Origin of the sequence: Enterobacter cloacae complex sp. IR5412 (assembly GCF_049237385.1) — a bacterium.
Taxonomy (GTDB): domain Bacteria; phylum Pseudomonadota; class Gammaproteobacteria; order Enterobacterales; family Enterobacteriaceae; genus Enterobacter; species Enterobacter intestinihominis.
The window spans coordinates 56329-113999 of record NZ_JBMKHQ010000014.1 but is presented as its reverse complement, the minus strand read 5'-3'; the positions used below and the strand labels follow the sequence as shown (position 1 = coordinate 113999).

45 protein-coding genes (2 of these 45 only partly in view) are annotated in these 57671 nt (G+C 56.3%); 18 read left to right on the top strand and 27 right to left on the bottom strand.

The features are described 5' to 3' along the window. The 4 genes from ACOTX2_RS20480 to ACOTX2_RS20465 form a co-directional block, all read right to left on the bottom strand. A protein-coding gene (locus ACOTX2_RS20480; protein WP_211482948.1) for a DnaA inactivator Hda crosses the window boundary here: on the bottom strand, positions 1 to 536 show its 5' portion. The gene continues 166 nt to the left of window position 1, outside the view; the window shows 536 of its 702 coding nt (coding positions 1-536); it begins with the start codon at positions 534 to 536; its stop codon lies beyond the left edge, outside the window. Positions 537 to 633: 97 nt separating this feature from the next. Continuing rightward, positions 634 to 1923 (bottom strand): uracil permease, encoded by a 1290-nt coding sequence (uraA, locus tag ACOTX2_RS20475; RefSeq protein ID WP_063148299.1) that lies wholly within the window; start codon positions 1921 to 1923, stop codon positions 634 to 636. Between the two features lie 82 nt (positions 1924 to 2005). Then, positions 2006 to 2632, bottom strand: coding sequence for a uracil phosphoribosyltransferase (gene upp / locus ACOTX2_RS20470; RefSeq protein WP_022648979.1), 627 nt, complete (start codon positions 2630 to 2632; stop codon positions 2006 to 2008). 217 nt (positions 2633 to 2849) lie between these two features. Then, positions 2850 to 4280, bottom strand: coding sequence for a 6-phospho-beta-glucosidase (locus ACOTX2_RS20465; protein ID WP_058676995.1), 1431 nt, complete (start codon positions 4278 to 4280; stop codon positions 2850 to 2852). A gap of 266 nt (positions 4281 to 4546) precedes the next feature. Here ACOTX2_RS20465 and purM point away from each other — a divergent pair, with 266 nt between their 5' ends. The 4 genes from purM to ppx all read left to right on the top strand — a co-directional run bounded on the left by purM (position 4547) and on the right by ppx (position 10029). Next, the gene (purM, locus tag ACOTX2_RS20460) at positions 4547 to 5584 is read left to right on the top strand and encodes a phosphoribosylformylglycinamidine cyclo-ligase (protein WP_063148298.1); all 1038 of its coding nucleotides are present in this window, start codon (positions 4547 to 4549) and stop codon (positions 5582 to 5584) included. After that, positions 5581 to 6222: a phosphoribosylglycinamide formyltransferase gene (gene purN / locus ACOTX2_RS20455; RefSeq protein ID WP_023300681.1), complete on the top strand. Its 642-nt coding sequence runs from the start codon at positions 5581 to 5583 to the stop codon at positions 6220 to 6222. The genes purM and purN overlap by 4 nt, the downstream gene beginning before the upstream one ends. A 204-nt stretch (positions 6223 to 6426) precedes the next feature. Then, positions 6427 to 8487: a polyphosphate kinase 1 gene (gene ppk1, locus ACOTX2_RS20450; RefSeq protein WP_006811494.1), complete on the top strand. Its 2061-nt coding sequence runs from the start codon at positions 6427 to 6429 to the stop codon at positions 8485 to 8487. A gap of 3 nt (positions 8488 to 8490) precedes the next feature. Beyond that, entirely contained in the window at positions 8491 to 10029 is a 1539-nt protein-coding gene (gene ppx / locus ACOTX2_RS20445; protein ID WP_003860570.1) for an exopolyphosphatase, read from the top strand. Here ppx and ACOTX2_RS20440 read toward each other — a convergent pair. Next, positions 9977 to 12274, bottom strand: coding sequence for an EAL domain-containing protein (locus ACOTX2_RS20440; protein ID WP_051979833.1), 2298 nt, complete (start codon positions 12272 to 12274; stop codon positions 9977 to 9979). The two genes, ppx and ACOTX2_RS20440, sit on opposite strands and share 53 nt — an antisense overlap. A gap of 368 nt (positions 12275 to 12642) precedes the next feature. On the opposite strand from ACOTX2_RS20440, the gene ACOTX2_RS20435 reads away from it, so the two are divergent. The 3 genes from ACOTX2_RS20435 to ACOTX2_RS20425 all read left to right on the top strand — a co-directional run bounded on the left by ACOTX2_RS20435 (position 12643) and on the right by ACOTX2_RS20425 (position 14194). After that, positions 12643 to 12813 (top strand): YfgG family protein, encoded by a 171-nt coding sequence (locus ACOTX2_RS20435; protein ID WP_017383512.1) that lies wholly within the window; start codon positions 12643 to 12645, stop codon positions 12811 to 12813. 156 nt (positions 12814 to 12969) lie between these two features. Continuing rightward, positions 12970 to 13437: a DUF6130 family protein gene (locus ACOTX2_RS20430; protein ID WP_003860582.1), complete on the top strand. Its 468-nt coding sequence runs from the start codon at positions 12970 to 12972 to the stop codon at positions 13435 to 13437. Between the two features lie 10 nt (positions 13438 to 13447). After that, positions 13448 to 14194 carry an alpha/beta fold hydrolase gene (locus tag ACOTX2_RS20425; protein WP_063148297.1) on the top strand — a complete coding sequence of 249 codons (747 nt, stop codon included), beginning with the start codon at positions 13448 to 13450 and terminating at the stop codon, positions 14192 to 14194. A gap of 130 nt (positions 14195 to 14324) precedes the next feature. Here ACOTX2_RS20425 and ACOTX2_RS20420 read toward each other — a convergent pair whose 3' ends face one another. Continuing rightward, on the bottom strand, positions 14325 to 15161 hold the full coding sequence (locus tag ACOTX2_RS20420) for a MipA/OmpV family protein (protein WP_063148296.1): 837 nt from the start codon (positions 15159 to 15161) through the stop codon (positions 14325 to 14327). Positions 15162 to 15366: 205 nt separating this feature from the next. Here ACOTX2_RS20420 and ACOTX2_RS20415 point away from each other — a divergent pair, with 205 nt between their 5' ends. From ACOTX2_RS20415 to ACOTX2_RS20405, 3 genes are all read left to right on the top strand, one after another. Further along, on the top strand, positions 15367 to 16044 hold the full coding sequence (locus ACOTX2_RS20415) for a response regulator (RefSeq protein ID WP_032623790.1): 678 nt from the start codon (positions 15367 to 15369) through the stop codon (positions 16042 to 16044). Next, entirely contained in the window at positions 16044 to 17432 is a 1389-nt protein-coding gene (locus ACOTX2_RS20410; protein WP_063148295.1) for a sensor histidine kinase, read from the top strand. The genes ACOTX2_RS20415 and ACOTX2_RS20410 overlap by 1 nt, the downstream gene beginning before the upstream one ends. A 167-nt stretch (positions 17433 to 17599) precedes the next feature. After that, positions 17600 to 18079: an RrF2 family transcriptional regulator gene (locus ACOTX2_RS20405; protein WP_003860591.1), complete on the top strand. Its 480-nt coding sequence runs from the start codon at positions 17600 to 17602 to the stop codon at positions 18077 to 18079. Positions 18080 to 18145: 66 nt separating this feature from the next. Here ACOTX2_RS20405 and oqxB read toward each other — a convergent pair whose 3' ends face one another. Both oqxB and ACOTX2_RS20395 read right to left on the bottom strand, forming a co-directional pair. Next, a complete protein-coding gene (gene oqxB, locus ACOTX2_RS20400) occupies positions 18146 to 21298 on the bottom strand; it encodes a multidrug efflux RND transporter permease subunit OqxB (RefSeq protein WP_023300700.1) in 3153 nt (1050 codons plus the stop codon). A 23-nt stretch (positions 21299 to 21321) separates the two neighbouring features. Continuing rightward, positions 21322 to 22497 carry an efflux RND transporter periplasmic adaptor subunit gene (locus ACOTX2_RS20395; protein WP_045308556.1) on the bottom strand — a complete coding sequence of 392 codons (1176 nt, stop codon included), beginning with the start codon at positions 22495 to 22497 and terminating at the stop codon, positions 21322 to 21324. A gap of 334 nt (positions 22498 to 22831) precedes the next feature. Here ACOTX2_RS20395 and ACOTX2_RS20390 point away from each other — a divergent pair, with 334 nt between their 5' ends. After that, on the top strand, positions 22832 to 23185 hold the full coding sequence (locus tag ACOTX2_RS20390; RefSeq protein WP_006811509.1) for a helix-turn-helix domain-containing protein: 354 nt from the start codon (positions 22832 to 22834) through the stop codon (positions 23183 to 23185). A 102-nt stretch (positions 23186 to 23287) separates the two neighbouring features. On the opposite strand, the gene guaA is transcribed toward ACOTX2_RS20390, so the two are convergent. Both guaA and guaB read right to left on the bottom strand, forming a co-directional pair. Next, on the bottom strand, positions 23288 to 24865 hold the full coding sequence (guaA, locus tag ACOTX2_RS20385) for a glutamine-hydrolyzing GMP synthase (RefSeq protein WP_006811514.1): 1578 nt from the start codon (positions 24863 to 24865) through the stop codon (positions 23288 to 23290). 68 nt (positions 24866 to 24933) lie between these two features. Further along, positions 24934 to 26400 (bottom strand): IMP dehydrogenase, encoded by a 1467-nt coding sequence (guaB, locus tag ACOTX2_RS20380; RefSeq protein ID WP_003860601.1) that lies wholly within the window; start codon positions 26398 to 26400, stop codon positions 24934 to 24936. Between the two features lie 159 nt (positions 26401 to 26559). Here guaB and xseA point away from each other — a divergent pair, with 159 nt between their 5' ends. The 3 genes from xseA to ACOTX2_RS20365 are packed head-to-tail and all read left to right on the top strand — an operon-like array spanning position 26560 to position 29361. After that, positions 26560 to 27933 carry an exodeoxyribonuclease VII large subunit gene (xseA, locus tag ACOTX2_RS20375; protein WP_063148294.1) on the top strand — a complete coding sequence of 458 codons (1374 nt, stop codon included), beginning with the start codon at positions 26560 to 26562 and terminating at the stop codon, positions 27931 to 27933. Positions 27934 to 27991: 58 nt separating this feature from the next. Further along, a complete protein-coding gene (locus ACOTX2_RS20370) occupies positions 27992 to 29011 on the top strand; it encodes a M4 family metallopeptidase (protein WP_023306696.1) in 1020 nt (339 codons plus the stop codon). Further along, a complete protein-coding gene (locus ACOTX2_RS20365) occupies positions 29011 to 29361 on the top strand; it encodes a protealysin inhibitor emfourin (RefSeq protein ID WP_063148293.1) in 351 nt (116 codons plus the stop codon). The genes ACOTX2_RS20370 and ACOTX2_RS20365 overlap by 1 nt, the downstream gene beginning before the upstream one ends. Here the strand turns inward: ACOTX2_RS20365 and ACOTX2_RS20360 are convergent. The 16 genes from ACOTX2_RS20360 to ACOTX2_RS20285 form a co-directional block, all read right to left on the bottom strand. Then, on the bottom strand, positions 29358 to 29579 hold the full coding sequence (locus tag ACOTX2_RS20360) for a zinc ribbon domain-containing protein (RefSeq protein WP_023300707.1): 222 nt from the start codon (positions 29577 to 29579) through the stop codon (positions 29358 to 29360). The two genes, ACOTX2_RS20365 and ACOTX2_RS20360, sit on opposite strands and share 4 nt — an antisense overlap. Before the next feature lie 58 nt (positions 29580 to 29637). Beyond that, positions 29638 to 31179 carry a peptide MFS transporter gene (locus tag ACOTX2_RS20355; protein WP_023306697.1) on the bottom strand — a complete coding sequence of 514 codons (1542 nt, stop codon included), beginning with the start codon at positions 31177 to 31179 and terminating at the stop codon, positions 29638 to 29640. 299 nt (positions 31180 to 31478) lie between these two features. Next, on the bottom strand, positions 31479 to 32951 hold the full coding sequence (gene der, locus ACOTX2_RS20350; RefSeq protein WP_022648998.1) for a ribosome biogenesis GTPase Der: 1473 nt from the start codon (positions 32949 to 32951) through the stop codon (positions 31479 to 31481). A 112-nt stretch (positions 32952 to 33063) separates the two neighbouring features. After that, positions 33064 to 34242, bottom strand: coding sequence for an outer membrane protein assembly factor BamB (gene bamB, locus ACOTX2_RS20345; protein ID WP_022648999.1), 1179 nt, complete (start codon positions 34240 to 34242; stop codon positions 33064 to 33066). A 10-nt stretch (positions 34243 to 34252) separates the two neighbouring features. Beyond that, complete coding sequence (locus ACOTX2_RS20340) at positions 34253 to 34873, bottom strand: YfgM family protein (RefSeq protein ID WP_032622338.1); 621 nt, start codon at positions 34871 to 34873, stop codon at positions 34253 to 34255. A gap of 13 nt (positions 34874 to 34886) precedes the next feature. Continuing rightward, positions 34887 to 36161 (bottom strand): histidine--tRNA ligase, encoded by a 1275-nt coding sequence (gene hisS, locus ACOTX2_RS20335; RefSeq protein WP_022649001.1) that lies wholly within the window; start codon positions 36159 to 36161, stop codon positions 34887 to 34889. 81 nt (positions 36162 to 36242) lie between these two features. After that, complete coding sequence (gene ispG, locus ACOTX2_RS20330) at positions 36243 to 37361, bottom strand: flavodoxin-dependent (E)-4-hydroxy-3-methylbut-2-enyl-diphosphate synthase (protein WP_003860619.1); 1119 nt, start codon at positions 37359 to 37361, stop codon at positions 36243 to 36245. A 26-nt stretch (positions 37362 to 37387) separates the two neighbouring features. Further along, positions 37388 to 38398: a cytoskeleton protein RodZ gene (gene rodZ / locus ACOTX2_RS20325; protein WP_063148292.1), complete on the bottom strand. Its 1011-nt coding sequence runs from the start codon at positions 38396 to 38398 to the stop codon at positions 37388 to 37390. Between the two features lie 291 nt (positions 38399 to 38689). Continuing rightward, positions 38690 to 39856, bottom strand: a complete 1167-nt coding sequence (locus ACOTX2_RS20320) for a bifunctional tRNA (adenosine(37)-C2)-methyltransferase TrmG/ribosomal RNA large subunit methyltransferase RlmN (RefSeq protein WP_003860623.1) — start codon at positions 39854 to 39856, stop codon at positions 38690 to 38692. Between the two features lie 147 nt (positions 39857 to 40003). Continuing rightward, entirely contained in the window at positions 40004 to 40435 is a 432-nt protein-coding gene (ndk, locus tag ACOTX2_RS20315) for a nucleoside-diphosphate kinase (RefSeq protein WP_003860625.1), read from the bottom strand. Positions 40436 to 40559: 124 nt separating this feature from the next. Then, positions 40560 to 41435, bottom strand: coding sequence for a 4Fe-4S binding protein (locus tag ACOTX2_RS20310; RefSeq protein WP_063148291.1), 876 nt, complete (start codon positions 41433 to 41435; stop codon positions 40560 to 40562). Beyond that, positions 41435 to 42214 (bottom strand): dimethyl sulfoxide reductase anchor subunit family protein, encoded by a 780-nt coding sequence (locus ACOTX2_RS20305; protein WP_032623777.1) that lies wholly within the window; start codon positions 42212 to 42214, stop codon positions 41435 to 41437. Before ACOTX2_RS20305 ends, ACOTX2_RS20310 begins: the two co-directional genes overlap by 1 nt. Continuing rightward, positions 42207 to 42836, bottom strand: coding sequence for a DMSO/selenate family reductase complex B subunit (locus ACOTX2_RS20300; protein ID WP_022649006.1), 630 nt, complete (start codon positions 42834 to 42836; stop codon positions 42207 to 42209). The genes ACOTX2_RS20305 and ACOTX2_RS20300 overlap by 8 nt, the downstream gene beginning before the upstream one ends. Then, entirely contained in the window at positions 42833 to 45169 is a 2337-nt protein-coding gene (locus tag ACOTX2_RS20295) for a DMSO/selenate family reductase complex A subunit (RefSeq protein ID WP_063148290.1), read from the bottom strand. Before ACOTX2_RS20295 ends, ACOTX2_RS20300 begins: the two co-directional genes overlap by 4 nt. An 88-nt stretch (positions 45170 to 45257) precedes the next feature. Beyond that, positions 45258 to 47585: a peptidoglycan glycosyltransferase PbpC gene (gene pbpC, locus ACOTX2_RS20290; RefSeq protein WP_063148289.1), complete on the bottom strand. Its 2328-nt coding sequence runs from the start codon at positions 47583 to 47585 to the stop codon at positions 45258 to 45260. A 1-nt stretch (position 47586) separates the two neighbouring features. Continuing rightward, positions 47587 to 52539, bottom strand: a complete 4953-nt coding sequence (locus ACOTX2_RS20285; protein WP_063148288.1) for an alpha-2-macroglobulin family protein — start codon at positions 52537 to 52539, stop codon at positions 47587 to 47589. A gap of 286 nt (positions 52540 to 52825) precedes the next feature. On the opposite strand from ACOTX2_RS20285, the gene ACOTX2_RS20280 reads away from it, so the two are divergent. The 4 genes from ACOTX2_RS20280 (at position 52826) to ACOTX2_RS20265 (ending at position 57455) form a co-directional block, all read left to right on the top strand. Beyond that, positions 52826 to 54370, top strand: a complete 1545-nt coding sequence (locus ACOTX2_RS20280) for a PTS transporter subunit EIIC (RefSeq protein ID WP_048966859.1) — start codon at positions 52826 to 52828, stop codon at positions 54368 to 54370. Between the two features lie 12 nt (positions 54371 to 54382). Next, positions 54383 to 55750: a 6-phospho-alpha-glucosidase gene (locus tag ACOTX2_RS20275; protein ID WP_063148287.1), complete on the top strand. Its 1368-nt coding sequence runs from the start codon at positions 54383 to 54385 to the stop codon at positions 55748 to 55750. 89 nt (positions 55751 to 55839) lie between these two features. Next, entirely contained in the window at positions 55840 to 56685 is an 846-nt protein-coding gene (sseA, locus tag ACOTX2_RS20270; protein ID WP_063148286.1) for a 3-mercaptopyruvate sulfurtransferase, read from the top strand. Beyond that, positions 56685 to 57455 carry a MurR/RpiR family transcriptional regulator gene (locus ACOTX2_RS20265; RefSeq protein ID WP_023300717.1) on the top strand — a complete coding sequence of 257 codons (771 nt, stop codon included), beginning with the start codon at positions 56685 to 56687 and terminating at the stop codon, positions 57453 to 57455. The genes sseA and ACOTX2_RS20265 overlap by 1 nt, the downstream gene beginning before the upstream one ends. A gap of 17 nt (positions 57456 to 57472) precedes the next feature. Here ACOTX2_RS20265 and sseB read toward each other — a convergent pair whose 3' ends face one another. Beyond that, positions 57473 to 57671 carry the end of an enhanced serine sensitivity protein SseB gene (gene sseB, locus ACOTX2_RS20260; protein ID WP_063148285.1) on the bottom strand. The gene runs 578 nt beyond the window's last position, so 199 of the gene's 777 nt are visible here — the last part of the coding sequence; its start codon lies off the right edge, out of view — the gene reads right to left on this strand; its stop codon occupies positions 57473 to 57475.

The window sequence follows — 57671 nt, the reverse complement described above, 5'->3', positions numbered from 1 at the left end:
CTGGCGCGCAACTGAAGTGCCTGGAGTTTGTCTTCATCCGACAGCGGTTGCAGCTTGTAGATTTGCCCCCAGTCCAGACGAGACGCCAGATCCGGCAACCCCAGATTGAGCTGACGCGGCGGACGATCGCCGGTGATCAGCAGCCGGGTTTTGCCCGACTCCAGAATGCGGTTGTAGAGGTTAAAGATCGCCATTTCCCACGGCTCGTCTCCCGCCACGCATTCAATATTATCGATGCAGACCAGGGAGAGATGTTCCATGCCCTCCAGCACTTCAGGCACAAACCAGGTGCGTTTATCCAGCGGCACATAGCCTACCGCGTCACCGCGCGCCGAAAGTTCCGCACAGGCGGCATGCAGCAGGTGGCTGCGTCCCGCGCCTTCGCGTGACCAGATATAGATGTATCCGCTGTGTTCCTGGCGCAGCACGTTTTGCAGTGCAGCCAGTAAAGAGGGGTTATCACCCGGCCAGAAACTCGCGAAAGTTTCGTCGTCAGGGAGATAAAGTGGCAGAGAGAGCTGTGCCGGTCCGTTCAGAAATACCTCAACCAGAGATCTTACATAAAATCGGAATGGAGTTTAACACGGAACCAGCAAGGAGAGAACCGGGCGGATCGTCCGCCCGGTTAAAGGATCAATGTGGTGCTTTTTCGCTATCGTCAGTGTCCAGGATTTCTTCTTCCGGACGAATGACCGAGATCAGCTTGAAAATCAGGCTCAGGCCCACGCCGACGATGGTCGCCAGCGCCATCCCCTTCAGCTCTGCCGCGCCGATGTGCACCTTCGCGCCGCTCACGCCGATGATCAGGATAACGGAGGTCAGGATCAGGTTCTGCGCCTTGCTGTAATCCACTTTGGATTCAATCAGCACGCGAATACCGGACGCACCGATCACCCCGTAAAGCAGCAGGGAAACGCCGCCCATCACCGGAACCGGGATAATCTGGATCGCCGCCGCCAGTTTGCCGACGCAGGAGAGCAGAATAGCGATGATCGCCGCGCCGCCGATAACCCAGGTGCTGTAGACGCGGGTGATCGCCATTACGCCGATGTTCTCCCCGTAAGTGGTGTTTGGCGTGGAGCCGAAGAAACCGGAGATGATGGTGGAGAAACCGTTGGCAAACATGGAGCGATGCAGGCCCGGGTCGCGGATCAGGTCACGCTTCACGATGTTCGCCGTCACCACCAGGTGGCCAACGTGCTCAGCAATCACCACCAGTGCAGCAGGCAGAATGGTGAAGATAGCAAACCATTCGAAGCGTGGGGTGTAGAAGGTCGGCAGCGCGAACCAGTGTGCCTCGGCAATCGGTGTGGTATCCACAACGCCCATCACGAAGGAGAGCGCGTAACCCGCCAGCACGCCGATCAGGATCGGGATAATCGCCATAAAGCCGCGGAACAGGACGGAACCGAAAACCGTCACGCCCAGCGTCACCAGCGAAATAATAATGGTTTTAGAATCCGGTGACTGACCGTCCGCAGGCAGCAGCCCAGCCATGTTCGCCGCGACACCCGCCAGTTCCAGGCCGATGACGGCAACGATTGCCCCCATTGCCGCAGGCGGGAACATCACGTCCAGCCAGCCGGTACCCGCTTTCTTCACGATGAAGGAGACCAGGCAGAACAGCACGCCGCACATGATAAAGCCGCCCAGCGCGACCTCGTAACCCAGCGGCAGCAACAGCAGTACCGGGGAGATAAACGCGAAGCTCGACCCGAGATAGGCCGGGATTTTGCCTTTACAGATGAAGAGGTAAAGCAGCGTACCGATGCCGTTAAACAGCAGCACGGTAGCCGGGTTAATGTGAAACAGGATTGGCACCAGCACGGTTGCGCCAAACATGGCGAACAGGTGCTGCAAACTAAGCGGGATTGTCTGTAAAAGCGGCGGTCTTTCACTCACCCCGATAGCACGGCGCGTCATAGTGTTTTCCTCTGAGTGTCATTGTTGGTTTTTATTCAAAAAAAAGCCGACTATCAAAGTCGGCTTCTTTATCGTTATTCGATTATTTAGTCCCAAAAATCTTATCGCCGGCATCGCCGAGCCCCGGGATGATGTACCCGTGCTCGTTCAGTCCCTGGTCGACAGACGCGGTATAGAGTTCAACGTCCGGGTGCGCTTTTTCCAGCGCCGCGATACCTTCCGGCGCCGCGACCAGCACCAGCACTTTGATGCTGCTGCAGCCTGCTTGTTTCAGCAGGTCAATGGTGGCGATCATCGAACCACCGGTCGCCAGCATCGGGTCAACTACCAGCGCCATACGCTCATCAATGTTAGAGACCAGCTTCTGGAAGTATGGGACCGGCTCAAGCGTCTCTTCGTTACGGTAGATACCTACCACGCTGATACGCGCGCTTGGGACGTGCTCCAGCACGCCTTCCATCATGCCCAGACCCGCACGCAGGATTGGCACAACGGTAATTTTTTTACCTTTGATCTGTTCAACCTGCACCGGGCCGTTCCAGCCTTCGATGGTCACTTTTTCCGTTTCCAGATCAGAGGTCGCTTCGTAGGTCAGCAGGCTACCCACTTCAGAAGCCAGTTCGCGAAAACGCTTCGTGCTGATGTCATGCTCACGCATCAGGCCCAACTTGTGTTTAACGAGTGGGTGTTTCACTTCCACAATCTTCATTCTCTTTCTCCTCTGAGGTGGCATCCGCAAAAAAATCGCGGGATTATACCGCTTTTTTCGGATTGCGCCATACCCATGTTGCTTGATGTACATCAATCAAAAACAAAAAAGCCGGAGGCTGGGCTCCGGTTTGGGTGCGGGGTCTTGCCCGGTGGCGCTGCGCTTACGCGGGCCTACGTGTAGTGTAGGTCGGGTAAGCGTTAGCGCCACCCGACAATTACAGGTTATCGCCGTTGCTCGCAATCACCTGCTTATACCAGTCGAAAGATTTCTTCTTGCTGCGGTTCAGCGTGCCGTTACCTTCGTTATCTTTATCGACAAAGATAAAGCCGTAGCGTTTCTTCATCTCGCCAGTGCCGGCAGAGACCAGGTCGATACAGCCCCACGGGGTATAGCCCATCAGATCCACGCCGTCTTCCACCACCGCTTTTTTCATCTCGCGGATGTGGGCGGAAAGGTAGTCGATGCGGTACTGGTCGTTCACCGTGCCGTCGCTCTCCAGCACGTCGATCGCGCCAAAGCCGTTTTCCACAATAAACAGCGGCAGCTGATAGTGATCCCAGAACCAGTTCAGAGAGTAGCGCAGCCCGACAGGATCGATCTGCCAGCCCCAGTCCGATTTCTGCACGTACGGGTTAGAAACCAGGCTCTTGCTCTCGTCATAATCCAGCGTCGGATTATCCGCCGTCGCTTTGGTGGCGAACGACATGTAGTAGCTGAACCCGATGTAATCCACGCAGCCTTGCGTCAGCGCCACTTTATCTTCTTCGGTGATATCCAGCGCGAAGCCGCGACGTTCAAAGTAGTTGAGCAGATGCTGCGGATACTTGCCGCGCACGTGAACGTCGGTGAACCAGTAGCGGCGATGCATGGCGTTCATCGCCATCATCATGTCGTCCGGGGCACAGGTCAGCGGATAGATGGGGCACATGGCAATCATGCAGCCGATATGCAGTGACGGGTTGATCTCACGCCCCGCTTTCACCGCCAGGGCGCTGGCCACCAGCTCATAGTGCGCCGCCTGGAACATCACCGGCTCGCGATCTTCTCCCGGGGCATATTTCAGCCCGGAGTTGGTAAACGGCGCAAAGTCTTCATGAAAGTTGGCCTGGTTATTAATCTCGTTAAAGGTCATCCAGTACTTCACTTTATGCTGATAGCGCTCAAAAACGACCTTCGCGAAGCGGACAAAGAAGTCGATCAGCTTACGGTTACGCCAGCCGCCGTATTCCGTTACCAGGTGGAAAGGCATCTCGAAGTGGGAAAGCGTGATCACCGGCTCGATGCCGTGCTTCAGGCACTCGTCGAAAAGATCGTCATAGAATTTGAGTCCCGCTTCGTTCGGCTCCAGCTCGTCGCCTTTCGGGAAGATACGCGTCCAGGCAATGGAGGTGCGGAAGCATTTGAACCCCATCTCGGCAAAGAGTTTGATGTCTTCTTTATAGCGGTGGTAAAAGTCGATGGCTTCGTGGTTTGGGTAATTTTTCCCCTCCAGCACGCCGTTGGTGATTTCACGCGGTACCCCGTGGGCGCCTGCCGTCATGACATCGGCAACGCTCACGCCCTTGCCGCCCTCTTTCCAGCCGCCTTCAAGCTGGTGCGCCGCAACGGCCCCACCCCACAGAAAACCTGCTTTAAATCCTGACATTCGCTTTCCCTCATTCTGCGTTATTTTCTGCAAAAACAGTTACAGAAACCGGTTTCATTTTGATGATGTGCAAAGGGGATAGCCGTTGCAAGCAGATCGCCGAAACCGGTTTCATTTTCGTGAACGGAGTCAAGTTTGTTGCCCTGGACAGTCCGCACAGAAAAAAAGATCCCCGCGCCGAGAATAGGCTCGCAAACGTTTGCCTGGACTGTTAGAATTGCGCCGATTTTTCTTACTAGCTATGCAATCGCGTGGGGATTTAAGCCGTGACCAACAAAACTTCTCTCAGCTACAAAGATGCCGGTGTTGATATTGACGCAGGTAATGCGCTGGTTGACCGAATCAAAGGTGTGGTGAAAAAAACCCGCCGCCCGGAAGTGATGGGTGGCCTGGGTGGATTCGGCGCACTGTGCGCGCTGCCGCAAAAATATCGTGAACCTGTGCTGGTCTCGGGTACGGATGGTGTCGGTACAAAACTGCGCCTGGCGATGGATCTTAAGCGTCACGATACGATTGGTATTGATCTGGTGGCGATGTGCGTCAACGACCTGGTGGTACAGGGCGCTGAGCCGCTGTTCTTCCTGGATTACTACGCGACCGGCAAGCTGGATGTGGATACCGCAGCCAGCGTCATTAACGGTATCGCCGAAGGCTGTCTGCAATCCGGCTGTGCGCTGGTCGGCGGTGAAACCGCTGAAATGCCAGGCATGTATCACGGTGAAGATTATGACGTCGCAGGCTTCTGCGTCGGCGTGGTAGAAAAATCAGAAATTATCGACGGTAGCAAAGTGGCTGACGGCGATGTGCTGGTTGCGCTGGCCTCCAGCGGTCCGCACTCCAACGGCTACTCTCTGGTGCGTAAGATCCTCGAAGTGAGCGGTTGCGACCCGCTGACCACCGAGCTGGACGGCAAACCGCTGGCCGATCACCTGCTGGCCCCGACCCGTATCTACGTCAAAAACGTGCTGGAGCTGATTGAGAACGTTGAGGTGCACGCCATCGCTCACCTTACCGGCGGCGGCTTCTGGGAAAACATTCCGCGCGTGCTGCCGGACAATACCCAGGCGGTGATCGACGCCTCCTCATGGCAGTGGCCGCCCGTCTTCAACTGGCTGCAATCCGCAGGCAACGTGAGCGAGCATGAAATGTATCGCACCTTTAACTGCGGCGTGGGCATGGTTATCGCCCTGCCAGCCAGCGAAGCGGATAAAGCGGTTAAACTGCTGACAGAAAAAGGTGAAAACGCGTGGAAAATCGGTACGATTAAAGCTTCCGATGCCGAACAGCGTGTGGTCATTGAATGAAAAACATCGTGGTGCTCATTTCCGGCAACGGAAGCAATTTGCAGGCAATCATAGACGCCTGCAAACAGAAGAAAATCAATGGCACCATTCGGGCAGTATTCAGCAACAAGGCCGATGCGTTCGGCCTTGAGCGCGCGCGGGAAGCGAACATTCCTGCGCACGCGCTGGAAGCCAGCCAGTTCGCCGGGCGTGAAGCCTTTGACCGTGAGCTGGTGCAGGAGATTGACGCCTACGCGCCTGACGTGGTGGTGCTGGCGGGCTACATGCGTATCCTGAGCCCGGCCTTCGTCGCGCATTACAACGGACGTTTGCTGAATATTCACCCTTCTCTTCTGCCGAAATATCCTGGCCTGCATACCCATCGTCAGGTGCTGGAGAACGGCGATGAGGAGCATGGGACCTCCGTGCATTTCGTTACCGACGAGCTGGACGGCGGTCCGGTCATTTTGCAGGCAAAAGTACCGGTCTTTGACGGTGACAACGAAGACGACGTGACGGAACGTGTACAGGCTCAGGAACACGCCATTTATCCGCTGGTGGTAAGCTGGTTTGTTGACGGCCGTCTTGAGATGCGCGACGGTGCCGCCTGGCTGGACGGCGTGAAGTTGCCCCCGCAGGGTCATGCGGCTGAAGAGTAGTTTGTTCTGTCGGGTGGCGCTGCGCTTACCCGACCTACATATTGCATTACCCGATATTCCCTTCTCCAACCCCCTAAAATCCCCAACAAAAAAAATAACTGTCATACTTTTCTGGCACTGTTGGACATATCGTGGAAATGCTCGCCATAATAAGGACGAGACGGATTTACCACGTCCTGTGATTGAACTGGAGTGTGAGCTGTAATGGGTCAGGAAAAGTTATATATCGAGAAAGAGCTAAGCTGGTTAGCATTCAACGAACGTGTACTTCAGGAAGCGGCCGATAAAAGTAACCCGCTGATTGAGCGTATGCGTTTTTTAGGCATCTATTCCAACAATCTGGATGAGTTCTACAAGGTTCGCTTCGCCGAACTAAAACGCCGAATCATCATCAGCGAAGAACAGGGCTTAAACTCCCACTCGCGGCATCTGCTTGGAAAAATCCAGTCTCGCGTCATGAAAGCCGATCAGGAATTTGATGGCCTCTATAACGAGCTGCTGCTGGAAATGGCACGCAACCAAATCTTCCTGATCAACGAACGCCAGCTCTCCGCGAATCAGCAAAACTGGCTGCGCCACTATTTCAAACACTATCTGCGCCAGCATATCACCCCGATTCTGATCAACCGTGAAACCGATCTGGTGCAGTTCCTGAAAGATGATTACACCTATCTGGCGGTAGAAATCATTCGTGGTGAGACCATTAACTACGCGCTGCTGGAAATACCGTCTGATAAAGTCCCGCGCTTTGTAAATCTGCCGCCGGAAACCCCGCGCCGACGTAAGCCGATGATCCTGCTGGATAACATTCTGCGCTACTGTCTGGACGATATCTTCAAAGGTTTCTTCGATTACGACGCGCTCAACGCCTACTCGATGAAGATGACCCGTGACGCCGAGTACGATCTGGTGCATGAGATGGAGGCCAGCCTGATGGAGCTGATGTCTTCCAGCCTCAAGCAGCGCCTGACGGCAGAGCCGGTGCGTTTTGTCTATCAGCGCGATATGCCGGACGCGATGGTGGAGATGCTGCGCGATAAGCTGACCATCTCCCGCTACGACTCCATAATCCCCGGTGGGCGTTACCACAACTTTAAAGATTTCATTGGCTTCCCGAACGTCGGTAAAGCCAATCTGGTAAACAAACCGCTGCCGCGCCTGCGCCATATCTGGTTCGATAAATTCCGCAACGGGTTCGATGCCATCCGCGAGCGGGATGTGCTGCTCTACTATCCGTATCACACCTTTGAACACGTGCTGGAATTGCTGCGTCAGGCCTCGTTCGATCCGAACGTGCTGGCGATTAAAATCAACATTTATCGCGTGGCGAAAGATTCCCGCATCATCGATGCGATGATCCACGCAGCGCACAACGGCAAGAAAGTGACCGTGGTGGTTGAGCTCCAGGCTCGCTTCGACGAAGAGGCCAACATCCACTGGGCGCGCCGACTGACGGAAGCGGGCGTGCACGTCATCTTCTCCGCGCCGGGGCTGAAAATTCACGCCAAGTTGTTCCTGATCTCCCGTAAAGAGGGCGACGACGTGGTGCGCTACGCCCATATCGGTACCGGGAACTTTAACGAGAAAACCGCGCGTATTTACACCGACTATTCGCTGCTGACTGCCGATGCCCGCATCACCAACGAAGTGCGTCGGGTGTTCAACTTCATTGAGAACCCGTACCGCCCGGTGAGCTTCGATTATCTGCTGGTGTCACCGCAGAACTCACGGCGCCTGCTGTACGATATGATCGACAAAGAGATTGCCAATGCGCAGAACGGGTTGTCGTCCGGCATCACGCTGAAGCTCAACAATCTGGTGGACAAAGGCCTGGTGGATCGCCTGTATGCGGCCTCCAGCTCCGGCGTTCCGGTAAATCTGCTCATTCGCGGCATGTGCTCGCTCATTCCGGAACTGGAAGGCATCAGCGACAACATCCGCGTGATCAGCATTGTGGATCGCTATCTTGAACACGATCGCGTCTATATTTTCGATAACGCCGGTGATAAGCGCGTATACCTCTCGTCCGCCGACTGGATGACGCGTAATATTGATTACCGTATTGAAGTGGCGGCACCGCTGCTGGATCCTCGCCTGAAGCAGCGTATCCTGGACATTATCGAGATCCTGTTCAGCGATACGGTGAAAGCACGTTATATCGACAAAGAACTCAGTAATCGCTATGTACCGCGCGGCAATCGCCGTAAAGTGCGGTCGCAGCTGGCGATTTACGATTACATCAAATCACTTGAGCAACCCGATTAACCTATGCCAATAAACGATAATACCCCACGCCCGCAGGAGTTCGCTGCGGTCGATCTTGGCTCAAACAGTTTCCATATGGTCATCGCCCGCGAGGTGGATGGCGCGATGCAGATCATCGGTCGTCTGAAGCAGCGCGTGCATCTGGCCGATGGGCTCGACGCGCGTAACATGCTGAGCGAAGAGGCAATGGAGCGCGGGCTTAACTGCCTGTCGCTGTTCGCAGAACGTCTGCAAGGCTTTTCGCCGTCCAGCGTCTGCATCGTCGGGACGCATACGCTACGCCAGGCGCTGAACGCGCCGGAATTTCTTAAGCGCGCGGAAAAGGTTATCCCCTACCCGATTGAGATCATCTCTGGTAACGAAGAAGCGCGCCTGATTTTTATGGGCGTGGAGCATACGCAGCCGGAAAAAGGCCGCAAGCTGGTGATTGATATCGGCGGAGGCTCAACCGAACTGGTGATTGGCGAAGATTTCGAGCCGCGTCTGGTTGAAAGCCGCCGTATGGGCTGCGTCAGCTTCGCGCAAATGTATTTTCCGGGCGGCGTCATCACCCGCGAAAACTTCCAGCGCGCGCGCATGGCCGCCGTGCAAAAACTGGAAAATCTGGCCTGGCAGTATCGTATTCAGGGCTGGAACGTGGCGCTGGGCGCATCGGGGTCGATTAAAGCGGCCCATGAAGTGCTGCTGGCGATGGGTGAAAAGGACGGGTTTATTACGCCTGAGCGCCTGGTGAAACTCACCGAAGAGGTGCTTAAGCACAAGAGCTTCGACGCCCTGAGTCTGCCGGGCTTGTCCGACGAGCGTAAAGCGGTGTTCGTACCGGGGCTGGCGATCCTCTGCGGCGTGTTTGACGCGCTGGCGATCAAAGAGCTGCGCCTCTCTGACGGCGCCCTGCGCGAAGGTGTGCTGTATGAGATGGAAGGCCGTTTCCGTCATCAGGATATTCGCAGCCGCACCGCGCAGAGCCTTGCCAACCAGTACAATATCGACCGCGAACAGGCGAAACGGGTGCTGGAAACCACGGTTCAGATGTACGAGCAGTGGGAGGAGCAGAATCCAAAGCTGGCGCATCCGCAGCTGGCCGCGCTGTTAAAATGGGCCGCGATGCTGCATGAGGTGGGGCTGAACATTAACCACAGCGGAATGCATCGCCATTCAGCCTATATTCTGCAAAATAGCGATCTGCCTGGCTTCAACCAGGAGCAGCAAACCATGATGGCGACGCTGGTGCGCTATCACCGCAAAGCCATCAAGCTCGACGATCTGCCGCGCTTTACGCTATTTAAGAAAAAGCAGTTCCTGCCACTCATTCAGCTTCTGCGCCTGGGCGTGCTGCTCAATAATCAGCGACAGGCGACCACCACGCCGCCGACACTGAAGCTTAAAACGGATGACTATCACTGGACGCTGAGCTTCCCGCACGACTGGTTTAGCCAGAACGCGCTGGTGCTGCTGGATCTGGAAAAAGAGCAGCAGTACTGGGAAGCGGTCACCGGCTGGCTGTTGAAGATTGAAGAAGAGAGTTCTGAGGCGGCAGCGTAACGGCTAAGGCGCTCTCCTGAGAAGGCTGTGTTTCGAGCAACGTATCAAGCTCAACTGGCAACCCAATTAAGTAGCCCTGCACATAATCGATACCTAGCGCGTGCACCGCGCTACGTATCTCTTCTGTTTCCACACATTCCGCCACCACCAGCATTTTCTTCATCCGGGCCAGATGGCAAATGGATGCCACGATCTGGTAATCCAGGCTGTTGCTGACAATATTGCGAATAAAGCCGCCGTCGATTTTGAGAATGTCGGCGTCCACGCTTTTTAACCGCGCATAGCTGGCGTAGCCGGTGCCAAAATCATCAATGGCGATCCGTATTCCCATTTTTTGCAATTGCCTGAGGGTGGATGCCGCCAGATCCGCATGACCAAAGGCGCTACTTTCGGTCACTTCAAAGATCAGCTGCCATGCTTCAACGGCATATCTGGCTAACAGGCGGCTCACTTCAAGCGGGAACTGCGCCCGGTAGACGGTAGAAGGTGCGAGGTTGATGGCAAAGCGCTGGCCCGGCAAACGCTGGCGGTGCTGTGCCAGGAAACTCAACGTACGCTCCAGTACCCATAAATCGACACGCGACGATAAACCAAACTCCTGTGCTATGGGCAGGAACTGCTCGGGAAAGATCAGCGCCCCGTTATCATCACGCATTCGCAGCAGCACTTCGTGGTAATGATCGCCGCGCAGGCCGCGAACGGGCTGAACTAACAGGCTAAAAGCGTTCTGCTCCAGCGCTGTCTGCAAACGGCTCATCATCGCCACCTTATCTTTCAGGCTACGCTGCAAGTGAACAGCCCCGCGCTGCTGAAGGTTTTCCGGGTGATTCGTTGAGAGGGAGAGGTCAGCCACGATGCCCAGTTCCCCCAGCACCAGATAGAGGTGATTGACGGGTGAGCGTACATAGCAGTAGCTCACGCCAACCTGAGGCTGCACCGGCATACCATCCCAGATAAAAACAAATTGCTTAATATGCTCGTCCAGCGTCTCAATGCGCTGTTGATGCGACTCCGCCTCCAGACGCACCGCCATGTCATATCCGGTGAGGTGATAGACTTGCTCTTTTGGCTGAAGGGTGCCATTTATCCATTGCGCCAGCTGCTGTTTATACTGGATCCGTAGCAGTACGCCGTAATTGCGTCCCAGTACTTCCAGCTCGGGCACGCGCAGTAAACAGAGCGCTGACCACGGATGACTGGCCAGCTCGCGCGACAGCGCCCGCAGGTTGGGCATATGCACCACCGGATCGAGAAAAGCCTGACTGCGGGAGCGAATATTGATGGTCCGCTGGCGTGTCGCCAGCATCGACATGTACGTCACAACGAAGGAAAAGACCAGATAGCTGGATGAGGTGATCGCCAGCTGAATGCCATAACCCCCCTGCACCGGAATGTAGTGATAAAAAAAGTGAATCGACACCAGCAGGACCGGCGTCCAGATGATTGACATCAGCTTGTAGCCAAAGCGCATCGCCCCCCAGAGCATCACGGGCATCAGCAGTGACAAAGTGTAGTTGGTGCTGAAAATGGAACTGTTTTCATTCATGGGCAGCAGCAGCATAGCCAGCAACCCTCCCAGAGCTAAAAACCACACCACAAACTCAACGGCCGTCACCTTTTTGTCTATTTGCGTGCGGAGCTGGGACATCAGTCCCTTGAAATAGCGCGGATGACGTATCAGGCGGATCAGCAGGTAGCTTAGCGGCACACCCGTCAGCCCGCTCACCAGCAGCCCCTGATAGTTAATAAGAGTCCGAATATTGAGGGGATTCAATCCTGCAAGGCTCTGGCGGCTCTCATAGACCCCGAGATAAACCGCAAACTGAAATAGCACCAGAAAAAGCGTTGCCGGGCAAAACACCTGCCAGAAGATACGTTGCCCCATCAGGCGTATGTCACCGTAAGCGGTCATATTGCGTCGGGGCGCAAACACGCGGTAACCGCCCCAGCTGAGCACCAGGGGGACGATAAAATGCAAAATGCCGGTCACGGTTTCAAACAACCCAACGGACGGGTAATAACGTAAAAACAGCGACACCACCACTCCGGGAAGGGCTTCCAGGCCAAAGAACAACATCAGCGTCAGCAGAAAGGAGAGCGGGAGATAATAGAGCGCAACGATACCGTCGCCCAGCTGCGTTAAGGTATTAGCCACACTAAGCACCGGGAGTAACACGACGGGTAATATAAGAGGAAGTGCCCACCAGCGGTCTTTATTTTGCTTCAGGATGTGGTGAATATTCATAGATGCTCGTTTACAACCCTTGCGCTCCAGAGGGTAAATGAAGACAGGCATCCAACCTGACGTACACGATGCCCGGAAAATTCCTGGCAAGCACAGTGGAGGTGGGATTTTAAATATCAACGACGAGATGCCGTTGACCTAAATCAAATTAATTTATCTGAATAAACATTTCTTACGTTTTATTTGAATATTTTTCCTGTAATTATCAATGCGATAAATAAAAGCGTTGTTTTTAATAACATAAATTAATGTAAGCATTGACGGTATTTTACATTTCGCCGAATTGACCCTGACTTGCGGCTGTGCCTTAATAGCCGTATCGCCCAAAAGGGTATACTCAGGAAAAGAAAGTGAGTCAGGCTACGCGTATGCGAAAACGACATCGATTTAACACCCGGATGACCCGCATCATACTGCTCATCAGTTTCCTGTTTTTCTTTGGCCGCTTTGTTTATTCCTCCATTGGCGCCTGGTATCACCATCAGGACAAAATTCAGTCGCAGCAATCAGGTCTTGTAGTGGATTCGCCCGAGCGCTAAAGCGTGTTCGCTCCAGGCAGACAAACTGTATCGCACTGTATCCCGAGCGCTACGCTGACAAACCGGTACAAAACGCCCGCAAAAGCAAACATCCCCGATACATAAAAATGGTCTTCTGTGTCCCTCGCCATAATAAACTGATGAGGAGAGACACCGATGATTCGTCGATATTTCCTGCTTCCTGTATTTGCGCTGACGTCCTTTGCTGGCGCACTGGCCGCACCGTTGGATGGCCTGAGCGCCGCTGATGTTAATGGCCCGGCCGCCGTAGCGCCGCAGGAAAAACCCCAGCCGCCAGCAAAACTGATCGTCGACCCACCGCTGGCGGGACCGCTGAGTAAAGGTGCGGTCTTTATTCAGTACCGCGTCGAAAACCTGCGCATTGAACCTGTATTTGGACCCGACGCGCTGAAAGTCACTCCGCGTATCGGCCATATTCACGTAGTGGTGGATGACGCGCCCTGGCACTGGGCTGATACCAGCGGCGAGCCGGTGATCCTGGTCGGGCTGCCCGCCGGGAAACACAAGGTAACCATCATCGTTGCCGACCCGACGCATAAGCCCATCGACCATAAAACCGTTGAGTTCACCGTACCGCCCCACGCGGCGGTTCATCACTTTTAAGGAGCCTGTTATGAAAGCATTGTCTGTATTAACAGCGGCGCTGCTGGCGGTTTCCACCAGCGCGCTGGCAGAGACGAAAGCCAGCGTGGTGCTGGTGCACGGGGCGTTTGCCGACGGCAGCAGTTGGAATAAGGTGATTACCCGGCTGCAAAAACACCATACCGAGGTCATTGCGGTACAACTTCCGCTCACGTCTCTGAAAGATGATGTCGCCGCCACGCAGCGTGCTATCGCCCGGGCTCATGGCGACGTTGTGCTGGTTGGGCACTCCTGGGGCGGGTCGGTAATCAGCGAAGCGGGCAATAATGCGCGGGTGAAGTCTCTGGTTTACGTTGCCGCTTTTGCGCCGGATTCCGGCCAGTCGACGGCAGAACTGGCAAATAGCTTCCCTGCTCCGCCAGGGAGCGCCAGCCTCGCTAAAACGGCAGAGGGGTATTTATATCTGCCGACAAAAGCGGTCAGCGAGAATTTTGCCCCTGACGTGAAGGACGTTGAGCGCAGCGTGATTGCCGCGACGCAGAGCCCCATTAAGGCCAATGCGTTTGGGGAGAAAGTCGCGCATGCCGCCTGGCATGACAAACCGAGCTGGTATGTGGTCAGCAAAAATGACCGGATGATCAATCCTGAGCTTGAGCGCGCAATGGCGAAGAAAATCAACGCCAACACCACGGAGGTTGCGGCAAGCCATGTATCGATGGTCAGCCAGCCGGACGTTGTTACCCGTACGATTGAACAGGCGTTATCGGGTCAACAGTGATAAAAAAAGCCCGCATGATGAACGGTCCGACTTCGGGCCACGCCATCCTACGGGCTTTATGTACTTCCGGCTCCTGTAACGGGGTTATGTGCGGTTTTGTCACAAACGCGCCTTCGCCCTCACTGAACCATCAGAAGCTATACGTCACCTTCAAACTTCCCACAGGAGACGTTTTTCGCTGAACAATGGGGCTATCGCCCGCCTCTCCCGTCAGCTGCGTAACGCCAGCTGCGGCAAGCAGGCTCCAGCGGGAGGTGAGCTTATGGGTCCAGTCCAGGTTCAGCGAATAGGCGTATATGCCCGATCCGGCATCATGTCGGGCAAAACCCGATGCGGCCGACTGGGCGGCGCTGACCCCGTAGTACGTTTGCATGTACTTGCTGGATCCCCAGCTGCCGGTCAGCGCCAGCGTCACCGAGTTTTCAGGAGAGGTGTAGAGCGGGCTGGCAATGCCGAAGTGCACAGCCTCACCGTTGTCTCTTTCCGAAACCGGGACCTCAGCCTGCAGCTGCACGTTAAGCCAGTCAGTTACCCTGTACCCCAGCCCCGGCACAACGACGGCTGAGCCTTTGATGTCACCCATCCCCCGCAGGTAGTCGCTGCCGGAGGCGATTGAATCGCTGCTTACGTCGCGATCCTTACGTCCTGCGCGATAGCTCAGCGCAGCGCTGTAATCCAGGTTGCCAACGCGGTTGCCGTAGCCGAGCCCGCGGGTGGTACTGATAAAGAACCCATTTGCCATCGCGTAATCAACCACCTGAGCCGCAGTAACGCGGCTCTTATCCGAACCGGAATAGCGTGGCGCAACATCCACGCCGCCCCCCAGGGTTAACACGTTGCCCTGGCGCTGCCCGGCCGCCAGCGCCGGGGTAGCCAGTAACGCCAGGACGGCCCCCGACAGGATGCTTTTCACGCTGCGACCGATGAGTGAACGGGGGAACCTGTGACGCAGTTTGCAGTTTCTCATTAAAGAAGCCCTTTTGGATTCAGATGGTTACGATTCAGGCGGTGTTAAACGCCAGCGCGCTCATTCTGAATACCCTCCCTAAGGTTCTTATGAGCCGAAAATGAAGAAACGCTGAAGCACGTGCTGGTTCTGTAAAGCTGAATGATTTCCTGATACCGTTTTTTTCTTAAGCTGTTCTTCATCCACTGCTGATACCGTTACCTTTGTGAAAATTCTACTAATTGAAGACGACCTGGATCTCGGCAACGGCGTACGTTTCGCCCTTGCAGATCAAGGATTTGATGTCATATGGGTACGCCGGAAAGAGGATGCGCTGCATCAGCTTGAGCTCTGCGTGCCGGAGCTTATCCTGCTCGACCTGGGGCTGCCCGATGGCGATGGCATGAGCCTGATGACGCGTCTGCGTCAGCAGCTCCGGGGGATCCCCGTCATTATCCTGACGGCGCGAGGCACGCTGCAGGACCGCCTGTGCGGGCTGGACGCGGGCGCGGACGACTATCTGGTCAAACCTTTTGTTCTCGCCGAGCTGCTGGCACGCGTGAGAGCCCTTGCGCGACGCAGTTACGGTTTTGAAAATGAGGCAATAGAAATTCGCGGTTTGTCGCTTCATATTCCGACGCGTCGCGTAATGGTGAGCGCACGCCACGTTGAGCTGACGGCAAGCGAATATGCGCTGCTTGAAACGTTAATGCTGCGCGCCGATCGCGTGCTTACGCGGCGGTATCTGGAAGAGAGGATATTCGGCACGAAAGAAAATCTCAGCAACGCGCTCGACGTGCATATGGGTAACCTGCGGCGAAAAATTGGCGATGGCTTTGTGCGAACGGTGCGGGGCGTAGGGTACGTCATTGATACCGTACCGGTTCAGAAGGCGGCAGGCTGATGCGTAATTTTTGGTACCGCCTCAGGCTCCCTACGCTGGTCAGGCGAATGCTGGTCGCCCAGATGCTGCTGCTTACGTTACTGTGGTGTCTTTTTTTAACCTTCATTTTGCTGGAGGACCTGCGCAGCCCTCCAATACTCACGGGCAGTGAGACTTACGAAACCCTCTTTTCCCTGGTTGAGAGCATGGAGGATAGGCCGCAGGCGCGTAATGAGGTGCTGGCCGCGTTCAGCAAGGCGCTGCGGGAGGGTTATGGCGGCGGTGAAGATCCGGAGCTCGCTATCAACCTGATCGTTCGCAAGCATAATGAGATTATTTTTTCTTCGCGTGGCGCGCCAACGGAGGTGAAAAATAGCCGCCTGGGGGAAATGCAGCGCGTCCGGACTGGAGACCACACCTGGACGAGCCGCACGCTCAAATCTGCGCGCTCCGACGTGGAGGTCACCCTTTTCACCCCGGCCGGCAGCTGGAATTTCTTTATCTACCTGAACTCGCGCGGCTATTACGTCATGCCGCTGCTGGTATGCATCCCTTTTCTTCTGTTTCCCGCGTGGCTGTCAATCCGCATCGCGATGCGCCCCTGGAACAGGGTAGTGAATGAAATTTCATTGCGCACGCCAGACGCTCTCTCTCCCTTAAAAGCCGTTCCCAGGCACAGGGAGCTGCGCCAGACGGTGGACGCGATTAATGACTTTCTCGCCAGGGTGCGGGAAAGCGCCGAAAGGGAAAGGGTGTTTATTGCCGATGCCGCGCACGAGCTGCGTACGCCGCTGGCCGCGATGCGAATCAACGTCGAGGCGCTTCAGTCCTCGGTCATCAGCGAAAGCCAGCAGGAGCTGCTTGCAGGCATTGTTCGCAGCAATAGCCGTGCTGCTCGTCTCGTCAATCAGCTTCTGCTGATGAAGCACAGCGAAGCGCACATCGACACGGTAATGGAGCCTGTGCCGCTGACAACGCTTATTCAGGAGCGAATGGCCGCACTGGAGCCGCTGGCATCGGCACGCGGGATTGAGTTTGAATTCTTCGCCGACGATGAAATCCATGTCGCAGGCATTCGGGAACGTCTGGTGTCGCTGATCGACAATTTAATTGAGAATGCCGTGAAGTACAGCCCTGAGGGTGGACGCATTGAGGTACAACTGCAATCGCGTGATACGTCCGCTCAGCTGCGCGTCTCAGACGCGGGCCCCGGTATCCCGGTTGAACTGCGGGAGCGCGTGTTCGACAGATTTTTCCGCGATCCTAATCAGACCCAAAGCGGGAGTGGACTGGGGCTTGCCATCGTCAAAGCCGTTACGCAGCAACACAACGGCAGGGTCAATCTGAGTACGTCAGCCGAAGGTGGTCTTATGGTGACCGTTGATTTCCCGAATCCGTCGTTCGCATGAACGTAAACCCGGCGCTACACGTCCTGACATGTGTCAGCGCAGCGTTACTTCACGTATGCCGCAGATTGCTTCAATAAAATTACCGTATTTGTTATATTGTTACTTACTAATTATTCACCTCTGCGGTGCCAAAAAGAACAAGATTCACCGCAACCCAGGACAGAAAAATGTTAGATTACCGCTTCCCGACAGCTTTGCAGATGGTTCTCAGCGTAGCGATGGCGGAGCAATCGGGTGAACGTTCGACGAGTGCAATCCTGGCTTACGGCCTGGAAGCGAATCCGAGCTTTATCCGCAAATTAATGGTTCCTCTCGCCCGCGACGGCATTATCGTCTCCACGCTTGGCCGCAACGGCTCTATTCACCTTGGCCGCCCGGCTGAAGAGATCACCCTGCGTGATATCTACCTTTCCGTCACTGAAGATAAAAAGCTGTGGGCGTCCCGTCCTGACGTCCCGGCCCGCTGTGTGGTCAGCGCCAACGCCTGCTGGTACTTCAAATCAATCGCTGATGAAGCGGAGCAGGCTTCGTTAGCGGTTTTAGCGCGCCATACCGTCGCCAGCGCGCTGGAAGAGGTGAAAAAAGCCGATACCAGCGGGTGCGATCCGGTGCCGGAACTGTGTACGCAGCATAAAAAAGCGCCTTAATCCTGACGGATTGCGAAAAAAAAGCCGCCTTCACAATGAAGGCGGCTTTTTGTTATCTGCTACGTCCTACGCAGGCAACACCTCTCTTTCCGCTTTGCCGCGCGTCACGAATTTACGCAGCGTCACGTAAAAGACCGGCGTCAGGAACAGACCAAACAGCGTCACGCCCAGCATCCCGGAGAAGACGGTGATCCCGGTGACGCCGCGGACTTCTGCCCCTGCCCCGTGACCAAGGATCAGTGGAATGGTCCCGGCAATAAAGGCGATAGAGGTCATTACAATCGGGCGTAAACGCAGGCGGCACGCCTCCAGTGCAGCCTCCATGATGCCTTTGCCCTGAATTTCCAGCTCGCGGGCAAACTCCACGATAAGTATCGCGTTTTTACAGGCCAGCCCCATCAGCACGACCAGCCCCACCTGCACGAAGACGTTGTTATCGCCCCCGGTCAGCCAGACGCCGAACAGCGCGGAGAGCATCGTCATCGGCACGATAAGGATCACCGCCAGCGGCAGCGTCCAGCTTTCATACAGCGCCGCCAGCACCAGGAACGCCAGCAGCACCGCGACCGGGAAGACGATCAGCGCCGTATTGCCCTGGGTGGCCTGCTGGAAACTCAGGTCCGTCCATTCAATATTCATCCCGTTCGGCAGGATCTGCTTAGACATGGCGTCCAGCTGCGTCATCGCCTGCGCGGAAGAGAGCACGCGCGGGTCAGCATCACCAATAAGATCCGCCGCCGGGTAACCATTGTAGCGGATCACCGGGTCCGGCCCGTAGGTGGTCGTGATTTTCACCATACTGCCAATCGGCACCATTTCGCCCTGGTCATTGCGTGTGCGTAAATTCGCGATATCTTCCACGCTGTCGCGGAACTGCCCGTCGGCCTGTGCCATTACGCGCCAGGTCCGTCCAAACTGGTTAAAGTCGTTTACATATGACGAGCCCAGATAGGTTTGCAGCGTGCCGAAAAGATCGGTAAGTGATACGCCCTGCGCTTTCGCTTTATCACGGTCAACCTGCACATCCAGCTGCGGAACGTTAGCCTGGTAGGTTGAGATGGGGAAATGCATCCCCGGCGTCTGCATAATCGCCCCGGACATGGTGTTCACCGCGTTTTGCAGCGCGCCATAGCCCAGACCAGCACGGTCCTGAATGTACAGCGAATAACCGGACCCTTGACCCAGCCCTAAAATCGGCGGCGGCAGAATCGAGAAGCCAAAGCCCTGCTGGATTTGCGCGATTTTCGCATTGATCTCCGCGTTAATTTCCGCCGCAGTATGTTTACGCTGGTCGAACGGCTTCAGGCCAAAGAAGACCGTCCCGGTGTTCGGCGTATTGGTGAACTGGAGCGCGTTCAGGCCAGGAAACGCGACCGCATAATCCACACCTTCGGTATTCATCCCGATTTCGCTCATTTTGCGGATCACCGCATCGGTACGCGCCAGCGACGAGCCTTCCGGCATTTTCACGCCGCCGATCAGGTACAGCTTATCCTGCGTCGGAATAAACCCGCCGGGTACGACTTTAAACATCACACCCGCGGCACAAAGCAGCAGCAAATAAACCGCAAACACTGCACCGCGTCGGCCAAGCGTTTTCCCTACCAGTCCCTGATAGCCGGTCGAGCTGCGATGGAAAAAGCGGTTAAACGGACGGAAAATCCAGCCGAACAGACGATCGATAAGCCGGGTCGGGAAATCTTTCGGGGCACCATGCGGCTTCAACAGCAGCGCGGCCAGCGCCGGAGAAAGCGTCAGCGAGTTGATCGCGGAGATCACCGTGGAAATGGCTATCGTTACCGCAAACTGTTTGTAGAACTGGCCGGTCACGCCAGAGAGGAACGCCATCGGCACAAACACTGCACACAGCACCAGCGCAATGGCGATAATCGGCCCGGACACTTCACGCATCGCCTGATGCGCCGCCGCAAGCGGGGCGAGCCCCTCTTCGATATTTCGCTCAACGTTCTCCACCACCACGATGGCATCATCCACCACGATACCGATGGCCAGCACCAGCCCGAACAGGCTCAGTGTATTCAGCGAGAAGCCCAGCAGGTAAAGAATGCTGAAGGTACCCACCACCGATACCGGCACCGCGATCAGCGGGATGATCGACGCGCGCCAGGTTTGCAGGAACAGGATCACCACCAGCACGACCAGCACCACCGCTTCCAGCAGCGTTTGTACAACCGCACGGATCGAGTCGCGCACAAATACCGTTGGGTCGTAAGGTGCCGCCCACTTCATATCGTCCGGGAAACGGGTGGACAGTTCGTCCATTTTGGCGCGCACCGCGTTAGACAGATCGATGGCGTTTGCCCCCGGTGACTGGAAGATACCAATCCCGACCGCGTCTTTATTGTTCAGCTGGGAGCGCAGCGCATAGCTGCCGGAACCCATCTCGATACGCGCCACGTCGCGCAGGCGGACGACCGTACCGTCCTGCGTTGTTTTCAGGACAATATTGCCAAACTCTTCTTCGGTATGCAGACGGCCCTGGGCGTTAATGGAGATCAGGAAATCGCTCTCTTTCGGCAGCGGCTCGGCGCCAAGCTGCCCGGCGGAGACCTGTACGTTTTGCTCCTGCATCGCCGTCACCACGTCCGAGGCCGTCAGTCCGCGCGCGGCCACTTTATTTGGGTCCAGCCAGACGCGCATCGCGTATTCACCCGAGCCGAAAATCTGGATCTGACCCACGCCGGGCAGACGCGCCAGCTCGTCCTTCACCTTCAGCGTGGCGTAGTTACGCATATACAGTGAATCGTACTTACCGCCAGGCGAAAAGAGATGCACCACCAGCGTCAGCGTTGGCGACTGTTTCTGAGTCGTGATGCCCAGACGCCGAACGTCTTCCGGCAGACGCGCCTCGGCCTGTGCAACGCGGTTTTGCACCTGTACCTGCGCCTGATCCGGGTCGGTACCCGGACGGAAGGTGACGGTAGTCACCAGCACGCCGTCGGAGCCCGCGACGGATTTCATGTACATCATGTTTTCAACGCCGTTGATCGCCTCTTCCAGCGGCGTCGCCACGGTTTCGGCAATCACTTTCGGGTTGGCGCCCGGGTACTCGGCGCGCACCTGCACGCTTGGCGGCACGACATCAGGATATTCGCTCACCGGCAGCAGCGGGATGGCGATTAATCCTGTGATAAAAATCAGAATCGACAGTACGGCGGCAAAAATCGGCCTATCGATGAAAAAACGGGAAAAGTCCATGGATTGGATTCTCAGGTAAGGGATCAGTTGAGGGCGGCGCTGGCGGTCATGGCAACGGTTTTCGCGTTAACCGGCATACCCGGCATAAACACTTTTTGTAAACCATCGACGATGACTTTATCCCCGGGTTTCAGCCCCTGCTGTACGATACGTAAACCGTCGGCCAGACGCCCCGGCGTAATATCGCGGCGCTGCGCTTTCCCGTCTTTATCAACGACATAAACATACTTACGATCCTGATCGGTCAGCACCGCCTTATCGTCAACAAGCGTGGCTTTAAATTCCGCACTGCCCGGCAGGCGCACGCGTGCGAAGAGTCCCGGCGTGAACTGACGCTGTGAGTTATCCAGCAGCGCGCGCATGCGGATTGTACCGGTACTCGGCGTGAGCTGGTTATCCAGGAAATCCACTTTGCCCTGATGGGGATAGCCCTCCTCACCCGTCAGACCAATCTCCACCGGCAGCGCCGTGTGGTGACTGGACGCCCCCTGCCCGCTGCGGGCCAGGTTCTGATAGTGAAGATAGGTGGACTCGTCCACGTCGAAGTAGACGTAAACCGTCTTCTGTGAGACCAGGGTGGTGAGCACGCTGGCGCTGTCACCCGCAGTCACCAGGTTACCGCTGGTGATCAGCGCCCGGCTGGCGCGACCGTCGATAGGCGCGGTCACTTTGGTGAAGTCGAGGTTGAGCTGCGCGGCATCAACCGCCGCCTGCGCCGCGCGAATATCGGCCTGCGCCTGGGTAGCGGCGGAACGGCGCTGCTCCCACTCTTCACGGGATACCACGTTGGTATTGACTAATTTATCGGTACGGTTAGCCTCGCTTCGCGCCAGGCTGGCCTGCGTTTTGGCTCTCGCCAGGTTCGCCTGCGCCTGTTCCAGCGCCGCGCGATAGGTTCGGTCATCAATCGTGAACAGCACCTCGCCCTTTTTCACCTCCTGGCCGTCGGTGTAATTCACTTTATCAATGTAGCCGGAGACGCGTGGGCGCAGCTGAACGCTTTCCACCGCTTCAATGCGACCGTTAAAGCTGTCCCACTGGCTAATGGATTTCACCACCACGTCAGCTGCGCTGACGACGGGCGCTTGCGGTGCAGCATTTTGCGCGACACTGTCATCGCACCCGACGAGAAGCGCGGAGAGTAAAACCACCCCCGTCGCGCTCAGATGAAAGTAACCCCAGGTTTTTTGCAGGCTCATTATTTTTATTCCGGTTATTGTAGCCGCCGGGCAAGACGCAGCGGGAGGCGCCGCGCCACTTCCTTTGTCCGGTCTGGCTTAAGGCCATTTGTGTCGTTCATCGCCACAAAACTGTAACAGTTGCGAATACACTATCGCGGCGATTGTAGGAAGGCGCTTAATTAAGTGCAAGAATAATTGTTGCACTTTATGTGCTATTTGCCGCGAAGGTAAATCACGGGTTTTGAGAAGGGATTTAAATGTAACAATAAAACTTGCAATTAATATCAAAACGGGCCACCTTTAAGTGCAACAAACAAAGATGCTTTTAATGCGTGGCGTAGGGGGAAGCAAGATGAACACGGGTGCATTCATTCACGATTTGCTCGACTGGATCGACAACAACCTTGATAGCCGCCTGGACATTGAAACCGTCTCCAGGCGAGCCGGCTATTCGAAATGGCATCTCCAGCGGATCTTCAAAGAACATACCGGCTCCCCTCTCGCTGAATATATTCGCGCGCAAAAGCTGCAAAAATCAGTTGAGCGCTTAGCCCAAAGCGATGAACCGATTCTGAACGTGGCGATCGCGCTGGGCTTTGATTCTCAGCAGTCCTTCAACCGCAGCTTTAAGCGTCAGTATGGTCAGGCGCCAGGGGCATGGCGACGCAGTATCGGCTGCCGTGGATCCCGACAGATGAGCCAATAATTCACGTCCCGTTCGGATATCAGTTACAAAAGAAAAACCCTCTGTAAACAGAGGGTTTTATCAGTCTTACCTGCTTATAACTTCGCAGGAAAGGTTATGGGCTTACTCCCACTCGATCGTCGCCGGTGGCTTGCCGCTGATGTCATACACCACGCGGGAAATGCCGTTCACTTCGTTGATGATGCGGTTAGACACGCGGCCTAAGAAGTCATACGGCAGGTGCGCCCAGTGCGCGGTCATGAAGTCGATGGTTTCCACAGCACGCAGGGAGACAACCCAGTCGTACTTGCGGCCATCGCCCATCACGCCGACGGAGCGAACCGGCAGGAACACGGTGAACGCCTGGCTAACCTTGTTGTATAGGTCAGCCTTGTGCAGCTCTTCAATGAAGATCGCGTCCGCGCGACGCAGCAGGTCGCAGTACTCTTTCTTCACTTCGCCCAGCACGCGTACGCCGAGGCCCGGGCCCGGGAATGGGTGACGGTAGAGCATGTCGTACGGCAGCCCCAGCTCCAGACCGATCTTACGCACTTCGTCTTTGAATAGCTCACGCAGTGGTTCAACCAGGCCCATCTTCATCTCTTTCGGCAGGCCGCCCACGTTGTGGTGAGATTTGATAACGTGCGCTTTACCGGTCGCGGAGGCCGCAGACTCGATCACGTCAGGGTAGATAGTGCCCTGCGCCAGCCATTTCACGTCTTCCAGCTTCAGCGCTTCTTCGTCGAACACTTCCACGAATACGCGGCCGATGATTTTACGTTTCGCTTCCGGATCGTTCTCGCCTTTCAGCGCGTCCAGGAAGCGCTGTTCGCCTTCCACGTGAACGATGTTCAGACCGAAGTGGTCGCCGAACATGTCCATGACCTGCTGGGCTTCGTTCAGACGCAGCAGGCCGTTGTCCACGAAGACGCAGGTCAGGTTTTTGCCGATGGCGCGGTGCAGCAGCATCGCGGTCACGGAGGAATCCACGCCGCCGGAGAGGCCGAGGATCACTTTGTCATCACCAACCTGCTGGCGGATACGCTCCACGGCGTCGTCGATGATTTTTGCCGGGGTCCACAGGGCTTCACACTGGCAGATATCACGCACGAAGCGCTCCAGCATGCGCATACCCTGACGGGTGTGAGTCACTTCCGGGTGGAACTGCACGCCGTAGAAGCGTTTTTCTTCGTTCGCCATAATCGCGAACGGGCAGCTTTCGGTGCTGGCTACGGTCACGAAGTCCGACGGGATAGCGGTGACTTTGTCGCCGTGGCTCATCCATACGTCCAGCAGCGGTTTGCCGTCTGCGGTCAGGGAGTCTTCGATACCGCGCACCAGCGCGCTGTCGGTGACGACTTCTACCTGCGCGTAGCCGAACTCACGCTCGTTAGAGCCTTCTACGTGGCCGCCCAGCTGCATCGCCATAGTCTGCATGCCGTAGCACACGCCGAACACCGGTACGCCCGCTTCGAATACGTACTGTGGCGCGCGCGGGCTGTTCTCTTCGGTGGTGCTCTCCGGGCCGCCGGACAGGATGATGCCGCTTGGATTGAACTCGCGAATCTGTGCTTCCGTGACATCCCACGCCCACAGCTCACAGTAAACGCCCAGCTCACGCACGCGACGCGCCACCAGTTGAGTGTACTGAGAACCAAAATCGAGGATGAGGATGCGATGTTTATGAATGTTTTCCGTCATTGACGCTAATTCCGAGGCAAGTGAAACAGATTAAATAAATCGCCCGACACGAGGTCGGGCGAAGAAAATCATGATCCCAGACGGTAGTTCGGGGACTCTTTGGTGATCGTCACGTCGTGCACGTGGCTCTCCTGGATACCCGCACCGCTGATGCGTACGAATTCCGCTTTGGTACGCAGCAGGTCAATGGTACCACAGCCGGTCAGCCCCATACAGGAACGCAGGCCGCCCATCTGCTGGTGGATGATCTCTTTCAGACGGCCTTTATAGGCCACGCGGCCTTCGATGCCTTCCGGTACCAGTTTGTCAGCGGCGTTATCGGTCTGGAAGTAACGGTCGGAGGAACCTTTGGACATCGCGCCCAGGGAGCCCATACCGCGGTAGGATTTGTAAGAGCGGCCCTGGTAGAGTTCGATTTCGCCCGGGGATTCTTCGGTACCGGCCAGCATGGAGCCCACCATCACGGCTGCGGCACCTGCGGCGATCGCTTTGGCGATGTCGCCAGAGAAGCGGATACCGCCGTCCGCGATAACCGGAATACCGGTGCCTTCCAGCGCTTCAACCGCGTCAGACACCGCGGTGATCTGCGGAACGCCCACGCCGGTGACGATACGGGTAGTACAGATAGAGCCAGGGCCGATACCCACTTTCACCGCGCTGCAACCGGCTTCCGCCAGCGCGCGAGCACCTGCGCCCGTAGCCACGTTACCGCCGATGATCTGGAGATCCGGGTATTTAGCACGGGTTTCACGAATACGTTGCAGAACGCCTTCGGAGTGGCCATGTGAGGAGTCAATCAGCAGCACGTCAACGCCCGCGGCAACCAGCGCGTCAACGCGCTCTTCGTTACCTGCGCCCGCGCCAACCGCAGCGCCGACGCGCAGACGGCCATGCTCGTCTTTACAAGCGTTCGGTTTACGTTCTGCTTTCTGGAAATCTTTAACGGTGATCATGCCACGCAGGTGGAAGTTCGCATCCACAACCAGCGCTTTCTCAACGCGTTTTTCGTGCATTTTCGCCAGCACCACGTCGCGGGTTTCGCCTTCGCGAACGGTCACCAGGCGCTCTTTTGGTGTCATATAGACGCTGACAGGCTGGTTCAGGTCAGTCACGAAACGCACATCACGACCGGTGATGATGCCCACCAGCTCGTTGTCTTCGGTCACAACCGGGTAACCTGCAAAGCCGTTACGCTCGGTTAGCGCTTTCACTTCGTGCAGGGTGGTGGTTGGCAGAACGGTCTGAGGATCGGACACGATACCGGATTCATGTTTCTTCACGCGGCGAACTTCTTCCGCCTGACGCTCGATAGACATGTTTTTGTGGATAAAGCCAATGCCGCCTTCCTGTGCCAAAGCGATAGCCAGACGCGCTTCAGTCACGGTGTCCATTGCTGCGGAGAGCATAGGAATGTTCAGACGAATGGTTTTCGTCAACTGCGTGCTGAGGTCGGCAGTATTCGGTAGAACGGTGGAATGAGCGGGAACGAGGAGGACGTCGTCAAACGTCAGTGCTTCTTTAGCGATACGTAGCATGGGCAATATCTCTGACCTGGGTGGTTAAATATTGCCGTGGCATTATACAGAGCGTAACCGATTGCATCTACACTTTTTTGAAAAAAATGCTTGCGATCGCCTCTCAGCAGGTTACTATCGACTGAATAACTTGCTGATTTAGAATTTGATCCCGCTCACATGTTATCCTCTCAATCCCCCTCAATTTATACTGTCAGCCGCCTTAATCAGACGGTGCGTTTGATGCTTGAGCAGGAAATGGGACAGGTCTGGATCAGCGGTGAAATCTCTAACTTCACGCAGCCTGCTTCCGGTCACTGGTACTTTACGCTAAAAGACGACACCGCTCAGGTGCGCTGCGCGATGTTCCGCAACAGCAATCGTCGCGTGACGTTCCGCCCTCAGCATGGCCAGCAGGTTCTGGTTCGCGCCAACATTACCCTGTATGAGCCGCGCGGCGATTATCAGATTATCGTCGAGAGCATGCAGCCCGCCGGTGAAGGCTTGTTGCAGCAGAAGTACGAGCAGTTAAAAGCCATGCTTTCGGCTGAGGGATTGTTTGACCAGCAGTTTAAAAAGCCCCTGCCCTCACCTGCCCACTGTGTTGGAGTTATCACCTCGAAAACCGGCGCGGCGCTGCACGATATTTTGCACGTCCTGAAGCGCCGTGACCCTTCCCTGCCCGTCATTATCTACCCAACTGCCGTTCAGGGTGACGATGCGCCGGGGCAGATCGTGCGCGCGATTGAGCTGGCGAATGCGCGTCAGGAGTGCGATGTCCTGATCGTCGGGCGCGGCGGCGGCTCGCTGGAAGACCTGTGGAGCTTTAACGACGAGCGCGTGGCGCGGGCAATCTTTGCCAGCCTTATCCCTGTGGTGAGCGCCGTCGGCCATGAAACGGATGTGACGATAGCCGATTTTGTCGCGGATTTACGCGCGCCCACGCCGTCCGCGGCGGCAGAGGTGGTCAGCCGTAATCAGCAGGAGCTGCTGCGCCAGATCCAGAACGGGCAGCAGCGCCTGGAGATGGCGATGGACTACTTCCTCGCCAACCGTACCCGCCGCTTTACCCAGCTTCATCATCGTCTGCAACAGCAGCATCCGCAATTGCGTCTGGCGCGTCAGCAAACCGTACTGGAGCGTCTGCGTCAGCGGATGAACTTCGCGCTGGATAACCAGCTTAAGAAAGCGATATCGCGCCAGCAGCGCACGACTCAGCGTCTGAACCAGCAGAATCCGCAGCCGAAGATTTATCGCGCACAAACGCGTATCCAGCAGCTTGAGTTCCGCCTCGCGGAAAATATCCGCTCACGCATGAGCGCCACCCGCGAGCGTTTTGGCAATGCGGTCACCCATCTGGAAGCCGTCAGCCCACTCTCCACGTTGGCCCGCGGCTATAGCGTGACCACCGCGACGGACGGCAAAGTGCTGAAGCAGACGAAGCAGGTTAAAGCAGGGGATGTGCTCACCACCCGGCTTTCTGACGGCTGGGTCGAGAGTGAAGTGAAAGAGATCAAACCGGTGAAAAAAACGCGTCAGCGTAAAAGCGGATAAATCTTCGCCGGTTACAAACTATACTGCTGCTATTGCCTTTTTTAATAAGGAGAGCAGCATGCCCCATCTACATAGCGTCATCCCTCCGTATATTCTTCGCCGTATTATCGAAAGCGGTTCTGAGCCGCAGCAGCGCTGCGCCCGTCAGACCTTAACCCACGTCCAGACGCTGATGGCCCATATGCCGGGCAAACCCGCCGCGCCGCATGTGAATAAAGCCGGTCAGCTTGAGCGTGACATCTACGATGCGAAACAGACCCAGGAGCTGCCGGGTACCCAGGTACGCTATGAAGGCCAGCCCTCCAACGGAGATGTGGCGGTGGATGAAGCGTACGATTATCTGGGTATTACCCATGATTTCTTCTGGAAGGAATATCAGCGCGATTCGCTCGATAACAAAGGGCTGATCCTCACCGGCACCGTGCACTATGGCCGTGAGTATCAAAACGCCTTCTGGAACGGCCAGCAGATGGTCTTTGGCGATGGCGACGGGGAAATCTTCAACCGCTTTACCATTGCCATCGACGTGGTAGCGCATGAGCTTAGCCACGGCGTGACGGAGACCGAAGCCGGACTCATCTACTTTGAACAATCGGGCGCGCTGAACGAGTCGTTATCCGACGTGTTCGGTTCGCTGGTGAAGCAATACCATCTTAAGCAAACCGCCGATAAAGCAGACTGGCTGATTGGTGAAGGGCTGCTGGCGGAGGGCATCAACGGGAAAGGGCTTCGCTCCATGTCTGAACCCGGCACGGCCTATAACGATCCGCTGCTCGGTAAAGATCCGCAGCCCGGGCATATGAAAGATTTCATCAAAACGCGCGAGGATAACGGCGGCGTACACCTTAACTCCGGTATCCCCAACCGCGCGTTTTACCTGGCCGCAACGGCGATCGGTGGCTACGCCTGGGAAAAAGCGGGTTATGCCTGGTACGACACGGTTTGCGATCGCAACCTGGCACAGGATGCGGATTTTGATGCCTTTGCAAAACTGACGATAGCGCACGGCGAGAAACGCTCCGGTAGCGACGTTGGGGCGGCTATAAAACAAGCCTGGGAACAGGTAGGAGTGCTGTAATGCAGGTTCCGGAACTGACGGATGACGCCGTGGTTGAGCTGGCCCGGGAAGGCGGCGTCGCTTTTATCCCTAAGCTGAGCAGCCAGCGCACCATTGCGCTCTCCTCGCTTAATGAGGCCCAGCGCCAGCGCCTGGTGAGCATTCTGGAGCAGGCTTTCCCGCGCGGCCAGCCGCCCGGGCAAGCCTCTTCCCCCGGCAGCGGTGACCAGCGCTATTTCCGCATCCAGATTATCTGGACCGGCCAAAATCAGGCGCACTACGCCGATATCATCGTGCTGGTACCCGAGCAGGAAGCACCCGAGTCGCTGGTGGAACTGTGGCAGAAAGGTGAAGGCTGCGTGTGCGATTAACCTTCAGCCCGAACAAACTCCACGCGTTTTTTAGAGATAAGACCGTGGCCGTTCTGGCAAAAGTAATCCACCGCACCGCAGGCCTTGAGTACCTGAAGCGGTTGATGGCAATCAGGGCAGCGCGCTTCGAGGGGAATATCGTTATTGCAGCTGTCGCAGTGCGCGATACCGTTTTGCGGCTCGAGCGCTGCGTGGCAATCCGGACAGGTTATCGACATGCTCTCTCCTGTTGAGTTGGGCCGGGGCTGGATAACTACCCCGGCAGGCTGAATAGTATCAGGCTTCGGTAGCCGGTTTTGTCTGCACATTTTCCAGCATGCGACGCACCGGAACAATGAGGACGATCAGCACCGCAGCACAAATCAACAGCGCGATGGAGCAACGGGCAAAGAGGTCCGGCAGCATATCCAGCTGGTCGGCCTTCACGTGACCACCAATCAGGCCCGCAGCCAGGTTACCCAGCGCACTGGCGCAGAACCACAGGCCCATCATCTGACCGCGCATTCTTTCCGGCGCCAGCAGGGTCATGGTTGCCAGACCAATCGGACTCAGGCACAGTTCCCCGAGCGTCAGCATCAGGATACTGCCCACCAGCCAGAACGGAGAAACCCCTGCTCCACCGTTGCTCAGCACGTTCTGTGCCGCCAGCATCATCAGGCCGAAGCCCGCCGCCGCGCACAAAATACCGATCACGAACTTGGTGATACTGCTCGGGCGAATATTATTGCTCGCCAGCTTCGGCCATGCCCAGCTAAATACCGGTGCCAGCAGAATGATGAACAGGGCATTAATCGACTGGAACCACACCGCCGGGATCTCAAAATCACCGATCATGCGGTTAGTGTAGTCGTTGGCGAACAGGTTGAAGGAGGTTGGCTTCTGCTCGAACGCGGACCAGAAGAACGCGGCGGAGACCAGCAGAATAAAGCATACCAGCAGCCTTGCGCGCTCTTTGCGATTCAGCCCGGCGAAGATGAACAGGTAGATGAAGTAGAGCGCGACGGAGGCGGCAATCACATATACCAGCACGCTGGCCACCGCGACCGGATTAATCACAATCACGCCCTGGGCAATCAACGTGACGATGATTGCAACACCCACAGCCAGCGCCAGCAGCCAGGCACCCACGCCGTTACGTTTCACTACTGGACTGTTCCAGGTGGAGTCCAGACCGACTTCGCTGTCGTAGCGCTTCATGGCCGGAACGGCAAACACGCGGAAGATAATCAGGGCGACCAGCATCCCGATACCGCCGATACCAAAGCCCCAGTGCCAGCCGTGGGTTTTAATCAGCCAGCCGGAAATCAGAGGGGCAATGAACGAGCCCATGTTGATGCCCATATAGAACAGCGAGAAACCGCCGTCACGACGCGCATCGCCCTTTTTGTAGAGGGTACCGACCATGACCGAGATACAGGTCTTGAACAGGCCGGAGCCGAGCACGATGAACATCAGGCCGATGAAGAACAGGTTGTCGCCCATAATGGCCGACAGGGCAATCGACAGGTGCCCAAGCGCAATCAAAATCGAACCGTACCAGACGGCCCGCTGCTGGCCGAGCCAGTTATCCGCCAGCCAGCCGCCCGGCAGTGCGGCGAGGTACATGGTGCCCGCGAAGATGCCGACAATCGCCGAGGCGTTTTCACGCGCCAGGCCCATCCCCCCGTCGTACACGGTGGCGGCCATAAACAGGATCAATAGCGGGCGAATACCGTAAAACGAGAAACGCTCCCACATCTCGGTGAAGAACAGCGAACCGAGCGGATAAGGATGGCCGAAGAAGGTTCGGCTCTCTTTTTGATTAACAGAGGATTGCATAATTCTCCCGAAAAGGTATGTGTCGTGCTTGTAAACACCAGCATGTACGCCGAACGGTTACGTATCCGATCGATTTTTTACATGCGGCGAAATGTTGGTTAACCATTTGATAACCAGGCGCTAGTTTTGTCTAGTACCGAACCCTGGACTTTAAGATGAAAATTCGACGATTGTCTACTTTCTTAGATATAAACATGGTTAAAAGCGAATAGTGATTGACATCACACAGGGAAGGCAGACCTTTTGAATGAGCTAAAAAAACCCGCGACAGGCGCGGGTTTTAGTGAGTTCGGTAAGAATTATTTGCTTTTCTTAATGTGCTTAATCAAACGCTTACGCTTACGCATCTGGTTCGGCGTCAGGGTATTACGTTTATTCGCAAACGGGTTTTCCCCTTCCTTGAACTGAATACGGATAGGCGTACCCATCACGTCCAGCGACTTACGGAAGTAGTTCATCAGGTAGCGTTTGTAGGAGTCCGGCAGGTCTTTCACCTGGTTACCGTGGATCACCACGATAGGCGGGTTATACCCCCCGGCGTGGGCATATTTCAGCTTCACGCGACGGCCACGCACCAGCGGCGGTTGGTGGTCTTCAGCAGCCATGTTCATGATACGGGTCAGCATCGCTGTGCTCTGGCGGCGGGTAGAGCTGTCATAGGCTTCACGAACGGATTCGAACAGGTTGCCTACGCCGCTGCCGTGCAGGGCAGAGATGAAGTGAACGCGGGCAAAGTCGATAAAGCCCAGACGGAAGTCCAGCGTCTCTTTCACCTGTTCGCGTACTTCATTGCTCAGGCCATCCCACTTGTTGACGACGATAACCAGTGAGCGCCCACTATTAAGGATAAAGCCGAGCAGAGAGAGATCCTGATCGGAGATACCTTCACGTGCGTCAATAACCAGCAGCACCACGTTGGCGTCTTCAATCGCCTGAAGGGTTTTGATCACCGAGAATTTTTCCACTACATCGGTGATTTTCCCGCGCTTACGCACCCCTGCAGTGTCGATAAGTACGTACTCACGTTCATCGCGCTGCATTGGAATGTAAATGCTGTCACGCGTTGTGCCTGGCATGTCGTAAACCACCACGCGCTCTTCGCCCAGAATACGGTTAGTAAGCGTAGACTTACCTACGTTTGGGCGACCAACGATAGCCAGCTTAATAGGCAGATCCTGCGGGTTGAAGTCATCTTCCGGCTCTTCCTCGCCTTCCTCTCCGGCTTCAAACTGTGCCCAGTATTCGGCGTCTTCGTCCACCTCTTCCGGCGGGTTTACTTCATCAACCCACGGCAGCAGAACGGTTTCCAGCAGGCTGGTGACGCCACGGCCATGCGAGGCCGCGATAGGATAAATATCACCCAGACCTAAAGACCAGAAATCCGCAACGGCCTGATCGGCATCAATGCCGTCAGTTTTGTTCGCCACCAGGAAGGTTGGCTTTTCGCGTGAACGCAGATGTTTAGCGATAGCGGAGTCCGCGGGCATCAGGCCAGCGCGCGCATCCACCATAAACAGAACCACATCCGCTTCTTCGATAGCCAGCAGAGATTGCTCTGCCATGCGGGTTTCTACGCCGTCTTCCGTACCGTCAATACCCCCGGTATCGATACAGATGAACTCGCGTCCTTCCACCTCTGCACGACCGTACTTACGGTCACGCGTCAGCCCCGGGAAATCCGCAACCAGCGCATCACGGGTGCGTGTTAAACGGTTAAAAAGAGTGGATTTTCCAACGTTAGGGCGCCCGACAAGCGCGACCACAGGTACCATGTTTGAAGCCTCATAAAATTCAAAATAACGTCGCTTTCGCAGCGTTTTTAAAAATGTCAAAACGGCTCCTGAGTGAACAGGAGCCGTTTAGTATACTACAACCGCCGTGTAATTAACGCGTGATCGCGTACAGCGTGCCGTCTTTTGCCTGAATCAGCAGTTTGCCGTCAGCCACAACCGGGTCGGTCAGGAAGCCTGAGCCGTCCACTTTCTGCTGCGCCACAAAGCGGCCATTCTCTGGATCGATCCAGTGCATATAGCCTTCGCTGTCGCCCACCACCAGGCTGCCGTTATACAGTGCCGGTGCGGTCAGCAGACGGTGCAGCAGATCGCTCTGCGTCCACAGCGTCACGCCACCTTCGGTGCTCAGCGCCAGCAGACGGTCGTTCTGATCCACCATATAAATACGGTTGCCGTCGACAATGAAATCGTTCACGGAACCCAGCTCACGTTTCCACATGATCTGGCCGCTTCGCAGGTCCAGCGCCGTCAGGTTGCCGTTATACGCCAGCGCGTAAACCACACCGTCAACGATGACCGGCGTGGTGTCCACGTCACTCAGACGGTCGATTTCAGTTGAACCGGTCGCCTGGGAAATACGCTGCTGCCAGATCATCTGGCCCTGCTGCATCAGTACTGCGCTGACACGACCATTGTCACCACCCACAATGGCGGCGCCAAATGCAGTCGCCGGAGCAGATTCACCACGCAGAGACAGCGCTGGCATATCCAGGTTAACCGTCCATTTTACCAGACCATCGGCTTCGTTCAGCGCCTGCAACTGGCCGTTGCTGGTATGGATCAACACCAGGCCGTCGCTGACAACCGGACGTGACAAGGATTCACCGGCAACGCTGGTCTGCCATGCAACCGAACCGTCGCTGGCATTCAGCGCGTAAACCTGCGCTTTTTCGCTGCCCACATACACGTGACCGCCAGCAACGGTCAGGCCGCCAGAAAGCAGCGCAGGTTTACGGGAGAACCAGCCGTCTTTTTCCGCCAGGTTAATGGACCACACTTCTTTTCCGTCATCAGCGTTCAGCGCTTTAACGGTGCCTTTGCGATCGGCCGCATAGACCACGCCGTCAGCAAATGCCGGGTGCAGGTTGGAATAAAAATCGCCAATACCATCACCCACGGAGGTGTCCCAGGCGGTGGACGGAGTGAACTGGTTTTCAACCGTCGGCAGCGGGGACATTTTGACAACGTCTTCTTCGCCACTGAACAGTGAACAACCACTCAATAACGTAACAGAAAGCAGTCCTGGCAGAAGTAATTTACGCAATTGCATTGGGTCCCTCTCAGACGGACAAATTATTTATTTTCATCTGCATCATTTCGCTCAGCGCAGGTGAAGCTTTACTATCCACGCCAGCTTGCCACGCTTTACGCGCGCCCGCTTTATCACCCTTACTCAGCAGTGCTTCACCGCGAAGATCGGCGACAATAGCGGCAAAGCCATCACCTTTGATGGTATCAAGCGTTTTCAGCGCGTCGTCGGCTTTTTTCTGCTGAACCTGAATACGTGCCAGGCGCAGATTGATCACCGCTTTCAGATTTTCGTCACTGGCAGCAGCAAGCCCCTGAGACAGTTGCGCAGCGGCTTTATCCAGTTCGTTTTTATCAACATACTGCTGAGCCACTTCCAGCGCAGCCAGCGCACCGTAGGTGTTTTTGTTGTCAGCGGCAAATTTCTCCGCAGCCGTCAGCGTTTGCGGCTGATCGGCACGGATTGCGCTAACGGTGTTTTCGTAGTTCAGGGATGAACCGCGAGCAGAGTCAGCCTGATGATTGTTCCAGTAACGCCAGCCAACCAGCGCACCAACACCTAAAATAACCCCTACAACCAGTGCCTTGCCGTTTTCAGCAAAGAAGCGTTTAACCGCATCAACCTGGTCGTGTTCGTTCTCGTACATTTCCACGCAGTCCTTCTCCTTAGCCCAATAGAGTGCGCAAGTGCGCCGCAACGCCATCCTGCGTTACCGTAGTTTGCTCACCAGAGCGCAGGTCTTTAACCACCACTTCGCCGTTGGCCACTTCGGACTCACCCAGCACCAGTGCAATACTTGCGCCCCACTTATCGGCACGAGCAAACTGTTTTTTAAAGTTGCCGCCGCCGTGGTTGGTCATCAGCTTTACGTCCGGCAGCGCATCGCGCACGCGTTCGGCAAGCTGCATCGCCGCAGACTGCGTATCCGCACCTGAGGCCACCAGGTATATATCGACAACAGGATCGGCTTTAAATTCCGGATTAACTGCCTGAACCAGCAAAACAAGTCGCTCAAGGCCCATCGCGAAGCCTACAGCCGGTGCTGCGCGACCACCCAGTTGCTCGACCAGTCCGTCATAACGACCGCCAGCACAGACGGTGCCCTGCGAACCGAGGCTGGTGGTGACCCACTCAAATACGGTGCGGTTGTAGTAGTCCAGACCGCGCACCAGACGCTGGTTAACGGTATAAGCAATGCCCGCCGCTTCAAGCAGCTTGCACAGGCCAGCAAAGTGTTCGCGGGAATCCTCATCCAGGTAGTCACCCAGCGCTGGCGCATCGTTCAGCAGCGCCTGTACGTCAGGATTTTTGGAATCGAGTACGCGCAGCGGGTTGCTGTACATACGACGCTTACAGTCTTCGTCGAGCTTCTCTTTGTGTTGTTCCAGGAACGCCACCAGCGCATCGCGATAGTTCGCACGCGCTTCCAGAGAACCGATAGAGTTCAGCTCCAGGGATACGTGCTCAGAAATACCGAGCGCACGCCACCAGCGGGCAGTCAGCATAATCAGTTCGGCATCGATATCTGGTCCTTGCAGACCAAACACTTCCACGCCAAGCTGGTTGAACTGACGGTAGCGGCCTTTTTGCGGACGTTCGTGGCGGAACATCGGGCCGATATACCACAGGCGCTGCTCCTGATTGTACAGGAGACCATGTTCGATGCCGGCGCGTACGCAACCCGCCGTCCCCTCAGGACGCAGGGTCAGGCTGTCGCCGTTGCGGTCCTCAAAGGTATACATCTCTTTTTCAACCACGTCGGTTACTTCGCCGATCGCGCGTTTGAATAACGGGGTCTGCTCTACAATCGGCAAACGAATTTCGCTGTAACCGTAGCTGCCGAGCACCTGCTTCAGTGTGCCTTCAATGCGCTGCCAGATGGCGGTTTCGCCAGGCAGATAATCGTTCATGCCGCGGATGGCTTGAATGTTTTTTGCCACGTTTATTCTCTTTCTATATACAAAAAAGAACCCAAAGAATGGGTTCAATCATACATGGGAAGCAGCCTGCTTCCCATCACGTTATTTTTCAACCTGCTGAACGCTGATGCGCTGCGCTTCGTCCATCATCGTCGCTTTTGCGCGAATGCGGGCTTCAAGCTGGTCGATCATATCACTATTATCCAGACGATCTTTACGAACGCCATCTTCATAGAGACCACTTTTCTTGTTACCGCCGGTAACGCCCAGCGTGGACACCAGCGCTTCACCCGGACCGTTCACCACGCAGCCGATGATGGAAACGTCCATCGGGGTGATGATGTCTTCCAGACGCTGCTCCAGGGCATTGACGGTGCCGATCACGTCAAACTCCTGACGTGAACAGGTTGGGCAGGCAATGAAGTTGATCCCACGCGCGCGGATACGCAGTGATTTCAGGATGTCGAAACCGACTTTGATCTCTTCCACCGGATCGGCGGCCAGGGAGACGCGTAACGTGTCACCGATGCCTTCAGAGAGCAGCAGGCCGAGACCAATTGCCGATTTTACTGAGCCGCTGCGCAGACCGCCCGCCTCGGTGATGCCAAGGTGCAGCGGCTGATCGATCTGTTTTGCCAGCAGACGATACGATTCAACGGCCAGGAAAACGTCAGACGCTTTCACGCTCACTTTGAACTGATCGAAGTTAAGGCGATCCAGATGATCAACGTGACGCATGGCGGATTCGAGCAGCGCCTGCGGCGTCGGCTCACCGTACTTTTCCTGGAGATCTTTTTCCAGAGAGCCAGCGTTTACGCCGATACGGATTGGAATGTTTTTGTCGCGGGCGCAGTCAACCACCATGCGAATGCGCTCTTCGTTGCCGATGTTGCCTGGGTTAATACGCAGACAATCGACACCGTATTCAGCGACTTTCAGCGCGATACGGTAATCGAAGTGAATATCGGCAACCAGCGGAACGCTCACCTGCTGCTTGATCAGTTTGAACGCCTCAGCGGCGTCCATGGTCGGCACTGAGACGCGAACAATGTCCGCGCCGACGCGTTCTAATGCTTTGATTTGATTAACCGTCGCTTCTACATCCGTAGTACGCGTATTGGTCATCGACTGGACGGCGATAGGCGCCCCATCGCCGATTGGCACGTTCCCAACGTAAATCCGTTTCGATTTTCTACGTTGAATAGGAGCCTGGTTATGCATGTAAAATCTCCCGCATTGCCCGTCTGTTACTGTGCTGCTGATTGTTCGGCATTAACGGTAAGACGCGCAACCTGGTTAGTTCTGATAAAGCGGCTCAGATCGACAGGTTTTCCTTGATACTGGATCTGTACCGCTGCCGGTGCGCCGATTTTAAGCTTGTATGGTGCCTGGCCCGTTAGATTTAACGTGCCATCTTTACGTTGCAGGCCGCTGAACAGCTTTTTACCTGTCGCGTCAGTCACTTCCAGCCAGCAATCAGCCGTGAAATTCATCACCAGCGCATTCGGGTCAATGGCAGGTGCCGCCGTACCCGCCGGGTCAGTTGGCAGTGACGCCGCGGTGTTATCTGCCGGTGCCGTTGCCGCAGGGGCGGTATCAACATTGGCCTGAGAAGGTGATACGACCGCGTTCTGATCCTGGGCCTGGGTAGCCGGTGCGGTATTCGCCGTCGATTCTGGCGTCGCCGCTGGATCGGTTGCAGGCGTGCTGGTTGCTGTCGCCTGAGGTTCGCTGGAGGTCGCAGCCCCTTCGGTGCTCAGCGGCACGCTTTGCGCGCCGTTAGTACCAGACTGATTAAGCTCAGCGGAGGACTGATCGGCCATGGTGGTGATCTCTTCCTGTTGCGCTTTGTGGTTTTGCCACCACCATGCGCCCGTCAGGCCGACAACCACGAACAGGACCAGCCAGGTAAAGCTCATCAGCCAGCCATCGCGTTTTTTACGACGTTTGCCCAGAGAGAAGCTCTGCATCGGCGCAACTTTTGCCGCACGCACAGGCGCCTGCTTCTCCATCATCGGCAGTAATTCGTCTTCAGGAATATGAACCAGTTTGGCGTAAGAACGGATATAACCGCGCAGAAACGTTGAAGCCAGATCGGCGGGTGCCTTATCTTCTTCAATGTCGCGAACGGTGGAAACCTTCAGGCACAGGCGTTCTGCAACGGCTTGCTGGCTAAGTCCGAGTTGTTCACGGGCGTTGCGAAGACGAACGCCAGTGGAGAGTGCTGCATTTTGATCGTGAGTGGCTTCAGTATTCATTCGCTACAACTACTGGTACGTGAAAATAAGGGTTCAGGTGCCGGTGAGTCACAATGCCACCCGCACCGCGAAACTTTAGGTCAGTTAACCTGGAACAAACAGTATAAGACTGTCGGGCCGCAGATGACAGCGCTGGCAGGCCTTCACGCTAAACTGTTGTTACGTCGTTACATACTGCCCGAAAGTCGTATGAAACGCACCGTAATTATTAATCAGTCGTGATGATTGTGGCTGGTTATTCAGTAAATTAATGCTTCACGGCGCAAAAAATGCGCCGTGTCTGCATAATAATCAAACGGTTTTAACCGCGATTGACTCACCCTGCATACGCTTACGCAGCGTACGTTTGGTACGGTCAATAACGTCACCCGCCAGCTGACCACAGGCTGCGTCGATATCGTCGCCACGCGTTTTACGTACGATGGTGGTGAAACCATACTCCATCAGCACTTTTGAGAAGCGATCGATACGGCTGTTCGAGCTACGGCCATACGGCGCGCCCGGGAACGGGTTCCATGGGATCAGGTTGATCTTACATGGCGTATCTTTCAGCAGTTCAGCCAGCTCATGTGCATGCTCGGTACCGTCGTTAACATGATCCAGCATCACGTATTCAATGGTCACGCGGCCCTGGTTAGCGTTGGATTTCTCCAGGTAACGGCGCACGCCAGCCAGGAAAGTTTCGATATTGTACTTTTTGTTGATCGGCACAATTTCGTCACGGATGGCGTCGTTTGGCGCGTGAAGGGAGATGGCCAGCGCAACGTCAATCATGTCACCCAGTTTGTCCAGCGCAGGCACAACGCCGGAAGTAGAGAGCGTAACGCGGCGCTTGGACAGACCAAAACCGAAATCGTCGAGCATGATTTCCATCGCCGGAACGACGTTGGTCAGGTTGAGCAGCGGTTCACCCATCCCCATCATCACCACGTTGGTGATTGGACGTGTACCGGTGACTTTCGCTGCACCCACGATTTTCGCAGCACGCCAGACCTGGCCGATAATTTCCGATACGCGCAGGTTACGGTTAAAGCCCTGCTGCGCCGTAGAGCAGAATTTGCACTCCAGCGCACAGCCCACCTGAGAAGAGACGCACAGCGTGGCGCGATCGTCTTCCGGGATATACACGGTTTCAACACGCTGATCGCCAACGGCAATGGCCCACTTGATAGTGCCATCTGAAGAGCGCTGCTCTTCCACCACTTCCGGTGCGCGGATTTCCGCCACTTCTTTAAGCTTATTGCGCAGCACTTTGTTGATGTCCGTCATGTCATCAAAGTTGTCACTGCAATAGTGGTACATCCATTTCATGACCTGATCGGCACGAAACGGCTTCTCGCCCATCTCTTTAAAGAACTCGCGCATCTGCTGACGGTTCAGGTCCAGCAGGTTAATTTTTCCATTTTTATTGGGAACCGCAGGAATGGCGACTTCGGAGGTATTCACTAATTCAGACATAATTTTTTCCGGCCTCGTTGTTACACGTTGTGGCCCTTGGTGGGTTGAAAAGAAACGCCCCGGTAAGCAGTCTGCTCGTCCGGGGCGTTGCATTGTACAAAGTCTGGCGCAGGGATGCCACGTTTGCACGCGGCATTTACGAAATTATTAGCGAGTGCGCGGGCACACTTCGCCTTCTGCAAAGAAGAACGCGATTTCGCGCGCAGCAGATTCAACAGAGTCGGAACCGTGGGTGCCGTTCTCGGTGAAGCTGTCTGCGTAGTCAGCGCGCAGAGTACCTGCCAGCGCGTTGTCCGGGTTGGTTGCACCCAGCAGATCGCGGTGACGCTGTACCGCGTTTTCGCCTTCCAGTACGGATACCACGATTGGGCCAGAAGTCATGAACTCGACCAGACCGTCAAAGAATGGGCGACCTTCGTGCTCAGCGTAGAAACCGCGAGCCTGTTCAACGGTCAGGTGCAGCATTTTGGTGCCAACGATCTTAAACCCTGCTGATTCAAAGCGAGCGAAGATGCTGCCAATAACGTTTTTTGCCACCGCGTTTGGTTTGATGATGGAAAAAGTACGTTCAATAGCCATTGATAACCTCTGTAAAATGTTCTGTTGTTTTTGCATACCTGAGTATGGTGTGGCGCGGATTATAAAGAGCAATAGCGCCATTGCCTATGGTTATGCATAACATTTTTTTAAAATGAGACGAAGATTAGCAACAGCTCGTATTTCGCATGCCGTACTGATGGTGAAAACAGAGCGGACACTGCTTTTCATCAGAACTAAATGACCAGAAATGCCGGTGGCACGTCAAACAAACGGCTTCATATGCCGGTATGGTCACGCTTTTCGCTGTCCCGTCTGTTTGCGTCACGTTTATCGCCGCATGCTGGCATACCGCTTCGCAGCCGCCACACCCCGTACAGCGTCCGGTTTCCACGACCAGTTCAGCGTTCTCAAACCGAATCGCGTTTTCCGTACAACTCCGCCAGCACGCGCCGCAGAGTACGCAGGATTCGGTATCGAGAGTTATCTCTGCCTCGCTAAACGCAGAAAACGCCCTGCGCAACTCACGCTGACCGGGCACGACGCAACAGGCCCGGACATCCTCACGGGGAACGTGCATCAGCGCACGCCGGGCGGTATTTACCTCGTTGACGGGTATATGTTTAAACGCCCACGCTGCTTCACCACGTCGACGAAGCGCAAGATTCAGCCGGGCAATCGCCAGCAACCAGTCAGGATACTGCTCCGCGTCGATACTGATAAAACGAACGTGGTGCTGCGCGTGCCACAGCAGAAGCTCATTCGCCCCTGGCGCACGGTCAGTAAAAGGCCCAACAAGCGTATCGCCACACAGAAAACGTTTTCGCGGCGTGATGCCGGTGATGGCTTCAGCGGGGCAGACAAACAGGCAGTCACCGCATTCAATACAGCGGCTGTCATCAACCGAGACGCCGGTGTCGTTAAAAGAAAAAGCCTGCACGGGACAGACGTCCGCGCAGGCGCAGCAGGAAGAGTGGCGAAAACGGCGACGGACGCACGCATGCGTCACGTCCATCGCCGGGGCAAAGGTTAATCCGCCCATCAGCCAATACTGAAGAAAACAAAGCGCAGCATTAGCTCACCCACAATCAGCAAGGCGCTGCCCAACAGCATTGTGCCTCGCGCCGCTTTTAAGCCGCCCGCAGCAAAGCACAGCATACCCGCAACGGAAACGCACCAGCTCAGCAGATGCACGGTTCGCAGTTGCTCCAGCATTTGTAACGGTGCGTGTGGGAACGTCACAACGGTGTTGTCCATAGCCGTAATATCTGCCAGCCAGACGGGCTGCATCACCAGACGTGCAATCACCAGCAGCGTGATAATGACAATCGCCGTTCGCACGCGAGTCTGGGAACGTGCCCCAACGGCCATGCAGGCTGAACCGATAATTCCCACCGAACCGATAAACAGCACCAGGGTATTAATGTGATGCCACGTCACCACGGATGCATGCATGTAGATCTGCGCCATGCAGAACACATCCACCAGCCCGACAAGACCTGCCACAACCAACAGCGGCTTCCAGCCTGGTTTTTTGACAAACATCAGCAGCGTTGCGAGGCCAAGTGCCGCAAGATAAAGACTGGCAAAGATAATCTCACGGCTCAGCCAGGAGCTGGATACGTGACGCAGCGCGTTGAACGCATTAAGTGGATAGCCCATGTGCAACGCGGAGGCGAGCAGACCGAGGCTGGCCAACACAAACGCTCCGGCAGCCGGCAGCAGCACGCTGCGTTGCGTGCTTCCGAAGGCCAGCCACAGCGTAACGCCAACCGATCCTTGCAGGAACAGCGTAAAAATCAGCAGCGGTAACTCATGCATGACGTTTCCCCTCTTTCTCTGCGCCCTGATGCGCTTTGATCACCAGGTTCGGTTTGGTGATGGAGGAATCAGGCAAGCCTTTCACATCACAGACCGCACCATACTTCGCCCGCAGTTCATCAATCGGCCCGAATTTAATCGCTTCGAGTGGACAGGTTGCCACACAGACAGGCTGTTCCCCCTTCGCCTGTAGATCCACGCAGAAATCACATTTGGACATCTGCCCGGTCTGCTCGTTGAGCTGTGGCGCGCCGTAAGGGCATGACCACGCGCAGTAGCCGCAGCCGACGCACTTATCAGTATCTACGCGCACAATACCGTCCCCCGGACGCTTATGCATCGCAGTGGTCGGACAGTTTTTGGTGCAGATTGGGTCGGCACAGTGGTTACAGGAGATAGAGAGCGTGTAGGCAAAAACGTTATTGCTGACGCCACCCTGCCCGGTCGGGATAAAGCTCCCGCCATTAACTTCGTACACGCGACGGAAACGACGTCCGACCTCAAGGTTGTTTTTATCTTTGCACGCCACCTGACATGCTTTGCAGCCCGAGCAGCGAGAAGAGTCGATATAAAAACCCAGCTGTTTGTCGCTTACCGGTGCGTAATGTTTAAACTGACTCATGCTTTAGCTACCTCCACCAGCATGGTTTGATGGGAATTCCCTTTCGCAAGCGCGGTAATACGTGCGGAACTGAGCACGTTCGCGCAGCCGCCCTTATCAATACCCTGCTCGTCCGGCTGCCACCAGGCACCTGCCTGCATGGCCACAACGCCTGGAATGATGCGCGGCGTGACCTCCGCCGGGATCTCGCAAATGCCGCGATTTTGCGCATCCTGCGGGTTGATCCACAGCTTTTGCTGCTGCGCCTCAATTAACCACGGGTTGGCGTACTGGGTGGAGTTAGCGCGGTTTTTTCCTTTCCAGGTAATCAGCTGGAGCGGGAAGCGTTTCGCCAGCGCGTCTTCCGGCCCTTCATGGGCAGGCACGTAGTGCGACAGCGCCGGAATTTCCGGGTGATGCATGTCGTACAGACGCTTCGAGAAGATCTCAATTTTTCCGGACGGCGTCGGGAACGGATGATTCTGCGGATCGCGAATGTTGTCTTCAAAGGCGACGAACGGCGCGCTTTTGAAAAGGTGCTGACGCGTCTTCTTTAGCGTCGCGAAGTCCGGCAGGTTTTCGTCAGGCATGGAAAGACGCGTCTGCTCCCAGATGTGCTCAATCCACGCTTTTTCGTCACGCCCTTCACTGAACGCGGGTTCGACGCCAAGCTTAGCGGCGACCTCCCGCAGCCAGTCGTAGTCTGAACGGCGTTCAAATTCAGGTTCAATGAGCTTTTCTGACAGGATCAGATAGCTTGCCGTGCCCCAGGTTTCGCCGATATTCCAGCGTTCCATAAAGCTGGTTTCCGGCAAAAGAAGGTCGGCGTATCGGGCGCTCGGCGTCATAAACAGATCGCTTGCGACGATAAACTCGATTTTCGACTCGTCTTCCAGGACACGGGTTGCCTGATGAAGATCCGGGTTCTGGTTAGCCAGATAATTTCCCGCCAGCGAGAACAGGATGCGGATATTGCTGTCCAGCTTTTCGGCATCCTTCAGGCCGACGTCCGCGGTGACCTGAGAGGCATCGTCGGCGGCCTGCACCCAGTTCATCACCGATATTTTGGCTTTGACCGGGTTGTCCGGCATTTCTGGTCCGGCGGCAAATTTACGGTTTGCGCAGCCGCCATAGCCTGCTGCCCAACCGCCTTTCACCCCGACGTTACCCGTGAGCGTAGCCAGCAACGTCGAGCCGCGCGCGGTGCGCTCGCCGCAGTTATGACGCTGCGGTCCCCAGCCCTGGATCAGCGCAGCGGGTTTGGTGGTTGCGTAGTCGCGCGCCAGTTGCCGAATTGTTTGTGCAGGCACGTGGGTGATTTTCTCTGCCCACTCGGGCGTTTTCGCCACGCCATCTTTTGCGCCGCTCAGGTAAGCCATCAGGGATTCATTGGCCGGAACGCCTTCTGGCATAGTGTCTTCGTCAAAGCCCAGGGTGTAGCGCTGAATAAAGTCGCGATCGTGCAGGTTCTCCGTGACGATCACATACATCATCGCGTCCATCAGGGCGTTGTCCGTGGTGGGAAGCAGCGGGATCCACTGATCGGCCAGGGAGGAAACCGTATCGGAATAGCGAGGGTCGACAACAATAAAGCGAGTGCCGTTTTGCTTCATCTTCTGGTAGAAGTGGTTGCTGTGACCAAAGATCGTTTCCGTCGGGTTATGTCCCCAGAGGATGACCAGTTTGGTGTCCAGCAGCGTGTCAAGAGAGCTGCCGCTGGCAGCGGTGCCATAGGTATACGGCGTTGCTGCCGCCGTGTTACCCATACTGACCGAGTGATAGCTTTCGAGATAGCCGCCGGTTAAGTTGAGCAGACGACGAACCATTTTATCGCCGGAAAAAGTCCCGCCGGACACAGCGGTGCCCACATGAACATAGCGTGAAGCCGCACCGTATTTTTGCGTAATAGTTTTTAATTGATTCGCAATAAGGGTGGTGGCTTCATCCCAGGTAATACGCTCGAATTTTCCTTCGCCACGTTTCCCTACACGTTTCATTGGGTATTTCAGCCGATCGGGGTGGTAAACAAATTTCCGATAAGCCCGGCCACGCACGCAGGCGCGCATTACGGGCATTTGCGGATCCAACGCGTTATCCGGACGCGTAGAAATTCGGGTCACAACGCCCTCACTGACGTGAGCACGAATATCACACTTGCCGCCGCAGTCAAACGTACTACAGGTTTGCACCACTTTTTCTTCAGGCGTAGTGTCTGAAACCGCCGCGCCCTGTGCCTGTACTTTGCCGGTTTTGACGACAAAAGGCAGAGCGGCGAGCGCCGATCCTGCCTGAATAAACTGACGCCGGGATATGGCGGGAATAGTCCCCTCTCCCTGATGTTTATTTTTTTCCATTGCTCGTTCCTTAAAATAAAAACGCATTCTCGTTTTTTTTCAGGAACGGATATTGATAATTATCAAGCTAACTCTTGAGGAGTAACACTTAGCGATCTAACTCAAAATTAACCGTCGCCGTTTGTCCTGTTTCATCTAATACAACTAACTGATATTTACCCGACAAATATAATTGCAGTGAATAATTCTTCTGATGTCCGTCCAGCGGTTCGCCATTCAAAAACCACCATCGTTGCCCCTCCCCGCCGCTGGTTGAAACGAACAGGGTCATGTTTTTCTCACCCGGAAGACGTTTAATTACCGCCCCTTCTCTGACGCCTGACAACATCAGCGGCGCCGCATTATGGTTATCCAGCGGAGGGCAAATCGCTGAACGGGCGGGGAGACGAGCAGCCCGTTTTTCGGCAGCAGGCAGCCAGGGCTCCAGCGGCAGCGGCCAGACATCCAGCACTTTTTCTGTCGCATCAGGACAATCCGCTGCGACGCGTTTGCCTTCTTTATCCAGCCAGACCGGGAAACGGATCCCGCGAATACCCTCTTGTTCCGGCAGCAGCAGCGTAGGCGGTTCACTGCCTTCCAGCAGCCAGGTTGACAGCCGACGCCGACAGTTTTCGTTCCCTTCAGGCAGGGACTGGCCCCCCGGCCAGCAAATCACGCCCCGTCCTACGCTTGCAGGACGCGGATCGCGCGGCAGACGGGCTTCATCCACCATCGAGCGGGACTGAAGCATGTTATTGACCTGATTCAGGAGCGGAACTGCGCTGGCGAAACCAAACTGCCCGGCAACGGGCGTGCCGTCCGGACGTCCGGTCCAGATTCCAATGACATACCGGGCGTTCAGCCCGATGGCCCAGGCATCCCGGTAGCCATAGCTGGTGCCCGTTTTCCACGCCAGCGGCGCAACCTGGGGCAGCGCACTGTCCGGCAGGGGCTGTGCTTCACTGGCGAGAATGCGACGAATGATCCACGCCGCCCCCTGCGACAGCAGCGGACGTTCGATCAGCGGATCGCCCGGCTGTAAACGCAACCGGCCCGCCTTACCCTGACGCGCAAAGGCACTGTAGGCGGCAGCGATATCAGCCAGGCGTGCGCCTGCGCCCCCCAGGATCAGGGAGAGGTTGGGCTGCGCCCCCGCGGGGAGTATGAGCGGTAATCCCGCGTTGCTCAGCATGCCTGCAAAACGTTTTGGGCCGTACGCTTCCAGTACCTGCACCGCAGGCAGGTTGAGGGAACGCACCAGGGCTTCGCTCATGCTGACCGGCCCATGGAAACCGCTGTCAAAGTTGCCGGGGCGATAATCCCCCGTTTTTCTTGGAACATCCTGTAATAACGAAGCGGGATGGATCAGGCCATCGTCCAGCGCCATGCCATAGATGAATGGCTTGAGGACGGATCCCGGCGATCGGATCGCATTGACCATATCCACGTGACTAAAGCGACTGTCATCATTGATATCTACCGAGCCTACCCAGCCACGCACTTTCATGGATGTATGATCCACGACGATCATCGCCAGTGAACTGCGGGCAGGCAGGCGCGATTTCCAGTTCATTGCCAGCTCTTCAAGCTGTCGTTGCAAAGCTGCATCCAGCGTGGTGACTATTTTTGTGTCGCGGCTTTTACTCACCATCATGCGGGAAAAGAGCGGCGCCAGCTGCGGCATCTGCCGGGGGGCCAGCCAGACCGGCTCTTCACGGGACTCTTTCACCTGCTTCTCAGACCAGACGCCCTGAGTCAGCATGCGGTCGAGCACTTTGTTCCGCGCCGCTTCGGCACGTTCCGGCCAGCGGTCGGGGCGCAGACGGCTGGGTGCCTGTGGCAGTACAGCCAGCAGCGCCGCGTCGGAATAGCTCAGCTGAGACGGCGGTTTGCCAAGATAAGTCCAGCTTGCCGCGCCCACGCCCTGCAACGTGCCGCCAAACGGGGCACGGTTGAGATACAGCGTCAGGATTTCACGCTTGGAGAGATGCCACTCCAGCTGCATCGCCCGCCACAGCTGACGAATTTTACCGCCAAAGGTACGCGGATGCGGATCCAGCAGGCGTGCCACCTGCATGGTAAGCGTGCTCCCGCCAGAAACCACTCTCCCGGCGGTGAGATCCTGCCAGGCGGCACGCAGTACAGAAAGCGGATTGACGCCAGGGTGATCCCAGAACCAGCGATCTTCATACTGGATCAGCGCCTCAAGATAGCGTGGGGAAACCTCTTCAATGGTAACCGGATAGCGCCAGATGCCTTCGCTGTCGGCAAAACGCCACAACGGAACACCCTGCTCATCCACGACCACTCGCGCAGGGTTGACCTCTTTCAGGGGCAACGGCCACACGCGGTCAGCGGCGACAATCAGCCCCCCTAAAAAGAGAAGCGCTCCCGCAAGCCACAGCCAGCGGGAGCGAATCAGGCGTGCTATCTGCATCTTACGGAACAACGATCAGCGGACCACTGGCCGACCCCGTTGCTCGCCACTGCGGAACGTACATGGACTCGACCATCGGAACAGGCACCTGATAGGTTCCAGGCGTAACGGCACGGGCCAGGTAAACCAGCGTGACCGGCTGACCTTCATTGACCGGCACGGCGGCCACAAAGCGATCGTCGCGGAATTCCATGTGCTGAATATCAGACTGTTGCATCTGATTCAGCAGGTTTTGCACTTCACTGCCGCTGTCCTGCAAGCTGGCGCTGCTGCTCGCCAGATTCTGGTTTTCCAGCTCCAGACCTGCCGGGAGCAGATCCACCACCAGCGCATCCGGTACGTTCTGGCTTGCCTTCACTTCCAGCCACACCAGAACCAGCTCACCGCTCTTAAGTGAAGAGAGCGACTTGCTGCTGCCGTCTGTCGACAGGATATGACGTTCAATCTGCAAGACGTGAGAAGATGGCTGGGGCGCATACTCCGGATAGCCAGTAGTGTCCAGTCGTACCCACAGCGGCGTCGTGCCGGTATTCGTCACCTGCAAGGCACCAGGCTGGTCGCCGTTCAGGTTTTCTACCTGCGCTTTATCACTGCTCTGGGTCTGTTCAGAGAGGGTGGTCGTTGCCTGCCACGCGCCTGACAAGGTTTGCAGTGAACGTCCAGCCAGGAACAGCGCATTGCTCTCCTGGGTTGACAGCCAGCGCTGGCTGAACGCGTCTTCAGATAACGCGTTCAACAGCCTGTTTTGCGCATCCGGCAGCAGCTTGTACTCTTCCAGCAGGGAGAGCATCAGGGCATTATCACGCAGCTGGCTGCCGTAATCCGCCATCCAGTTTCGGCTGTCGTTACGGGGTGTTTTGAGAGCCAGATCCAGCGCCTGCTGGCTGCGCGGTGTATCCCCCATCAGTTTGAGTGCCATGCCCAGCTGCATCAACGGAAGCCCGGAAGCGGCCTGAGCGTGACGCTCCCAGATTTCACGCAGTGCACCGAGCGGCGCTTTTTGCTGACGAGCCAGCACCAGCGAAGCATACGCCTGGACAGCAAATTTGCTGGCCTGGGTGTCGTCGCTGTAGCGGATGGACATCATCCCCGGATCCTGTAAATAGCGCAGCAGTCGGCTGTTGGCGTTATTCACCGCCTCGGCAGGCACGCTGTAACCCTGCTCCCCTGCCCGCACCAGGAAGTCCGTAACATAGGCGGTCAGCCAGTACTCTTCCGGGCCGTTTTTATCCCACAAGGCAAAACCGCCATCGTCACGCTGCATTTGCAGCAGACGGGAGATGCCGATATCAATGGCCGCACGGCGTTTATCGTCGGTGTCGCCTTTAATGCCCAACGCCGTAAGCTGTGCCGCGTTGGTGTAGAGGGACGGGAACAGGCCGCTGGTGGTCTGCTCAAGACATCCGTATGGATAGGCCTGAAGTTCACGAATGTAGCGCGCCAGGTTCAAAGGTGGTTTACCGCTGAGCAACAGCTGTCCCTGTAGCGTGGCAGGCGAGAAACCGTCGATATGCTGTGCTGGCGCGCTCCAGGATTCGCCAGGGTTCAGCATCGTGCCCGTATTCACCGTTTGCGCCGGGAATGCGGGGCGTACACCAATTTTCCAGCTCTTCTGCTGCGGCGCAAACGTCTCACCAGGGAGCTGAAGCCCCGTCACCTGAGCAGTTACTTCACCATCGCCATAGCCTTCCAGCGCGCGCACCGGAATAAACAGAGTGCTACGAGCGCCAGGCGGCAGCTTAACCGGCTCTGGCTGAGCACCTTCGAGCGACACCTTACCGGTTGCGGTTAACGCAATGTTCAGCGTTTGCGACTGGTCAGTAAGGTTGGTCAGGTCCAGCGTCAGGCGAGAGGTATCGCCACTTGCGAGGAATCGCGGCGTGTTAAGCTCGGTGATAATCGGAGCCGCCACAATGATTTTGCTTTCGCTGCTGCCGAAATCGTCTTCCGTCCAGGCCTGCGCCATCAGGCGCAGTTCGCCGTTGAAATCACCGATCGGCAGCGTGATGGTGCCTTCACCGTTGGCATCAAGCGTAACCGGCTGCGCCTGCTGAGCAATAATGGTGACATGGTTCACCGATGGCTTACCGCCGCGTTTCAGTTCATCGCCGTCTCCGCCAAAGCGCAGTGCGGCAAGACGTCCCTGACCTTCAATCACCTGGCCGTAAACATCATAGATGTCCGCGCCATAGCGCTTCTGACCGAAGAAAGCTTCCCACGGATCCGGCGTGACGTAGTCGGTAATGTTCAGCACGCCGCTATCAACAGCCGAGACCAGCACGTTCACCTTCTGTGGCACAGCCCCCTCTTTTACGCTGGCTTTCACTTTCACAGAAAGCGTCTGGTTCGGACGCATTTTTTGTGGGTTATCAAGTGCGATGCTCAGGCGACGATTTTCGTCCCCCATTGGCAGATGCAGCAGACCAACCGCGCGTTTTGGCGTGGCGGATTTAGATTTATCGCCAGGACGAACCACCAGCGTGCTGAGGTAGAGATCGTGACGTTTCCAGGCCTTATCCACCGGAATGGCGAGATCCAGACCGTTAACCGGTACGTCGATCTCTTTCCACCACAGTGGCCCTTCGCTGGATTCGATCATTGCATAGCCCTTGCCTGCGGCCGGCGCTGCAATATGCAGGTTGATGGTATCGCCTGGCTGATAGGATGGCTTGTCCAGTTTCAGCGTCACACGATCCGGGCGTGCAGCACCCGTGCCATCGCTGTTATCCTGCCAGCTGTACCCCGCCCAGAAGCGCACGCTGCTGACCATGCTATCAGGGGCTTTCACTTCCAGACGGTATGAGCCCCACTCCACCGGGAAGGTGACTTTACCGGTTTCATCGGCCTTGAGGTTAAGTTCCTGCTCGCCCTCAACCAGATCTTTTTGATCAAACTGAGACTGCCAGCCCTCGCTCTCGGACCAGTTCCAGAAGTAGTCGCGACGCTCACGGACCAGACGCACCTGCAGACCAGATACCGCTTTTTTCGCCCCGCTGGCATCGGCATAGACGATGTCAAAGCTGGCGTTGCCGTTCTCGTCGACAATCGGCTGGTTGACGGTGGTATCGGTGCGGTAGTCGTACACGGCCTTGCTGGCGAACTGTGGGCGGATCCCCGGAAGTTCAGCCGCAGGCCAGATAGCCTGCTCGGCGCGTCGCGTTACCGGACGCCCGCCTGATTCCAGCAGGCTGGCTTGCAAAATCAGTTGCAGCGGCGAGTGCACCTCTTTCCACTGGCTTTCGGTGGTAACCTGTCCGCGCCCCTGTTCGTCCAGCGTAAGCTGCACTTCATCCAGGCTGCGGCTCAGGTTCTCCTCGGCAATATCACCGAACTGGAAGCCAGGCAGTGCAGGCACCGCGTCACGTAGCGGACGCAGGAAAAGCTGGCCTTGCAGAGAATTACCGTTAGCCGGCGCGCCATACAGGTAATAGCCCACAACGTTAAAGTCGACATTATCCTGCGGGGAAACCGGCGTTTTTTGCCCGGTCAGATTCAGCGCCATACGCTCAGGCATAAAATCTTCGACGTGGAAATCCCACATGCGCTGCTGGTTATCGCCCGTATTCGCGCGAATATGCCACATGCCGGTCTGGGCGCCGCTATCGAGCGGATAGTTGAAGCGATAAAGGCCGTTCTCAGGTTGCACAACGACCGTACGCGCCACCTGTCCGTCCGGGCGCAGCACGTCAAGTTTTACCGGCTGATCGGGAAGCGGTTTGCCATCGCTGTCGCGAAGCAGGCCGTTCAGGATCACCGTTTCACCCGGACGATAGAGATCGCGCGGGCCAAACATAAAGAATTGTTTGCTGTAACCCGGGTTACCGGTGATATCAAACTCCGCCAGATCCAGCGCCGGAAGTTTGAGGTCGAGAAGCGTGGTCTGGCCATCTTTACTGGCCAGGATCAGCGCGGCTTCTTTATCGGTTTCCAGTTTCGCATGACCATCGGCGTCGCTGTTCGCCTCGGCCAGGGTCTGCCCTTTATCGTTCAGAAGGGTAATGGCCACACCTGACTGCGCCGCACCGTTTTCAAGACTCTGGGTGAAGATGTCCAGGCGGTTATGATAACGGTGAGCGGACAGCCCAATATCAGTTAAGGTAAAGAGCGTCGCGGCGTTACTGTAGTTATAGTGACCAGCCTGATTCATCACGGCGATATAGACGCCAGACTGCTGGAGCGGCTTAATATCTTTGAGCGGCAGGAGCAGTTTTTCACGCGTGTTGCGCGCCGGGTTGAGGTCGAAACGGCCGGTGTAGACCAGTTCCGCCATCTTCAGCAGGTTGTCAGATTCCCAGTTGGTCAGCGAGTTACGGTACTCCCACTGGCTGACAAACGAGGCCAGCGACTCCGGCTTAACGCGGTAGAAGTTCACGTCCACATTGTTGACGTTGAGCGCCATCACCGGCAACCCTTCCACCACTTTACCCGGCAGCAGCGATCCGCGGCTGGCGAATCCGACCGTCGGTTCAACATCCCGGGTGGTGATCGCTTTTTCATAGTCAATGCCGAATGTCGCTTTGTTCAGCGCCAGCAAATTACGCTCGACGGTGACGACCAGATTACGATTCGGCTCCAGATGGCGCAGGCGCAGCTCTTTCAGATTGGGGGCCAGTTCCCAGGCGCCGTCCACTTTGCCACTTTTTTTATCCACCACATGCACCGTTTTCGCAAAATCCTGGCTGGGATCCAGCGGTACAGAGAAGGTCAGAACCAGTGTCGCAGCACCGTCGAGTTGCACTTCAGAGGCATCCAGCAGCGTCAACGCCTTACCCTGACTCTGCGCGGCCAGCTTAGCCAGCTTTTCAGGATCCGGTTTTGCCGGGGTTTTCTGTTCTGATGTGGTAGACGCTGCGGGGGCAGCGGCCTGAGGTTTGTCATCGCTGTTATCACAGCCGGCAAGCGTAAAGGTGGTGAGCAGCGCGAGAGAGATCGCAGCTAAGCGAAACGGTTTCATCCTATGTCCCTGGCCTGAGGGGCCTGTTGGTCGTCGTCCGGATAAGTATTATCCGCAAGTTTCGTTAATACAAAAAGTCCAATTTTATAATCTGGAAAGCGCCTCGCAGAATGGCATCGTACTCGCATGCGAGGGTGGAACCGCGATCACACAGCGTAACGTAACATGTTACCTTTCGCGTCATTTGTTTTTAAAACAATAAGATAGCTGGATAAGCTCGCATCATGCCTGCTAGTTTTATGACCATGACGCACCCCGAGTGCGCGGTTCAATAAGAGAGAAAGCCATGCAACGAGCCGTGAACGCCCTACAAAATTTCGGAAAATCACTTTACGGACCTGTACTTATCTTACCTATCGTCGGTCTGTTTATCGCCTTTGGGAATGTGCTGGGTAACGGCAATCTGGCCGAGTACCTGCCGTTTCTCGGCCATCCGCTGATCCAGAGTGTCGGCCAGCTGATCGCCAAATCTGCCGTGTCGGTGCTGGTCAACCTGGCGCTGGTGTTTGCCGTCGGGATCCCCATTGGCCTGGCAACCCGAGACAAAGGCTACGCGGCGCTGATTGGGCTGGTGACTTTTATCGTATTTATCAATGCCATGAACGTGACGTTACAGCTTCAGGGAGAACTGGCCCCTGCAGAGCAGATGAAAGCCGCCGGACAAAGCATGGTACTGGGCGTCCAGGTGCTGGAGATGGGCGTTTTCGCCGGGATCCTGACCGGGGCGCTCTCCGGTTATCTGTACAACAAATATTCCGGTGTCCAGTTTAACGGCGCGATGGCGATATACTCCGGCCACTGCTTTGTCGCGATTGTGATGTTGCCAGTCTCTATGCTGCTCGGCGTGGTCATGAGCGAACTCTGGCCGTACGCACAGCATGGAATAAGCGCCCTGGCGCTGGCGATCAAAGGGTCCGGTCCGTTTGGGGTGGCGATCTACGGTTTCCTTGAACGCATTCTGGTGCCGACGGGCCTGCATCATCTGGTCTATACGCCGTTCCTGTATACCGAACTGGGCGGTACGCAGGAGGTGTGCGGTACGGCTTACCAGGGCGCGCGCAATATCTACTTCGCCGAGATGGCCTGCCCGGACGTGAAGCAGCTCAGCAGCACCGTGGTGTGGGATGCTCGCGGCATCAGCAAGATGTTCGGCCTTCCCGCCGCCGCGCTGGCAATGTACATGACCGCGAAGCCAGAGCGTAAAGCGATTGCGAAAGCCATTCTGATCCCGGCGGCGCTGACCTCGCTGCTGGTCGGCGTAACCGAGCCGATCGAGTTCTCTTTCCTGTTTGTCGCCCCGCTGTTGTTCGTGGTGCATGCGGTGCTGACCGGCATTGGCATGATGCTGTTCACCCTGTTTGGCGTTCACGCCATCGGCGCCAACGGAATTATCGATTTTATCCTCTACAACCTGCCGCTCGGCACGGAAAAGTCCAACTGGCCCATGTACATCGTGGTCGGGCTGATCATGTTCGCCCTTTATTTCGTGGTGTTCCGCTTCCTGATCCTGCGTTTAAACATGAAAACGCCCGGTCGTGAAGATGACGATCGGGAGACGCGCCTCTACAGCAAACAGGAATACCAGGCGAAGGGAAATAACGACGGGCTGGGGGAATCGATCGTCGTCGGTCTGGGCGGTCGGGAAAACATTCAGGTGGTTGATAACTGCTACACCCGCTTACGCGTCACGGTGAAGGACGTCGCCATCATCGACGAACCGCGCCTGAAAGCGACCGGCGCGAAAGGGATTATCAAACAAGGTAACAACGTTCAGGTGGTCTACGGGCTGCATGTCAAAAAAATGCGAGAAGCCGTTGAGACGTTTCTCTGAAAGGAGCTAAAGATGTTAACACCCCCATTCATTCTGTCGATTGCCGGCGGCGGCAGCACCTACACGCCAGGTATAGTGAAAAGCCTGATGGTACGCCTGCACGATTTCCCCCTGGCAGAGATTCGCCTGTATGACATCGACGAGGCGCGCCAGAACACCATTGCGCCCGTGGTGGAAAAGGTCATTCGCGACCACAGCCAGAGCATCAAATTCACGGTCACCAGCGATCCGGAGGTGGCCTTCAGCGGCGCGCATTTTGTTTTTGCTCAGATGCGCGTCGGACAGTACAAAATGCGCGAGCAGGATGAAAAAATTCCGCTGCGCCACGGAGTGGTCGGCCAGGAAACCTGCGGACCCGGCGGGCTGGCATATGGCCTGCGTACGATCCTGCCGATGGTAGAGCTGATCGATCGGGTGGAACGCTACGCGCACGAGAAAGCGTGGATCGTGAACTACTCCAACCCGGCGGCGATCGTCGCTGAGGGCGTGCGTCGCCTGCGCCCCAACGCACGCGTGCTGAACATCTGCGATATGCCTGTCGCCGCGATGCGCAATATGGGCGCCATTCTGGGCGTGGACCGTCATAAACTGGAGGTGGACTATTTTGGCCTCAACCACTTCGGCTGGTTTACCCGCGTGCTGGTGGACGGCGAGGACAAGCTGCCGGAGCTGCGTAAACATATCGCGAAGTTTGGCCTGCTGACGGAAGACGCGGCCAAAACCGACCCGCAGCACTCGGATCCGTCATGGGTGAAAACCTGGCGCAACATCAAGCCGATTATGGATAACTTCCCGGAGTACCTGCCGAACCCGTATCTACAGTACTACCTGATGCCGAACCAGATTGTGGAGCATCAGAACCCGGACTATACCCGTGCCAACGAAGTGATGAACGGACGTGAGAAAAAGCTGTTTGCCGCCGCCGAAGAGTACCAGCGCAGCGGGATCTTACCGGACGCCTTCCACGTAGGTGTTCACGGCGAATTTATCGTCGATGTCGCCTGCTCGCTGGCATTCAACCTGCGCCAACGTCATCTGGTGATGGTGGAAAACCGCGGGGCGATTACCAATCTGCCGTACGATGCGGTGGTGGAAGTACCTGCCTATATTACCTCCGAAGGACCAGAGCCCGTCCGCGTGGGTCGGGTGCCGCTGTTCCACCAGACGCTTTTACAGCAGCAGTTGGCCTCTGAACAGCTGCTGGTGGAGGCAACCATCGAAGGCAGCTATGAGAAAGCGTTGCAGGCGTTTACTCTGAACCGCACCGTGCCGACCATGGAGCACGCGAAAGCGATTCTGGATGAGATGATCGAAGCCAACCGCGACTACTGGCCTGCGCTGCAAAAGGCATGGCAGGACGGTGAAGTGGTGAAAAAATAGGGGCTTGCTCGCGAGTTGAACGTGGTTAACTTGTCGGTGTCAGAAAAAACACCGACAATCCTTTTTTACGGAAAAGAATGGAGGCAACCATGTCCACCTCATATTTTGTCGCCGCCGACTGGCTGATTGAGCACGGCGACGACCCGGAAGTTCAGATTATCGACGCGCGCATGGCCCCTCCGGGCCAGGAGCATCGTGACGTTCCCGCTGAATATCGCGCAGGGCACCTGCCTGGCGCGGTTTTTTTCGATATCGAAGCCCTCTCCGATCACACCTCTCCCCTGCCGCACATGCTGCCTCGTCCGGAAGCGTTTTCCGTGGCGATGCGCGAGCTCGGCATCAGCAAAGACAAACACCTCGTTGTTTACGATGAGGGTAACCTCTTCTCCGCCCCGCGGGCGTGGTGGATGCTGAAAAACTTCGGCGTGGAAAAAGTGTCGATTCTGGCGGGTGGGCTTGCGGGCTGGAAGCGCGACGAGCTGCCGCTTCAGCAGGGCGACGTGACGCTGCCGGAAGGGGAATTTGATGCCACGTTTGACGCACACGTGGTCAAGCGCCTGACCGACGTTCTGGTGGTGAGCCACGAAAACACGGCCCAAATCGTCGATGCGCGTCCCGCTCCACGCTTCAACGCTGAAGCGGATGAGCCGCGTCCGGGACTGAAACGAGGACATATCCCGGGGGCGCTGAACGTGCCGTGGGGCGATCTGGTGTTTGAAGGCGAGCTGAAAACCACCGATGAATTGCGTGCCATTTTTGAACGTCAGGGCGTGGATTTGCATCGTCCGGTTATTGCCAGCTGCGGCTCCGGCGTGACGGCCTGCGTGGTGATCCTGGCGCTGGCAACCCTTGGCGCAAATGACGTGATGCTGTATGACGGCGCCTGGAGTGAATGGGGTGCACGGGACGATCTGCCGGTAGAACCGGCGAAATAATGGATAACCGCCTGGCAACGCTGTTAACACGCGGGTCGTCACTGACCCGCGCGGAGTATCGCGTCCTCGCCCACCTCACTGAGCATCCGCTGCTGGTGGGCAATATCACGGTGCGCGAGCTGGCGCTGGCGACATTTGTCTCCACCGCGACGATTATGCGGCTGTGCCAGAAGCTGGGCTTCAGCGGCTTTAGCGAGTTTATCTGGCACTGCAAGCAGTTGCTTTCTGACACGCCGCGGATCACCGTACAGTCTGCGCAACATGCAGAAATGCCCGCGCTTTTTGCCCGGTTTATTGCCAACTATCAGCAGACCTTCCAGTGGGTTACCCAGGACAAACGCCAGCAGTTTGCCAGCCTGCTGCGCCAGAAAGAGAGCTTCTTTCTCTACGGCGCCGGGTTTTCATATCTTTTTGCCGAGTACCTGACCAAGAAGTTGCAGGTGCTGGGAAAAACCGCGTTCATCTCCGGACCGGGGGACAGCCGGAATATTTTTCTCAGCAACGCCGCACGCTATCAGGTATTTATTGCCGTTTCGCGCAGCGGCGAAACGGAGCAGGTGCTGGATAAAGCGCGGATCGCCAAAAACGTCGGCATGACGATCGTCGCGTTTACCCGCGCGTCGGCCAATACGCTGGCAGGTATGGCCGACGTGCATTTTGCCCTCTATGACGAAGCGGTACATTTCGCCGCCGAAGCCGCAGGGGTGACGTCGTTTGAGTCGAATCTGGTGCTGCTGATGGATTTACTGTTGCTGGAAGCAACGGGGTGAAGGTCACCCCGCCGTAATCAGATAATGCGGTTGGTCTTGAGATCGCGCAGGAAGCCGCCCCAGCGACGCTCGTAGAACGGGGTGATGTGCTCGGTAATAAAGTGGCTGATGCCCTGCTCACCTTTCTTCACCTGACAGATATCAATCGGCTCATCGCCCGGGAGCGTGTCGGTCGCTACGCTTCCCGCCGCCTGGATGATCTCCTCAACATCGCCG

Coding starts and splice junctions, on each gene's coding strand:
- uraA (WP_063148299.1), bottom strand. CDS start 1,923: ATGACGCGCCGTGCTATCGGGGTGAGTGAAAGACCGCCGCTTTTACAG.
- upp (WP_022648979.1), bottom strand. CDS start 2,632: ATGAAGATTGTGGAAGTGAAACACCCACTCGTTAAACACAAGTTGGGC.
- ACOTX2_RS20465 (WP_058676995.1), bottom strand. CDS start 4,280: ATGTCAGGATTTAAAGCAGGTTTTCTGTGGGGTGGGGCCGTTGCGGCG.
- purN (WP_023300681.1), top strand. CDS start 5,581: ATGAAAAACATCGTGGTGCTCATTTCCGGCAACGGAAGCAATTTGCAG.
- ppk1 (WP_006811494.1), top strand. CDS start 6,427: ATGGGTCAGGAAAAGTTATATATCGAGAAAGAGCTAAGCTGGTTAGCA.
- ppx (WP_003860570.1), top strand. CDS start 8,491: ATGCCAATAAACGATAATACCCCACGCCCGCAGGAGTTCGCTGCGGTC.
- ACOTX2_RS20440 (WP_051979833.1), bottom strand. CDS start 12,274: ATGAATATTCACCACATCCTGAAGCAAAATAAAGACCGCTGGTGGGCA.
- ACOTX2_RS20435 (WP_017383512.1), top strand. CDS start 12,643: ATGCGAAAACGACATCGATTTAACACCCGGATGACCCGCATCATACTG.
- ACOTX2_RS20430 (WP_003860582.1), top strand. CDS start 12,970: ATGATTCGTCGATATTTCCTGCTTCCTGTATTTGCGCTGACGTCCTTT.
- ACOTX2_RS20425 (WP_063148297.1), top strand. CDS start 13,448: ATGAAAGCATTGTCTGTATTAACAGCGGCGCTGCTGGCGGTTTCCACC.
- ACOTX2_RS20420 (WP_063148296.1), bottom strand. CDS start 15,161: ATGAGAAACTGCAAACTGCGTCACAGGTTCCCCCGTTCACTCATCGGT.
- ACOTX2_RS20410 (WP_063148295.1), top strand. CDS start 16,044: ATGCGTAATTTTTGGTACCGCCTCAGGCTCCCTACGCTGGTCAGGCGA.
- ACOTX2_RS20405 (WP_003860591.1), top strand. CDS start 17,600: ATGTTAGATTACCGCTTCCCGACAGCTTTGCAGATGGTTCTCAGCGTA.
- oqxB (WP_023300700.1), bottom strand. CDS start 21,298: ATGGACTTTTCCCGTTTTTTCATCGATAGGCCGATTTTTGCCGCCGTA.
- ACOTX2_RS20395 (WP_045308556.1), bottom strand. CDS start 22,497: ATGAGCCTGCAAAAAACCTGGGGTTACTTTCATCTGAGCGCGACGGGG.
- ACOTX2_RS20390 (WP_006811509.1), top strand. CDS start 22,832: ATGAACACGGGTGCATTCATTCACGATTTGCTCGACTGGATCGACAAC.
- guaA (WP_006811514.1), bottom strand. CDS start 24,865: ATGACGGAAAACATTCATAAACATCGCATCCTCATCCTCGATTTTGGT.
- guaB (WP_003860601.1), bottom strand. CDS start 26,400: ATGCTACGTATCGCTAAAGAAGCACTGACGTTTGACGACGTCCTCCTC.
- xseA (WP_063148294.1), top strand. CDS start 26,560: ATGTTATCCTCTCAATCCCCCTCAATTTATACTGTCAGCCGCCTTAAT.
- ACOTX2_RS20370 (WP_023306696.1), top strand. CDS start 27,992: ATGCCCCATCTACATAGCGTCATCCCTCCGTATATTCTTCGCCGTATT.
- ACOTX2_RS20365 (WP_063148293.1), top strand. CDS start 29,011: ATGCAGGTTCCGGAACTGACGGATGACGCCGTGGTTGAGCTGGCCCGG.
- ACOTX2_RS20360 (WP_023300707.1), bottom strand. CDS start 29,579: ATGTCGATAACCTGTCCGGATTGCCACGCAGCGCTCGAGCCGCAAAAC.
- ACOTX2_RS20355 (WP_023306697.1), bottom strand. CDS start 31,179: ATGCAATCCTCTGTTAATCAAAAAGAGAGCCGAACCTTCTTCGGCCAT.
- der (WP_022648998.1), bottom strand. CDS start 32,951: ATGGTACCTGTGGTCGCGCTTGTCGGGCGCCCTAACGTTGGAAAATCC.
- bamB (WP_022648999.1), bottom strand. CDS start 34,242: ATGCAATTGCGTAAATTACTTCTGCCAGGACTGCTTTCTGTTACGTTA.
- ispG (WP_003860619.1), bottom strand. CDS start 37,361: ATGCATAACCAGGCTCCTATTCAACGTAGAAAATCGAAACGGATTTAC.
- rodZ (WP_063148292.1), bottom strand. CDS start 38,398: ATGAATACTGAAGCCACTCACGATCAAAATGCAGCACTCTCCACTGGC.
- ACOTX2_RS20320 (WP_003860623.1), bottom strand. CDS start 39,856: ATGTCTGAATTAGTGAATACCTCCGAAGTCGCCATTCCTGCGGTTCCC.
- ndk (WP_003860625.1), bottom strand. CDS start 40,435: ATGGCTATTGAACGTACTTTTTCCATCATCAAACCAAACGCGGTGGCA.
- ACOTX2_RS20310 (WP_063148291.1), bottom strand. CDS start 41,435: ATGGGCGGATTAACCTTTGCCCCGGCGATGGACGTGACGCATGCGTGC.
- ACOTX2_RS20305 (WP_032623777.1), bottom strand. CDS start 42,214: ATGCATGAGTTACCGCTGCTGATTTTTACGCTGTTCCTGCAAGGATCG.
- ACOTX2_RS20300 (WP_022649006.1), bottom strand. CDS start 42,836: ATGAGTCAGTTTAAACATTACGCACCGGTAAGCGACAAACAGCTGGGT.
- ACOTX2_RS20295 (WP_063148290.1), bottom strand. CDS start 45,169: ATGGAAAAAAATAAACATCAGGGAGAGGGGACTATTCCCGCCATATCC.
- pbpC (WP_063148289.1), bottom strand. CDS start 47,585: ATGCAGATAGCACGCCTGATTCGCTCCCGCTGGCTGTGGCTTGCGGGA.
- ACOTX2_RS20285 (WP_063148288.1), bottom strand. CDS start 52,539: ATGAAACCGTTTCGCTTAGCTGCGATCTCTCTCGCGCTGCTCACCACC.
- ACOTX2_RS20280 (WP_048966859.1), top strand. CDS start 52,826: ATGCAACGAGCCGTGAACGCCCTACAAAATTTCGGAAAATCACTTTAC.
- ACOTX2_RS20275 (WP_063148287.1), top strand. CDS start 54,383: ATGTTAACACCCCCATTCATTCTGTCGATTGCCGGCGGCGGCAGCACC.
- sseA (WP_063148286.1), top strand. CDS start 55,840: ATGTCCACCTCATATTTTGTCGCCGCCGACTGGCTGATTGAGCACGGC.
- ACOTX2_RS20265 (WP_023300717.1), top strand. CDS start 56,685: ATGGATAACCGCCTGGCAACGCTGTTAACACGCGGGTCGTCACTGACC.